The organism is bacterium, assembly GCA_008933615.1.
GTDB lineage: Bacteria > CLD3 > CLD3 > SB21 > SB21 > SB21.
Window position 1 is genome coordinate 1 of record WBUR01000033.1, and the last position, 46,492, is coordinate 46,492.

Consider the following 46,492-nt stretch of genomic DNA (forward strand, 5'->3'; position numbering starts at 1 on the left):
GTTATTATCCATTATTCATTAACAAAATCCGTTACCAATTTGTAGAATCTTTCAGGGTTTTCGTGATGAATCCAATGCCCTGCGTGTTCAACCATTTCGATGCGCGCTTTCGGAAAATGTTTTTTGATCAGGCTCTCATCTTTTTTAAGATGATATTGAGAGTTTTCCCCGCCTATGAATAAAGTCGGCCCATTGAATTCATGGTAATCATGCGCTTTGAAACGCACGATCTCATGTTCGGCAAAATGTTTGAGGGCGGGCAAATTCACACGCCAGGACAAAACATCATGATGCCTAACAAGATTTGTAATTACGAATTGACGGACTCCCCGATTTTTTATTTTGTTTTCCAGCGCAAGTTCAACCTGTTTTTTTTCTTTAAACTGCGAGAGTTTGATATCTTGCATAGCCTGGATGATCTCTATGAGCCCGGTTCCATAAGATCGCGGCGCGATATCCTCCACGATAAGTGAATGGAGCATCGCAGGATGATAGAATGCGTAATTCATTGCTACGTGACCGCCCATCGAATGTCCAATCAAGTAAAACGGGTTATGTATATGTTCATCTATAAACACCTCAAGATCTTCCCTCATGGACACGATCGAATGCACCGGATCGTGCGGCGATACACCGTGGTTACGGAGGTCGGGAATAAGCAGATGAAAAAGGTCTCCCATTCGCCGGGCAATCGTATGCCAGTTGCGCTCCGACCCAAGAAGGCCGTGTAAGACGATTACCGTTTTCCTGTGGCCTTTGCCGTATTCAACATAATGAAGTTTCATGATGACGGTGTTATTAAGCAGAGCGTATAATCTGTTATATTCAAATGAAAGATAGTATATTAGGCTGTTATATCAAATCCAATTCATATGCCTACTACAGAACACATCGTATTCATTCACGGCTTTGCCGATATTTCAAAGCTGTGGCATCGTTCCCGATCGTTCTTTGAAACTCATGGCTTTATCATACACTTTTATGATTACCGAACCATGGAGAATTATCTGGACATCCCGATGATTGTTAACGGATTGATTAAATTTATAAATGAAAACATTGGCCAGTCCCATTACCAGATTTTCGCTCACTCACAAGGCGGGCTAGTCGCTGAGTGGTTGGATTTTTTTAAAAGCGATCAAAGGCTTAAACGTATTATTACGATCGGCACTCCTTTTCAAGGAAATACCTTGCCCCTGATTGCGCCCAAAAGCATTCTGAGGCATCTGCCGGTCGGCCGTAAGCAGATTGCTGATCTGGCATGTATGAGCTCGATTCTATCCGCTATCATTCGCGAGCGAATTGAAAACCGGCTGGACCTAACGCCTTATATCTCTCTAATAACTCATTCCTCAACAATACCAAAAATCCAAAGCGACGGAATCGTTTCCGTCTGTTCCGGAAACAGGAATGCAGAGTATTATGTGTTCAAAGAAGACAAAATTCAGTATCTACCGCCGACCAAGCCAACGGTTCTGACTTATGTGAAATCAAATCACTTGCCCCTGACCATGGTACGTTTACTGCAGCCGGCCGGCCGGCCAAATTCATTCTCGGCCCTTCTTCTCTCGGCTTTCAATGGCGAACCAATCATTCCGTATGATGCTTTTAAGCCCTCACAATGCGTATTCGTTTTCCCGGCAAAGCTAAAAGAAGTGATACAAGTTGTTCATGATCTCCAAAAAATAAATTTCCGTTCTGCTCAGAACGGAAATTTTTTAATTGTCTACTACAATGTAAAGGGCAGCGAGCCGTTTATCAAGATTGGAGACCAATTCCTTCAACTTCAACCCGGAAAATTCACATACTTGCTTGATTCCTCATTTCTTAATACAGGAACATAGGCTTGTGCATCACATTAAAAATTTTAGGACGATAATTCTCCACATCATATAATTCTTTAACGTCAACAATTCTTTTACCTTGAGTGATCGTATCGACAGGCACCACCGTGTATTTTCCGTCGCACAAAGCCGTCAGAAGCCCGAATTGTTTTTTCTTGAGCATATCAACGGCCAGTCCGGCGTAACTCATTGCGACCATACGGTCTAATGCGTCGGGCTCTCCGCTGCGCATAAGATAAGCTAACGATTGGTAAATAATGTGCGTACCGGTGATTTTTTTTATTATGTCTGCGGTGATCTCTCCGATGCCTCCCAGCTTTTTATGTCCGTAAGCATCCTCTTCCCCGGACTCAATGATCGTACCTTCGATCATCTGCGCGCCTTCAGAGATCGTCATGATCGCGTAATTGCTTGGGTTCGTGTTTTTATCTTCCATCAATAATCTGGCTAGCCGTTCAGGGTCGAATGGTACTTCCGAAATAATCGACCGGTCGGCATTGGCTAGGAGAGCCGATATCAAAGACGTTTCGCCGGAGTTTCTTCCGAAAAGCTCAACCACTGCAATTCGCTCGTGCGATCCGGCCGGCGTACGCAGCATTTGAATAAAGTGCACGGAACGCGTTACCGCCGTCGAAAAGCCAATACAATAGTCTGTGCCATTCACGTCGTTATCCATGGTTTTAGGAATGGCCACCACAGGAAATTTTTCCTTGTTAAGTCGCACCGAATAACTCAATGTGTCGTCGCCCCCTATCGTCACAAGCGCATCGATCTTCAAGTGGTCCAACACTTTAAGAATGTGCGGTGTAAAATCCACTTTTGCCGTTTCTTCCAATTTGTCATAGTTTGCATCGCGCAAAAATTCGGGAATGTCGTTTTTATTAACTCTGCCCGGATTTGTCCTGGAAGTATGTAATACTGTTCCGCCGCTTCGGTCAATAGTGCGGGTGTTTGATTTATTGAGGGGTAATACCCACTGATCGGAATTTTCGGGTTCATTTAGGTTGTATCGCAAAAGCCCGCCCCAGCCTTTTTTGATACCCACAACTTCATATCCTTCGTTAATTGCGTCGAACACAACGGATTTGATACACGGATTTAGCCCGGGAACATCGCCACCACCAGTCAGAATTCCTATACGTTTCATATATCTCCTTTAAAATATTGTTACAGCGTAATTTATGTAAATCAAACCATTTTAAACAAGGGGAAAATATGTAAAAATATCATTTTTTTTCAATAAATTGAATTTTTTACTTGCTTTTTCTTCAATGTCGTGTTAATTTGAAGTCCCCACAAAAGAAGTTACCCCCTAACTTCTTGGCTACGATAGAGACCCAAGGACTAACCTCCTTGGGTTTTATTTTTTCTTCATTTTAAATTCTTGACAGTAGAGAAAAAACTAAATATATTCATTTCACACTTATCAAGTTCCCTTCATTGATGTCAACCCTATTTTAATTGTTCTAATATTGCGGACGCTGCACGTAGTTACGCCATTCTTTTTATTTAAGTAAGAGGATTTTACGTTTATGAGTATGACCAATGACTCCGAACACACAGACAAACAAAAACTGCACTTGCCTGACAAAGAAACCGTTAGGAGGGATTTTTTGCGGACTCTTTTTGGCGGCGGTTTCTTGTTATGGATCGGGGCATTCCTTTATCCCGTTTTCCGCTACTTAAAACCGAGAGAAGAAGAGGATACATCCAATCAGATCCAATCTGTGATCGTAGGCAAAGTGGCAGATTTCGCGTCCAGCCGCGCTAAGTTGGTAAGATTTGGAACTAAACCGGTGTTGGTTCTAAAAAACGATCAGGGCGAAATTGTCGCTTTCGGAGCCACTTGTAAACATCTCGGCTGCACGGTTCAATACCTTCCTGAAAAAAACAATATCTTCTGCGGCTGTCACGGAGGCGTTTATGATCTTACCGGAAAGAATATTTCCGGGCCTCCTCCTGCGCCCCTTGATAAATACAAAGTTGTCACTAACGGTGAAGATATAGTAGTATCTAGAGCATAATGCGATCAAGAAAAACGAAACCATATTAATCCAACAAAACATACTATGAGCCAACACGATCATCCAAATTCACTCAACGATCCAACGACGGAATTTCTGCCGAAATTTATCCGTGAACGATTTGATCTAGGCTGGATCATTGCTTTTTTTAAACACAAGCAGGTTCCAGTTCATAAGCACTCCGTATGGTATTATATGGGCGGGATCGCGCTTTTCCTTTTTATTGTTCAGGTCATTACGGGTATTCTTCTGATGGTTCACTACAATGCAGGCGAACCTCACGCGAGCGTCATGGCGATCATGTCGCAGGTTGATTTTGGATGGCTCATTCGGTCAACTCACAGTTGGTCTGCAAATTTGATGGTCTTAGTCGTGTTCATCCACATGTTCAGTACTTTTTTCATGAAGTCCTATAAGTACCCGAGAGAAATGACCTGGATGACCGGGTTCATGTTACTCGCTATTTGCCTCGGATTCGGTTTCAGCGGTTACCTGCTTCCGTGGGATCAATTAGCTTATTTTGCTACGCAGATCGGCATAAAAACCAACGAAGCTATTCCTGTAGTTGGGCCGTTTATTGCAGATATGATGCGCGGTGGTAAAGAACTTGGAACACAGACCATTGAACGATTTTTTGCTTTGCATGTATGGGTCTTGCCGCTCATGTTCATCGGCATTCTGGGATTACACTTGCTTTTTATTCAATTACAGGGAATTCATGCCCCGCAGTTCTTTGAAAATCTTCCCGCCGAAAAGAAAAAATTCATGAAATTCTTTCCGGATTTCGCCATAAAAGATGTTTATGTCTGGCTGCTCGTGATGAATTTCCTAGGTTTACTTGCCGTGATGTTTCCCTGGGAACTCGGCAAAGAAGCCGACCCGCTTGCCCCGGCCCCGATCGGAATTAAACCTGAATGGTATTTTCTAGCGATGTTTCAAGTACTCAAACTATTTCCACCTCATGTTGGCCCAATCGAAGGCGAACTTGTCGGCATATTATTATTCTCCGTTGTCGGTGTTTTATGGGTAGCAATTCCGTTTATCGACTCACCCAATGCACCCGCATGGCGTTCACGGGCGGTATATTATTTCGGCATTGCATTGCTTGCCGGTATTATTGTTTTCACTATGTGGGGGCACTATTCTGATTGAGACCAATGCTGAAAATGGTTTTCAGATAAAGAAAGGACAAATTTCATGTTAGAATTTCCTGTATGGAATGTGAACGGCATAGGCGGCGGATGGCTGATCGGCATCATTGCAACACTGCACGTCTATGTTGCGCAATTTGCAATCGGCGGGGGTTTGTATCTGGCTGTAACAGAGTACATTGCATTCAAGAATAATGACCAACCCCTGTTAGATTATATCCGAGGATTTTCAAACTTCTTAATGCTTCTGACGACGGTGTTCGGTGCATTGGGAGGGGTTGGAATCTGGTTTGTAGTTGGCAATGTAAATCCAACGGGCATTTCAGCGCTTATCCATAATTTTATGTTTTTTTGGGCTATCGAATGGGTCGTTTTTCTTGTTGAAATATCGATAGCGTTCTTTTATTACTATTCCTGGGGAAAAGTATCGAAGAAGTTCCACCTCCAGCTTGCGTGGCTTTATTACGGGATCGCCTTCATGTCACTCGTGGTCATTAACGGCATATTAACATTTATGCTTACGCCGGGCGACTGGATCACAACCGGTAATATCTGGGACGCTTTTTTCAACCCGTCATATTTGCCTTCTGTGGTATTGAGAACGGTCATCACATTTGCTATTGCGGGCGTATTTGCGATCGTAACGTCCTCACGAATTAAAGATGAGGCCATGCGCGTACGCATGCTGCATTATTCTGCTAAATGGCTGATGCCGTCTTTTTTCCTGCTTCCATTTATCGGCTATTGGTTTTTCAGTTCTCTGCCTGAAAGCGTAGCGAGTTTAGTTCTATCTGGAATTGCAAATATCGGATCAGGTAACCTTTCCATACTCACGCGTCTTTTGCTTCTAGTCATGTTACTGTCCGTTACCATATATCTCGTGAGCCTATTAGGGCCGTATTTTAATCCGAAAATGTTTACGTTCGGGTTTAGTATTGCGATCCTGATCCTGGGACTTTTTGTCACGGGCGCTACGGAAAGTATTCGTGAAATGCTCCGCAAACCGTATGTGATCTACGATTATCTTTATTCAAACGGAGTTCTAAAGTCCGTGGCTGCCGATTCGTCCAATTATAATATCATCATGCATAACAAATGGATTGCCGAAAAGACAATTACTCCTGAAAATCAGAAAATTGTAGGAGAAAAAATATTTCGCGTGCAATGTCAAAGTTGCCATACGACAACAGGATACCGATCACTGGAAGATCTTGCCGCGGGCTGGGATCGTGAATTTATATACCGACGCCTGAGTGCACTTACTGCAACCGGAATCATGCCGCCCTTTATGGGTAATGACGAGGAACGACGCGCACTCGCTGAATACATTGGCGATATAGTTAAAGCAAAGCCGCTGGTCGCGGAAAAAAAATAGATAATCTGCGTTGAGTCAAGAGTTTTTCATTAGAAGGAATATCCAAAATGCCCGATCAATTACCTATCCCCAATCCCGATGTAATACCCGTTCCGGGTGATATCGGCATGATCCTGTTTTTGCTGTACCTGACGTTTTTTGTTCATGTCGTGTTAATGAATATACTCGTTGGCGGAACTTTTCTAACCTTTGTTTCGGAAATGATCTCGAAGTTTAGTTCAAATGATCAAAAACGCTCGCTTCACGAACATTTATCGGAAAAATTAGGGCACATCATGCCGTTTATGGTATCCATGACCATTACATTCGGTATTGCGCCATTACTATTTGTACAGGGGATTTACGGACAGTTTTTTTATACATCATCGGTGTTGATGGCAACCGTCTGGTTATCGGTAGTCCTGCTAATTCTCATCGGCTACTACAGTTTATATTTTTACACGCGCGGTTTTGAAAAATATAAGAACCGACGTTATATATTTATTTCCATCAGTATGGTCATGTTTGCAGTCGTGGCATTTATTTATGTCAATAACCTTACGCTGATGCAAACTCCCCAAAAATGGTTAGCGATCTACACTAATACCAACGGATCAGGCTGGTATTTAAATACCGACGAGATTACTCTCATTCCCCGTTATCTGCATATTGCGCTTTCTGCCGTGGCGGTTTCCGGATTGCTGGTATTATATCTGGGCATGCGTGAAAAAACAAATGAACAACTCAAACCATTTGCCATCCGCTGGGGTGCAATATGGTTTATTGTTCCTACTTTGCTGCAAATCGGAGTTGGGCTTTGGTTCTATTATGCCATTCCTGAAAATCTTAGATCCATTTTTTCGCAGGGAACTCCGGCGCTTTTATTTCATTCCTCGCATGTCTTGTTCTTTATCGGAACCGTTTGTATCGCCCTGTCGGCAATAGGTAAACACAGAAACATAGCCGCATGGTTGGGCATCATTACCGTACTGGTAGGGGTATTAGGAAAAATAATTAACCGCGATCAATTACGTCAGGCTTATTTGCGTGAGGTGAATTGGACATTAGACGTACTTAAAACCGCTCCTCAATACGATGTGATCGCGCTGTTTTTTATTTCTCTATTAGCCGGAATCGGATTGCTTATTTGGGTATTAAGAAAATATCAAAAAGAAGTCAAAGCCAACTCTCCGAAATAAAATCAAAAGAAAAATAAGCACAACACCTATTGCGTCGTATATTAGTCCAAATTGGTCAATAAACGCAATAGTTCGTTTCTGTGTACCGCTGACAGAGTATATTAAGTTTGAAGCTTTGTTTGTTTCAATTGTTCACAGTAAAGAAGATTTGGATAAAACTATTAAGGCACATAGAGAATCTTCTGATGCGGTTTTCAGATAATCTAAAACTACAATTTTGTATTTTGGTTTTATTTAATGAAGTCAAAAATAACGCTTAAATCCGGTAAACATCATAATAACGATGTGGTGTTCTTGATTTTTCCAAAAGATGCGCAACTAATTGCAGCAGTTAGAACATTGGGGGTTGCACATTGGAGCCAAACCCAAAGCAAGTGGTATGTTTCAAAAAACGAATTTGATTTAAGCAAGATATTTACCGTCTTAAAAGAAAAAGCAATTATAGATTATTCTGGATTAAAAGAAAAAAGTATTGTTAAAACAAGTGAGCAGAATAAAGAAACCTCAAAAACCAAAACTACTATTCCGTTCGAAATTGACCATGGTTTAAATAAATTAAAAATGTGGATGACGCATAAAAGATACAGTGAATCGACTATAAACACATATTTAGATGCAGCAAAATCATTTCTAATGTTTGTATATCCAAAGCCAATTCAGAGTGTGACCATCGATGACGTCGTGCTTTATGTAAATGAATATATTATTAAACGAGGCCTGAGTTTTTCGTATCAAAATCAGGTAATTAATGCCGTTAAGTTGTTTTTTAGAGAGGTTGAACATTGCAGTTTAGATGTGGATAAGCTAGAAAGACCAAGACGCGAATATAAATTACCCAATGTATTAAGTAAGGAAGAAGTTGCATCTATTCTGAAAGCGCACACTAATGTTAAACATAAAACCATGCTTAGTTTAATTTATGCATGTGGTTTGCGAAGAAGCGAGTTGTTAAACTTAAAGCCATCAGACGTTGATAGTAAGCGAGGTTTATTAATTATAAAGCAGGCAAAAGGAAGAAAAGACAGGATAGCGCCAATTTCCGAAAAAGTTATTGAGATGCTTCGTGAATATTATAAAATGTACAAACCAAACGTTTGGTTATTCGAAGGACAAAATTCTGGAGAACAATATAGTGAAAAAAGTTTACAGAATGTTCTTAAGCAATCGTTAGAAAAAGTACAAATAAAAAAACCGGTTACCTTGCACTGGCTGCGGCATTCTTATGCAACACACTTGTTGGAAGCGGGAACGGATATTAGATATATACAAGAATTACTTGGACATAAAAGCAGTAAAACAACTGAAATTTATACGCATGTGTCAACTAAAAGTTTACAGAAAATAAAATCACCATTTGATGATTTATAAAGAAAATTTATTTGACTTTAATAAAATAAAGTCTCGATCTTATGAGACCTATACGGCTAATGGTGGTTGTATAAGTCTAGTTTTATGAGACCTATAAACGAGTTGGTGGCAAGGCTAACAAACGTGATAGTAATTAAAAACATTTTAAACATAAAAAAATAAAAACATGGAATCAATATTCAAATTCTTACTGCACAGACCAGCAGTACGACAAGAAGAAAATTTAGTCATTAATTTGAGCCAGAACTCAAATTATCAAGCTGAATTAGCTAAATCAATTGGCAAAGATAATCCAAGAGAAATCTTGAAAACATTATCTAATGATTTTGTAGAAACGAAAAATTTCGTGAAATCAACATTAGAACTGAAAGTTTATGATAAGCTAATCATATTTCAATCTAAACTTGATGAACTTTCCAAAAAAGCGAATATCACTTCAGATGAAATGAAAAATGCTGTAAAAGATTCATTTGGTTCAACTGTTGCAACTGTAATAAAGGATAATGATTACATCAATTCAATTAAAAACCTTAAAGACAGTATTATTGCTATCAAACATTTACAAGAGCTACATGAAAAACCAATTGAGGAACTTACTAATGCCTTAAGGGACTTGGAACTATTAGGTTTAAATTTTCCAAAAACAGGAGTGGAATTAAAAAAATATAGAAAAAGAGTCCTTAGGCTTCCTTCTCAGGCGGATTTAAAAAGCGTTTTAACTCAAAGAGAAGAGGAAAAAAAGCGACAAGAAGAAATTGAGCGAAAACAGCTTGAGGAGAAAAAGAAAGAAATTCAAGAAAAAGCAGCATTGTATAGCAAGTTGAAAAATGCTATAAAAGAAATAATGAATTTAGATTATGGCAACCTCGAATCTACACCACAAAAGGCACATGATGGCTTTATACCCCCAAAAGAAGTAAGACCTTTAAATGTATTTATGGAAAGTATTCAAAGAATGAATACATTAGGTCAGTTAGAGATACTAAATGCAAAAACTCAAATTGAAAAAGGGGTAAATGTTAAAAACCCCACATCACCTCAAACTCCATTAATAGAAAGTAAAACAATTGAAATCCAATCGAAAAGGCAATTTTTTACTGGCGTTGGAGAGTTCAAGCCTGTTTCAGAGTTATCAACCTTATTCAGGTTCAAAGTTGGTACAGAGAAAAATCTGTCTGAAAACACTTTAGCATTGCTTAAAGAAAGAAAGCTTAGTATTACAGAAATGGGAATAGATAAAATTATTGCAAGGTTGAAATATGAAATGGAAGACTTAGCAAACGAATTAGAATTGTTAACACAAACCCAAAAAACAAATTCAATAAGTCGGATCGGGAGTACCCTTGTAGTAACTTCAATACCGATGAAGTCAATGTGGGGGTATTTACCCACATCCGAAGTTTTCCTAAGCCCCAACTTTCAATTTATAGATAATAGAATACCACAGACCAAAGGCAAGGCAGCCCCATCAGGCCTTGCTGATTTAATCATCGTGAAACAACAGTTAAAAGGCTATGAAGGGCGGGATGTAGCTCATATAGAAAACATATTAAAGGGTGAGCTTAAATCCAGGGAACACAGAAGATTTAATCAAACTATAAATGATAACTTAATAGAAACAGAAACCATTAAAACAGAAGAAAAAGAATTAGAGACCACCGATAGATTTGAATTAAGCAGAGAGGCCAGCAAAACAATACAGGAAGAGGCTGCTTTAAAAGCTGGACTTACCATATCAGGGTCTTACGGTCCAACTGTCAGTTTTTCCGCTAGTGCCGAAGGGTCGTTGAGTACCTCAAAAGAAGAATCCACAAAAATTGCTTCAACTTTCAGTAAAAGCGTAACTCAAAAAAGTGTTGAAAAACTTACTGAACGAATACTGCAGAGTAACAGGATAATAATAACTACAGAAGTTGAGGAAAAAAACATTCACAAGATAGACAATACAGGAGGAAGTGGCCACATATCAGGTGTATACCAGTGGGTTGAAAAAGTGTACGAGGCTCAAATGTTTAACTATGGGATGAGGATGATGTTTGATTTTATGATACCCGAGCCGGGAGCATACCTTGTGGCTGCTATGGAAAAAGCCCATGCCAGTAAATTAGTAATTCAAAAACCAGTTGAATTTACATTACTGCCTAACCAAATTACCGAAACTAATTATAATTTTTGGATTCATGCATATGGAGCTGCAGGCATCACCCCACCGCCCGAAGAATACCTTACTAAGTCATTTAACTATAATGCAGGTGGTGGCGATGAAAAAGCAGACTATCATCATTCAGGCATAATACAAATTGACGAGGGATATCAAGCCATTCAAGCATCAGTTGGTGTGGTTTGTAATCAATGGAGTGGTAATCGTGTTGTGGATATGGTTATTGGGAGACGAACTCATAGATTTCCTGATGGGGATTGGCTTTGGATTACAAATTTGAATGATGAAAAAGAAAGTATTCCGGTGGGATTTAAAACAAATGATGTTTCTGACATTGCATTGGCCCTTGAAGTGAAATGCCAAAGAACAAGTCGAGCTTATAAAAAATGGCAGTTAGAGACCCATGGCAAAATAATGGATGCCTATAAAACAAAGGTTGCTGACTATGAAGAAAAGATTGCTGCTGCAGAGATGAGTGCAGGGGTTGAAATACAAGGCAAAAATCCTGCACTGAATCTTGAAATAATGAAAGATGAATTAAAGAAAAATTGTATTACCATTTTAACAGACCAACATTACAATTTATTCAATTCCATTGAAAGTAGTTCATATGGATTGCCACAAATAAACTTGTACGAAAACGAGGCAGAAGGCCCATATGTACGCTTTTTTGAACAAGCTTTTGAATGGGAACATATAACATGGCTTACATACCCTTATTTCTGGGGAAGAAAAAGTAAGTGGGAAGAAAAGATTGCCTACGATGACCCTGATCCGCTTTTCAATCAATTTATCAAGGCGGGCTATTGCCGAGTTGTAGTTCCTGTAAGACTTGGCTTTGAAGGGGCAGTAGATCATTTTATGACATTTGGAGAAATATGGAATGGAGGTCCACTTCCTGCGATTTCAAACGAACTTTATTTACCAATTGCAAATGAATTAGCAGAAAGATTAGACCAACCTGGTGATGAGATCCCGCAAGGTGACCCATGGGAAGTAAGAATACCTACAAATTTGGTAAAATTAAGAGCGGACGATCAACTCCCCAATTGGGCAAAAGACGTGAACGGGAATTGGGTTCCATCCTAAAAAAATATTAACACGATCTAAAGATGCGAAATATTTTTTTTGTTTTATTAATAGCTTCATGTCTGTTCTATACTTGTCAAGATAGAGCAACCAAAAAAAGTTCATCGCAAGATTTCATCAAAGCAGAAAATGGAGCACATGAAGATGTAATTCAAAATAAAGAAAGTGAACAGATCTCTAAAGATTGTTATTTGAGGGGCATAATTGCAATGGACTCTGAAAAAACATTGGTTCAAGCAATTAATGAATTTAACTGCTCAATTAGGTATGGCAAAAAATACAAAAAAGAATCATTGCAATATCTGGCAAAAATTTATGATAGGCTTGGTGACACGGTTCAATACAAGAGGTATGTTTTGCTTTTAAGTGAGATGGATTCGCTTAATCATAACTAAATAGTTTTAATATTATGGCTCAAAGATATATCATGGTTGCTGGTGTGGATTATGAATTCAAAGGAGTTGATTTTAGTATTTTTTGCAGAAGTCGTATCAAAAAAATAATCGCAAAAAACACAGCCAAAACAGATTTACATTTTACCACATTCGATATTCGAAAAGGAATGGTATCTGTGCTAGAGGTGACTTATCCTTCTGGAAACAAGAGTGAGGTTTCAAGTGTCCCAAATCCCTCTAAATATAAGTCGGTTTCAAAAACTAATTATAATGGAAAAGACTTCAAAGATGGTCAAAACAATATAATCTCAATTGTTGATATTTACAAAGAGGTGCAAAATATTGGGCTAAATTATCCAGGCACATTAATGGAGCTAAGTTTCTTTTCACATGCTTGGATGGGAGGTCCTATTCTTGTAAATAGTTATGATGATGGCAATTACACTTATCAACCACCTCCACCTGCTACGACTCCAATAACGATTGCGTTACCTTTAGGGCAGCGTGATCCAGACGATTTAGACCCAAGAGGATATAAGGATTTTCTTCCACCTAATATGTCGAGTGTTGGTTTAGCAAATTTTCAAAATGCCTTTAATACAAATGGCTTTTCATGGATATGGGGTTGTGCATTTCCTAGAGATGTACATGAAATTCTACACAAAATAGAAAATCACTCTAAATATAAAAGTTCTGGGTTAGTTGATAGTGAAGATTTTAATTTTAGAAATATGAAATCAGCTCATGTTAGTTTGATCTCTAGCTATTTAGGCATTGTTATCTCTAATTACAAAAATTTCACTATTAAATTTGGTGATTTGAAAAGATTTATATGTATGATAACAATTGCGTCATATTCTCAGATTCTTGCAAATAATACAAAAAAAGAAGTAAGAGGTGGAGTTATGGGGACGTATTCAGAGTATGATTCAGGAAGTCTACCTTTAATGCATGTACACAAGGGTTTTGCTAAGCATTTTACTTTTTATAAAAATTACATGGGTTTTTCTTTTGATAATGAAGGTAGAAACTACGGAATTTATACTCCAAACAAAATTTGTCCATAATAATTCGGTAAAAGTGCAAAATAAATTAACTAAGATTGGAGAAAGCCCAGCCACCAACATCGTATTGGCAATAGTGGGGCTGATAGTTATAAACTCAAGATTTGTGCTTCTATCGGGCATTTGTGCAAATGTTGTGCAGACGTTTTTCAAATGCCCCACCATCGCCAATACGTAAACGTTGTAGCACATTTGAAAACCAAACAATGAATAACAAAACAATATTTTTAGTAGGAGTGGTTGGAGTAACTTTATTTGTAAGCAGCATTGTAGTCGGTGGACTTTTAATTGAAGATTACAGTATAGCTCGTCAATATATCAGTGAAACTTTTGCAGTAGATACTGAGTACGGAATAATGTTAAGAATCTTTGGACATATTCCAAGTGGCGTTTTATTCACAATTTTTAGTGTTCTTGCGTACAAATATTTTCCTCCTTCGAATTTAACCAAAATCGGGTTTTATGGACTTGCTCTATTCTATGGTATTGGAACCATTGTGGTTTCAATATTTCCCTGCGATAGTGGTTGTAATAAGGAATTTCTCGACCCTAGTATTTCACAGATGATTCATAATCTTGCGGCTCTGATTATATATATATTTACTCCTTTGAGTATTATTATAACTGGTATCGGGTTAAGCAAAACTATTAATTATAGAAGCCTTTCAATTATAGCCATAGTATTGGGATTTCTAAGTGTTCTATTTGTCTATCTATTTATTTCTCAATTTAATTCGGAATATGGAGGTTTAAATCAACGAATTATTGAATCATTGATTTTAGCTTGGATTATTGTATGTGCATTAAAGATAAACAAGCAGAAAACATTTTATAAGCATTATGCTAGTGAAAATGCTAAATAGGGATACAATAAACAAAAAATGGGCAAGTTCTTAGTTCCTTTTTTATTGTAGGATAAAGGAAGAATTTAATAAAAACGTGCTACAACAGCACCTAAGAAGACATGGGGCGGACAGTGGTTTTCGGATGGTTTGTTCTTCGTGGCTACATTTGTCACAGGCGAATATGAAATCGCTTCGTAATGCCACACGTTTCTTAGCTGCCAAACGTTACCTGCAAGTGTAACAAAACGACACAACTGACATAAAAGATAGACAAAATGTATTCAATCAATAAGACAGGAATTACGAAAAGACTTGAGACTTGGCAACTAATAATTCCATTGGTTGACAATTCTGGCAACAAGTTTCCGCAGACCCAAATTGACGAAATTCTTGAAAATATTGGTGTGACATTTCCCGGTTATACAATGGTAAATTGTATGGGATTTTGGAAAGACCAAACACAAACATACAAGGACGAAAACTTACAGGTAATTATTGATACTCTACCAAACGCAAGTGCAGACACTTCTTCATTTTTTAGTAATCTTAAAGACGAGTTGTGCAAAACACTTGGACAAGAAAAAATTTATGTAACGAAAACAGGCGACAAAGTAGAACTAATTTCATTCAAAGAGTTTTTTTCTGAATTAGGGTTGGAATTAGAAACCACTAAAAATAGTGACGAAGAAAATTTAAAACTTGCGGGACAACTTGTCGCAAACCACGACTTTATCCTAAAACGACTTGCTTACGAAACAGTTGTTTTACAAAGAGACCTGACAAGCAAGAAAATTATTTGGGAAAGAAAAATTTGTGGTATAAGATTAAGAACAGAATTTGAAGACAATTTTTCCCTAGATGTAATTCTTTGCGGAGCTGACCAACTCAACCAACTTGGAAATGCAATTTTCCAAAACAAAGAAATTGTAATCGTAGGCGACTATGAATATCAAAAGTATTTTTTGGAAAAAGTTGCGTATAAGCCAATAGTTGAAGCGAAATTAGGAAATATAGAAAATGACATAGCATTTACAAACCAACAAGGTAATCCAATTACAACAAAGAAGTTTATTGAATTATTTACTATGACAGTCTTTAGCAATTATATGGTTCTAAGAGAAGAAAATTTTCAATCTTCTGAAATCAAAATTAATGTTGGTCAAGACGGTTCTATGCAAATCGGAGAAAACAAAATAAACGGAAATTATTTGTTTCATTGTCCAGCTATAATAAAAAGCAAAGAAGTTCAGAAATTAATTTTGGTTTGCCTAAACCAAGCCATCTCACAATATGAAAACAATCAATTAGACACTATTGCTTTGTTGCAAACTAAAGCAAGGACAAAATATGTAAAGAATAGAGCAATGGTAAGAAATATGATAAATAACAGATAGTTAAAACCATATAAAAAGAAGGATAAGCATTGCTGGTGATGCACAGGTATCAACGTGTGTTCGGACAAGGAACCCAAGTTAATGCCTGGCAGGTAGGTTCGAGACCTACATCCTTCACAAAAGACAGAAATGATAAGAAGAACAGCTTCATATACAACATTGCAAACGCAAATCCAATCAATATTTGACTTTGCAGTTGTTGTGTGCCATTCCGTTCCTGCTTTAAAACTGCAAATGAAACTTTTGGACGATGGCAAAATCACTAAACTTCCTGACCCCGATTATTTTGAAGCAAATAATCCAACAACAAAACTGAGAGAACAAGCAGACGGCTATAAGGACAAATTGGCGACTTATCTTTTTCTAAGTTCGTTTGCCTTTTTTGAAAACTATTTAGGAAGTGCTTTAAAAGAAGTTCTTGAATTAAGTGTCACTATCCCTGAAAAATCAGCCTTAAAAAGTAGTTTGACAAATAACACGAATACAAAACCAAAGAAAATTTTGCGTAGCAGTTTTGACCAAAGACACCTTCAACGATACGACAAATATTCAAGAGAACTGGATGCGACAAATTATATTCATCCTGACAGTTTAGTTTCAATTATATCAGTAGAAAATCTTCTCAAGACCATAATGGATTTAAAAGCAAATCAAATCCCTGACTTTTTAGTTAACACAATTAAAATGGACATTTTAGAAGCAGACAAAAATTCTTTTGGAACTTACCGACAATTAAGGAATGACATTGCACACGGTGACAATCCGACTGTTACTATGCGGAAAGTTAAGGAGGCAAATAAGTTTTTACGAAAGTTTGCAACTCATATTGACGAGTTTTTAATGGAACATTATGTAAAAATTGACAACTATAAACGATGACAGACGATAAAACACCAGCAGGTAACAGCACCTACAAGAAATTGGCGGTTCAGTGGTTAAATGAAACGTTGTGCCTCGTATCAAACTTAATAATGGCAGACAGTTTACGTCTCCGAAATCGCCAACTTCTTGTAGCTGCAAACCGTTATCTGACATCCGCCTGGAAGGAAATACGACATGACAATAAAAAGTTGGTACATATACTTGTTTGTAATGATGTGCACGTTCCCGACATTAGGCTGCGCACAATCAACTTCCATCAGCACAAACATTCCATCCTCTCGATTGAATGACGAGAGGTATATGTCACCAGATCAAGCTTTTACTCTTAAAGTCCCATACTTACTCAAGCCTGGTGCCAAAATTCATGAAGAAACTCCTGAAGGCGGGACATTAATTGTAACTTTCTCGGATGACTTTGGTCAAGTGTACTATTTCGTTCGAAGTAATAACACCAAACGAAATTGGACAATTGACACAATGGCTTCGATGTTGGAAATTGGGGATGTAGTTCAGGATACCCAGTTTGTTAAAACAAAACTTGGCATCCAGCTTCACTTTCAAGCAATTCGTAAAGGATCCGGGCTGCTACGAGGCACGAAGACTGAAGGAGCCGTAACATCCGATATCATTACTGATCTTGTCGAAGCCAAGTGTATCTTTTTTGACGCTCAGAATATGTATGACATTACCGCTGGTTGGAGTGTTGATGATTCGACAAAGTATAAAAGTTCAATGAAGAATGTAATACAAAGACTTGAGAAATTTCTGTCAGGATTGCAATTTCAATAATTTTCAGGCGGACGTCAGATAAGAGATTGTGGGCGTCGCTCGCCAGTAGCTCGCTCACGACTTAGAATGTTCTTAATTAACTTTAATTTCTCGCGTGCGAGCTACTGCGTGTAGCCGCCGAGCGTTACCAGCAATGTTAGACAACCGGGCTCAATCACGACTGACTACGATTTCAAAGATAGAATTAAAACATGCGATATGAAAACAGCTCCCGAACACAATGAGCGAATTGCAAAAATGACATTTGCATCTGTGTATCCGCACTACATCATTAAGGTTAAGAGCAAAGGCAGGACAATAGAAGAATTACATCAAATAATAGAATGGCTGACAGGTTTTGACACCAAAAAATTACAAGAACTCATTGATGATAAAGTAACTTTTGAAACTTTTTTTAAGAAGGCAAAATTGAACCCCAATGCACAACTAATAACGGGAGTAATTTGCGGCTACCGTATAGAAGAAATTGAAAACCCATTGACAAAACAAGTGAGGTGTTTAGACAAGTTGGTAGACGAATTGGCGAAAGGCAAAAAGATGGAAAAGATTTTAAAACAATAATTAAAGTCAGAATTATGGCAAAAACAAAGACAACTTACTCAGGGCAAAACGTAATAGAGTTTGTAAACTCATACGTTGACAACGAGCAGAAAAAAGCGGACAGTTTTCGACTGATTGAGCTAATGAAAGCGTGGTCTGATTCTGAACCTAAAATGTGGGGACCGAGCATTATTGGGTTTGGAAATTACCATTACAAATATGCAAGCGGACACGAAGGAGATGCACCAGTTCTTGGATTTTCTCCCAGAAAAGCAGCACTTACGTTTTACGTTTATTCAGACACAGAAAGAAGTAAATTAGTTTTAGCTGACCTTGGTAAATTCAAAATGAGTAAAGCCTGTATATATGTGAAAAAACTTTCCGACATCAATTTATCAGTTTTAAAGGAGATCTGTATAGAATCAATAAAATACATTAGCGAGCATCACGAATGTTCTTGCAGAGTAAAATAACAGATACATTGACGAAAGACAGAAACACTGCTGGTAACAGCGGTTTTGCGTCAGGCGGGGTGACGTGGTAAATTAGACATCAGTTCTTTTTATTAACTTTGGTGCAAGGTTGAAAGTTTGTGCTTCTAATCCCGCCCGAACGCAAAGCCCGAAAACGTTATGCGACCATGTAATTCCATTAATCTTTCCACCCATCTCTCCGTCTTAATAGTCCCCCGCCTTCAATAATCATTGCGTATTATGCCGGATTGAATTAAATTTTCAGCCGTCTGTAATAAGTTGCCTGAATGGCACAAAAACAATCATAGGAGATTTATGAAACGATTAACCCAAGGCCTTGCACTATTGATCATGCTGGTAATGATTGGATGTGCGAAGAAGGCAGAGCACAAAGACTTTGTTTTTCAAACGGAACAATTTGCCGATTTGAAAATCATTCGTTACCAGGTTCCCGGATTTGAGCAATTGACCCCGAAACAAAAAGAAATGGTGTATTATCTCTATGAAGCCGGTTTGTCCGGAAGGGATATCATTTGGGATCAGAATTATAAAAATAATCTACTGGTACGCAGAACACTGGAATCGATCGTAGCCAATTACAAGGGCGACCGTAATACAGAGGATTTCAAAAAATTCATGGTCTACACCAAGCGGGTTTGGTTTTCAAACGGAATTCACCATCATTACGGAAGCAAGAAATTTGAACCCGGTTTTTCATCGGATTACTTCGATCAACTGATTAAGAATTCTCCCGGCACATATCCCCTTGCAAAGGATGAAACCGTAGATCAGCTCATTGCTAAACTGACGCCAATCTTGTTTGACCCTAACCTGGATGCAAAACGGGTCAACCTTGACGCTAAAGACGATATCATCAAAACGTCCGCAATGAATTTCTATGAAGGGCTAACGCAAAAAGAAGTCGAGGCTTATTACGCGAAAGTCATTGATACGAAAAACCCGCAACCCATTTCGTACGGATTAAATTCAAAACTCGTAAAAGAGAACGGCGCTATCCAGGAAAAAGTCTGGAAAGTCGGCGGGATGTATTCTCCCGCCATTGAGAAGATAGTATACTGGCTTGAAAAAGCGAGTTCGGTTGCTGAAAACGAAACGCAGAAAGCTGCATTGGATAAATTAATCGAATATTACAAGACGGGCGATCTTAAGAAATTTGACGAGTATAATATCCTCTGGGTCAAGGACACGGAGTCCATGATCGACGTGAACAACGGATTTATTGAAGTATACGGAGATCCGTTGGGCTACCGAGGCTCTTTTGAGGCCATTGTCTCAATCAAAGACATGGAAGCCAGCAAACGTATTGACGCGATCAGCAACCAAGCACAATGGTTTGAGGATAATTCTCCATTGGCGTCCGAACATAAAAAGAAAAATGTGACAGGCATCTCAGCCAAAGTCATTACCGTAGTAGTTGAATCGGGCGATGCCTCTCCTACTACGCCTATTGGTATCAACCTTCCCAATGCAAACTGGATTCGTAAGGAATATGGTTCCAAATCAGTCAACCTTGGCAATATTGTTTATGCCTATGCCAAGGCCGCCGAAGGATCGGGTTTTCTTGCAGAGTTTGCTTATACACAGGAAGAGATTGACAGAATAAAAAAATACGGTGCGCTGGCAAGCGATCTTCACACGGATATGCATGAAGTCATCGGACATGCTTCGGGACAAATTAACCCCGGCGTCGGCACACCGAAACAATCGCTAAAAAACTACGCGTCAACGATCGAAGAAGCCAGAGCCGATCTTGTTGGACTCTACTATATCATGGATCAGAAACTGATCGATATCGGCGTTATGCCTAATTTTGATGTAAGCAAAGCAGCATACGATGGGCAGATGCGCAACGGCTTAATGACCCAGCTTACGCGTTTACAGTTGGGAGACGATATTGAACAAGCGCATATGCGCAACCGCCAGCTGATCGCAAAATGGGTCTATGAAAAAGGGCTGCCGGAAAATGTAATCGAAAAAAAGGTCAAAGAAGGCAAAACGTATATTGTAATCAACGACTATATGAAATTGCGGACCTTGTACGGCCAACTTTTGAAAGAAACGCAGCGCATCACTTCCGAAGGTGATTTCAAAGCAGCCCAGGAGTTAGTCGAAAATTACGGCGTAAAAGTGGATCATGAACTGCACAAAGAGGTTAAAGAACGCTATGACAAGCTCAACATCTCTCCGTACGGCGGGTTTATTAATCCCAAGCTTGCGCCGGTCATGCAGGGCGATAAATTGGTCGACGTCAAGATTGAATATCCGGCAGACTTCACGGAACAGATGATGTTTTACGCAAAAGAATACTCTTTTCTGCCGACGTTTAACTGATTAAAGACACTGCTAATTCATTTATAATAACTCCTCGTTTCTAAACGGGGAGTTATTCTTTTTTTGGATGAATGATTATGAGAAGGAGGAAATGTATGATTGAAAGAATTCTGAAAACAGTATGGCTGGCGTGTATGTTGCTCTTCGTTGGCTGTCTCGGCGTGGAGAAAAAGGAATATACGATCAAACTAAAGGACGGCCAATCCGGTACGGCCACGGTCAAATACATAAATATTTTCTCTAATGATGACGATGAAAAGGACGTGTCGTTTAAAGATTTCGGAGAATTAGTCAGCGATTACCTTCAGGGCGATAAGATTGAAAAAGATTACCCTGGAATTCGTGACGTAAAAAAACGGCTCTTTATTGAAAATAATGCTGTATGCGGTGAAATCACGTTTACATTTGACAGCCTAAGCCAAATAAGAATATTCCGATATGACGATGGACCTTTCATGTTCTACGTAAATTCCGGCTCCAGCCCGTCTGAAAAATTTGATTCATCTAACGGCATATTTGGAGGCGACATTATGCCTGTTATCTTTTGGAATAAGAGTATGAAAGAATTACTATTTAAGACACGGGTAACAGAAGATACCGGCGGCAAACGAAACCTAGCCAACTGGTACAAAATGTGGCAAAGCAACCAAGACGCAACCAAGTAAAGGCACTTTTGAGCGGTTTCTTTACTTGACTTTAGAACAAAAAAATACTACAATATTATCACTCTAAGTTCTTGTAATGCGTTGTTGTACCAAGACTTAACCGCCTAATTATAATGAACATCTTAGTTAAGTCTGATCAGCTAAGGACAATGATAAGCACGATCGTGTTCTTTGTCACAATAGCGTTTACAAGTGGCCGACCAATCGATGCGCAGACTGTGAGTGAATTGATTGCGCAAGGAGATGCACTCCATAATCAATTTGATACATACGGTGCGTTTAAAGCGTATAAGGCTGCTTCAATTCTCGACAGCACAAATTTTGATGTGTTATGGAAAATGGCCGGCGAACTTATTGACATGGGAAATGAATTACCGAAAAGCAATGATCAGGCGGCTAAATATCGTGAAGCTGAAGTCATATCGCGCAAAGCCATTTATCTCAATCCCAACCATACCAAAGGACACGTCATGCTGGCTCTGGCTCTTGAGAAGACGGCTTTAGGTTATACAGGTACGGATCGGGTCAAAACTCTGAATCAATCGCGCATAGCTGCTGAAAAGGCAATTGAGATCAATGCGGAAGAAGATTTAGCTCTTTCACTTTTAGGGCGCTGGAATAGGGAAATGACAAATACCGCATGGATAACCAGAACTTTTTCAAAACTCTTTGTTGTGAGCACGCCTCCTGCAACTTATGAAAAGGCGGCCGACCAATTCGCCAAAGCCATCGCTATCAATCATAACTGCATATCTCACTATTTGGAATTAGGCAAAACGTTGGTTCTATTAGAGAAATGGACAGAAGCCGACGAGGCCTTTCAGAAAGTTATGGATTTACAGGTTACGCAGAAAAGCGATAGTAAATGGCAACGTGTGGCTAAACATTATTTGCAGTTGCTTCAGCAAGGAAATCATTCGGAACTAGTTGATTCAATCGAAGAATAATTTTTTAATCAGATCGAACATTTAGCATAGGAGGTTAACATGACCATCCGGGTTACCAATGCAGAAAACGGAATAGTTGAAGATTTCAAATCGAACAATTTGGATTTCATTCGGCGGAGTTATACAGAATTTGATGCAGTTGAGACGATGAGCGAGGAGGACTATAAAAAACTATCATTGTTAATCGTAAAAAAACGTTATACGGATACACGGTTTGATAATCTCGAGTGGACTATCGAAACGTTACCGGACTAGACCATGTTGAAAGTTGGACAAAAAGCACCGGACTTCAAGTTATCGGATACGAACGGCAACGTGATAGTACTTTCAAGTTTCATAGGCAGAAAAGTTGTGTTGTTCTTTTATCCTAAAGACGACACGCCGGGCTGCACTAAAGAGGCCTGTAGTTTTAACGCCGGAATTAAGAAATTTGAAAAGCAAAAAATTGCCGTATTCGGTATCAGCCCCGACGATATGAAATCTCACCGGAAATTTACTGAAAAATTTAATTTATCATTCCCCCTTTTATCCGATATCGGTCATAAAGTCGCTGAAAAATACGGCGCATGGGGAAAGAAGAAACTATACGGGCGGGAATACGAAGGCGTGATCCGATCAACATTCCTCATAGATGAAAAAGGAAATGTTGAATACATTTTTGATAAAGTTAAGGTTGACATACACGCTGATGAAGTTCTGGAAGCTATGAAATGGTAAATTCTAACTAGTCGTCTGATGCAAAAAAAAACCGTGTTATTAATTCTCTTCTTCGTCTTGTCCCTTCAGCCTCTGTATTCCCAGAATCCTCAATGGGAAAAACATACGTTCGAAAACTATGAATTTGAATTTAAGACGCCGTCTAACTGGAATGTGACCATCAATGACCGTGCCTCACAAATTTATGTCGAATGTTACAGCCCGGATAACCAAATTTACTTTTTCATAACCTCTGCCGAGAATGAGAAAAAATCTTCCCCCGACATCGTCTTATCGTATCTTAAAGTAACCTATGAAAACTGTGAGTTCATTCGTGAAGAAACAAAAAAAATCAACAATGTGGATTTTGTATTCAGTTCCGGAATCAACCGTATGTCTGAAATTCAGACCTATATTAAACTGGGCGTCGGAAAACACAAAGACCGCATTTATATGATTGACAGCGGCTATAGTGAAGTCAACAGTGAAGACGCCGATGACCTTCTGAATGACATTATTAACAGCGTCAAAGCGATCCACTAATCCCCTCTTCCCATATCTCCTGGACATCAAAAATAATTTAAATAAAAAAATCTCCGTTTTTGGCGGAGACTTTTTATTTATCTAATCTACAACATTAATCGTATTCCTGCGTGAGCGATTGCAGTTTTGCGAGCAAGATATTTTGCAGTTGCGGGTCGTTCAGCGCTATTGAAAAGGACGGGTCTATTCTCTGGATGATATTAATACATGCCGAAAAATTTAGAGTATGATAATAACTAAACCCTTCATGTAATAACAAATCATGGTAGGTGATCGTAGGATCATATGGGAAAACGAAGAAGCTATATCCCCCGGCATTTCGAAAAACATATTCGGCGCGGTCTATGCACAAAACATGTTGCCCTTGAAGCCACGCCAGGATAGACCATCCAGCAAACCCTTCCAGTAAGGAATCCCCGGATGCCAACCCAAAATACGTGTCTGATTCCGGCAGTGAATCCATCTTCATGGCCGTCCAGCCAAGCCCAACGTAGGCGCCGGACCCTTCGCTGCCCACAAGCGAACTGAATTCCGCATGCGCGCCCGGATAATCACCGGCTCCAAACTTGCTCCAGGCTGCATCCAGCGGATTCGGATCGTCACAGCTCATCGCGATCAGTGATAAACCTAGTAAATATCTTATTGCTCTCTTCATGACTGCACCTTGTTTTATTTATTGACCGTTGTTCAAAATTTATAATTTCTTACTTGATAAGCAGCATCTTCTTCGACTGCACGCCCTTCAGTGTCTCCAGACGGTAGATATAAAGCCCGCTGGATACCTGCTGACCCATATCGTTCTTGCCGTTCCAAATCGCAGTATGGAATCCTGCTTCACGTGATTCGTTGATCAATTCTCTTACCTTTTGTCCGAGCACATTGTAGATCACGAGCTTAATCTTACCTTCATCCGGCAAGCCAAATTTGATAGTGGTGCTTGGGTTAAACGGATTCGGATAATTCTGAACAAGCTCGATTCGCGTCGGCAATTCAACATGTTCCGGATTATAGAACATGGCCAGCGTGCCTGATTTACCAATCTTGGCGGTAACCGTTTCCCGATTGCCTTCGCCGCCCTCATATATCCATTGTCCGTTATCTTCCCTGTAAATTCCAATCTTGTTCTCGGAATAGTCCGGATACCGCTGTGACAAGGCATCTATCATGCTTTGATCATACTTCAATGTCACGGTCAATGATTTCTTAATCTCAACGGTGCTCAAAATCTTCACGGATTCACCTATTTGAATCCATGCCGATACCGCTTCCGTTAACAATTCTTTCGGAAGAAGATTCTGACTCGATATCACTTTAGCTAGTGATGCCGACATCTGTTTCTCGCCGCTTACACGCGTGACGAGAATATATCCGGGACGATCCACACTCTCTTTTGCGCCACTCAAGGTAACGTAACCGTCTACCGATTTCAACGCAATCGCCGTCTTCGCGCTAACTGTCGTGATGTTGTAAACCTGAATTGATGTCGTGCTGTTGCCCACCGTATCCACGCCGGTGATCGACATCGTTAATTCACCGCTAACGGATAATTTATACGGAACCGAATAGAGCAGGCCGGAAAGATTTGCAACCGTAAGCGTATCATTAGCTACGACGGCGTTCGATGCATCACGCAGAATAAAAATACCCGTGAGCAAATTGAGCGCCTCATCACTGTGAACATACACTTCGATATAATTCTGCAATATGGTACTTGCAAGAACGCCTACGAATAATCCAGGGTTCACAGCATCTACATTGAACGATAACGCATTGGTCACCGTAATTCCGCCTTGATTGTCATTAGCGCTCACGCGCCAGTAATATGTACCCAAGCTATCAAGCGGCGAACTCAATGTAAACGCAGTATCAGCAATGTTCGAGAACTGAACCATGCTGCTGAAATTGCTTGTTTTACTGATCTGTAAAGTGTATCGCAGTGTATCGCCGTCTGCATCTCCACGTCCTTCCCACGTGAAAGTTGGCGTCCTGGTACTCACCACTACATTATTTGCCGGCTGTTTACCCGCAAAAGCTATCGGGGCTGAATTCAGAACTCCAAAACCGGACAAATCGATGATGTAGTTTGAGACCACAGAATTGTTGCCAACATACACCGTATCTAATATCGTTCCTCCGCCGGACGGTGTAAATCTAGCAGTCACAACGAGCGTATCGCTGGCATTCAATATCGCCGGCAATAGAACAGAATAGGTCAAAGCATAACGTCCGCTCGTTCCAATCGCAAGACTGCTAATGATTACCTGACCTGCCACCGGATATAATTTGATGTTCGTCTGTGCGTTGCTGCCCACCTTAATATTGCCGAAATTGTACGCCGCAACATTTGACGATAAACCACCGGATTGTCCCGTTCCGTCAAACCCAAGGCTTAATGAACTTACCTGTGAATTATTGCCGATCCTCAACGTATCACGTATAATTCCGGTCACACTGGGTCTGAACTTTACTAATGCAACCAGCGTATCACCGGTAGCCAATGTATCCGGCAGGCTTCCAGCACTCGTCGTAAACTGGATACCGTTGTCCAGCGAAAGATTATTAACAATAACCCTGCCTGTCGCTGCGTAAATCTTTATAGACTGTTGTGAACTATCGGTAACGAGAACATTCCCAAAATTATAGCCTAACGGACTTGCCGCTATAGTTCCAGCCGTTCCAGTCCCCGTCACATTGATCTTAACGGGATTCAGCAGTGAGTTATTCGTTATTATAAGTCTATCACTCAGCGGACCAAACGTAGAAGGCTTGAATTTAACATCCACAAACAAAGTATCCACGCCGGCTACCAGCGTCACAGGAATACCCGATGTAGAAACGACCGTGAAGTCCCCTCCTGTTTCCATCGAACCGGCGTTAACAATGATATTCGCTCCTGTTGCATAGACTTTTAATGTCTGTAGCGCACTATCACCAACCAGCACATTTCCGAAATTAGCGCTTGTCGGTACTACCACCAAGGTTCCTGAATTTCCCACGCCGTTTAACCTCACATTAAACACGCTTTGCGATGAATTATTAAATACCCTAATGGTGTCGCTGGTAGTGGCGAACGTGAGCGGCTTGTATTGAACGCCCATGAATAACGTATCACCGGGAAATACCGTGTCCGGAAGTGAATTTGCCGTCGTGAACTTGAACTCAGTTCCAAAATCGAACTTCAAGCTGTCTACAATAACAGCGCCTGAATTAGTATAAAGTTTCAACACGCGCTGCGCACTGTCGCCTATAGTAACCAACCCAAAGTTCGCAGAAAGCGGCGCGAGAATACCGGTCGATCCGGTACCGCTAAGCGAGATCAATAAAGGATTATTAACGGAAATATTAATGATCTGCGCCGTGTCAACTATCGCCGCAAATGTTTTCGGCTTAAACCGGATCGTGGCTAAGAGTGTATCGCCGATGTTCAATGTTACAGGCAGCGACTGGTTTGGAATTATTACAAAATGAACGCCTGACGTTAGCGTGGCATTGGTAACATCGATGCCGTTGGAGGAACCGTATATTTTCACCGATTGTTGTGCACTGTCGCCGATCTGAACCGATCCAAACGTCAATGAATTTGCGGAAACAAACAAACTACCCAAAGAACCTGTACCGCTGACGGCTAACTTGAATGGAGATACTCCGGAATTATTTAGAATCCGAATGGTATCGTTCTTCAACCCAACAGTTAACGGCTTGAACTTAAGATTAACAATCAGTGTATCTCCGCTAAACAATGTCGACGGGCCGGCCGTGGATACAATTGAGAACTGAGTTCCGGCAAACAGACTCGTTCCCGTTAAAGCAACAGCGCCGCCAACCGAGTATACCTTGAATGTGCTCTGTAGGCTATCCCCAGCTTGCAGATTTCCAAAATTGAATGATGACGGCGAAGCGGCAAGTGTTCCGGAAATTCCATTTCCATCAAGCGCAACCTTGAATACCGGCACGCCAGAGTTATTGATCACAGATAATGTATCCGTGAGCGCTCCAAATGCTGTTGGTGCAAACTGAACGTTTATTGAGAGTGTGTCACCCATAAACAATGTATCCGGCAATGTCAGAGCATTTGTGATCGTGAAGTTTGTGCCTGCTAAGATACTTGCAGCACTTACCCTTACTGCTCCGCCGTTAGAGAATACTTTGATCGTCTGCGTCGCATTGTTCCCTACCGCAACATTGCCGTAATTAGCCGGATTGAAGTTAGAGGCAATTGAACCACTGACGCCCGTGCCATTGAGCGCAACCTTGAATGCCGGTACGCCGGAGTTGTTATTCACAACTAATGTATCCGTCAAGCTGCTAAATGCCCTAGGCGTGAACTGCACGTCTACAGCCAATGTATCGCCGTAATTTAAGGTTACCGGTAATACGACCTGAGGTACAGCTGTGAAGTTGGCTCCGAAATCCAACGATGTACTATTGACCGTCACCGAACCTGCAGTTGCAAAGACTTTGACAGTCTGCGTGACGCTGTCCCCGACTGCTACATTTCCATTATTAACTGCAGGCGTGAGGGTGGCCAGGGTCGCAGGCAAGTAAGTAATGATCAACTGCGGCCGTCGAGCATTGTCCGGAGCCCCTTCCCTGGAGTAATAATTATTGTAGTAAGCGCCTGCGCCGTTGTTGACGTTGAAAGAAATCTTTCCGTCCGCCTGGCGCTGATTTCTGACCGAATCTCTCAATACATTCGATGTGGCCGAGAAAGTATAGTCATAAGTACCCGCCATCCACGCAAACCACGAGGCCGCCGGAGGATTGGTCACCGCGGGACGCGTATTCCATGTAATCGTCGCCTCGTTCCAACTATCGTCACTCACGAAATGCAGGTAATCGTTAGGGTCGTAATTGTATGCAAACCCATCCGAGTTAGCGATCTGGAATGTCGCTTGTGTCACATCTGCATCCGCAGGAATTAAAGAAAGATCAAACCGCAAGTAACCATGGGACTCATTGTTCTGGTAATTCGTATTGGATCCAAAAACATAAATCCTCGGATCCGAACCGTAATTGGTCGTCGGGTTCACCGCGCTGACACGCGCATCCGCCTCGGGATAGATCACGATGGTCACGGGCGTCACCGGTTTGACCAAACTGCTTCCTTCTAAACTGACGATTAGCGGGCTGACAGTTGAGTTATTCACAAAGATCGCCGCATCGGCTAACGAAGAAGCTACGACAAGCGGCTTGAATTGGATCGTGAAATTAAGTGTGTCGCCTGTAAACAATGTATCGGGTAACACCGCCGCAGATGATACAGTGAAATGAGTTCCTACCAACAGGTTGAGATTATTGACAACGACAATTCCGTTTGCGGCAAAAAGCTTGATATCCTGCGAAACGCTGTCACCCACAACCACTTCTCCGAAATTCACAGTGGGATTAAGAGTAGCCAGAGTGCCCGCATTACCGTTCCCGTCCAGCGTGATCTTGAGCGGATTGATTGATGAATTGTTGCTTAACCTGACCGTATCCGAAAGAATGCCGAATGCAGTTGGTTTGAATTTAATGTCAAATACTAGTGTATCGCCGTCAAATAAAGTATCCGGCAACAACGGCGCATTCTCAAGAATAAAATCAGAACCGGAGTCCAAGGTGGAAGAATTTACTGCAACAGCGCCGCCGGTCGAATATACCTTAAAGGTCTGCGAAAGGCTGTCTGAAACCAGTACATTTCCGAAATTGAATGATGCCGGTGATACGGCCAGGACCCCGGTTATGCCGGAACCATTTAGCGCAACTTTGAATACCGGCACTCCGCTGTTATTGGTTACCGATAGCGTATCAGTTAGTACTCCAAATGCTGTTGGTGCAAACTGAATGTCAACGGCCAATGTGTCGCCTGCGAACAGCGTGTCAGGGAAGGTCAGAGCGTTGGTGATAGTGAAGTCAGTGCCTGCTAAGATAGATGCAGCACTTACGCTCACTGCACCGCCGTTTGAGTAAATCTTGATAGTCTGTGTCGTATTATTTCCGACAGTAACATTTCCGTAATTAGCCGGATTGACGTCCGATGCGATAGTTCCAGAAACGCCGTTGCCGTCTAATGCAATCTTGAATACAGGTACACCTGAATTATTAGTTATCGATAGAGTATCGGTGAGTGCACCAAATGCCGTAGGCGTAAATTGCACATCAACAAATAAGGTATCACCTACGAACAATGTATCCGGGAATGTCAGAGCGTTAATGATAGTGAAGTTCGTTCCCGACAAGATATTTGCAGAGCTCACTTCAACTGCGCCGCCGTTTGAGAATACTTTGATTGTCTGTGTTGTGTTTGAACCGACAGCAACATTACCGTAGTTCTCGGGATTATTAAGTGCAGCAATTATTCCTGATGTTCCCGTTCCGTCCAATGCGATGACGAACGGATTAACGGATGTGTTGTTTGTCAAACGTAGGGTATCGGTTAACACGCTAAATGCAGTCGGTGTGAATCTTACGTCAACCAATACGGTATCACCGGCTAACAAGGTGTCGGGAAGTGTTAACGGAGTTGCTAGCGTGAAGTCGGTACCAAAATCAAAACTCGATCCTGTGATCTCCGCCCATCCTCCATTGACGAATACTTTTGTCTGTATCACGGCGTTATTTCCGAGCGAAACGTTTCCGAAGTTGATTGCAGGAATTGACGCGGAAAGAGTTCCGACTGGGAACGAACCTGCAACCTGATTTGAATACTGACCTATCTGATAACTGCTGTCGACGCCTGAAATACGGTAGTAGTAGGTATAGCCAATCAGTGCAGTCAAATCTGTAAACATGCTATCCGGTTTTGTCACTCGTCCGATGGAATCGGATGGCGAAGGAGTGAAACCACTTGTAACACTTCTGTAGACAATGTAGTGACTCAAATCGGATTCTTGATTTCCGTTCCATGACACACCGATTGAATCTGGAACAAAGGGAATTACCGATAGTCCCTGCGGAGCAAGCGGCGAAAGTGCGCCGGAATTCGAAACGAACTGCGTACTACCTGCCACCGTTCCATTGTATGCGTTAGCGGTGCCATCAAACGCTGTCAATGTGCCTGTCGGCTCATCCAGATGATAGAGTGCCTCGAGGCCGGTCTCGTCACCTTTCCATGGCCTGCTGAGCCCTTGAAGAACTTGAACCGGTGACAAGGCAAAATTCCAGATGCCTAATTCATCAATTTCCGCATCTGCATTTCCCCATCCGTTATTGTATACGCCTATCGCCGCGTTCACACCTGACGCAGTTCTGGAATACGCACCATTCGCTTGTTCAATGCCGTTAATATAGATGCGTGCAACAGAACCATCCAGAGTTGCTGTGATATACGTCCATTCCCCCGCTCGAACTTGATTCGGCGGAGTACTAATACCGCCATTAGGTACGCCCCATTCAATATAGGCCGTTCCATCTCCGAGAATTCCTAAAGCCCATCCATCCTCATTCGTACCCGCACTTCCGCGATTCGCCCAAATCGCCTGCTGTTGCATGGTGATCGGTTTGACCCAGGCGCTGATGGACATGGTCAAATTTTCAAACGTGCTTGGCAGCCCTACATAGTCGTAATTAATTGAAACTGCATTCCCCGCCTCGACCACCGGCACCGCCGCGTCTTCATTGGAGAATCCGCTTTCTTGTCCTATTGAGTTTACGGCGGCAACGCGGAAATAGTAGATCTGTCCGTTAGTCAAACCTGTAATCGTTTTTGACGTATCAGAAGCTCCGCCGATTGTGCTGTCTTGCAGTGTAGTGGGTAACGTTGTTATATCATAATAGATCCGATATTTTGTGGTCAGCCCATCAGTGTTGGCGTTCCACTTAAGTTCTACCTGTCCGTTACGCGCGATCACATAGAGGCCGTTTGGCGCGGAAGGAGCAAAACTTGGAATAAATGGCGCGGAGAAATTGGATGTATTGCCAAGACTGTCCTGCATCGCCGTTAAAGCCATGCCGGCGAACAACGGAACTTTTTTCAACCACAATCCGGCGCCATTTGCATAGGTAGTATCAAGAAATATCTGTCCGTCATTCGAACTATCCGCGAAGATCTGCACCAGTGCATTCGGAGCTGCATTTCCCAACACCGTAGAATCGGGCAGAACGAGCGTGATTCGCGGCGGCTGCACGCCTAATTGCGCCAAAGCGTTTATGCTGATGTCACCAAAGTTGTGGTGAATCTTGTTTCCATAAAATGTGATACTGTCGGTCGGAGCATCCTGAATTATAAGAGGACTGCTGAGCAAGTATGCAATGGTATTTCCGACGAGACTATCCCTGCGCGAAGATCCTGTAATATAGAACCCGCTTGAAGTTCCGGCGATAGGAACGCCGGCCGCCGTAACACCCATGAAATTTCCAGCAACCAGATTATCCGTTGAATTACCTAACGCAACCGTATAACCGATTCCGCCGCCGAGTACATTTCCCTGGCCGGGTTGATAACCGCCAATTCGATTGAATGGCCCGGACACATTGACACCGACAATGCTGTAACCGACGCCTGTTGTACCTGCAGAATCCGTTCCGAAAACATTACCGATGACGGTATTTGAATCCGCAAGGAATTGGATATCCACTCCCCAGTTGTCATTGCCGGAAATAAAATTACGTCCGTTTAACGTACCGTTACCAATCGTATTTCCGCTGGCATCATCAATTTCGATTCCGTTGGTACCGTTACCAAGGTCGGCTTGCCCGTCCGCCGAGAGGCCGACATAATTTCCGAGAACCGATATATTTCTTGCACCGTTTTCAATTCGCAATCCTGACGTAGTGTTTCCTGAAATCACGTTTCTATCGGCAAATGTCGTTCCGCCGATGAGCGATCCGAATGCAACATTGGTGAGTGTTATACCTGCAAGGTTAGGCAGAGCGACATTTCCTGTCGAGTCGGTTCCGATGAAATTACCGGTGACAACGTGATTGTCCGTACCGGCTATATAGACTCCCGCGTTATCATTTCCGGAGATAACGTTATTGATAATTTTAGTATTGGATCCGTACAGATACGCGCCAAAAGCGACGTTTCCAAGATCTGCGGTACCGGTAGCGTCCGTTCCGATAAAATTTCCGTTAACTACATCGGGCCCAAATAGGTACAAACCGTGTGCGCTGTTTGCCGAAATGATGTTTCTGCCTGCAGGTGTTCCGTCGCCGATGAAATTCGGCCCGGTCGTTGACTGCGTTGCAATGCCGATCGCATTTCCTAAAGATACGGTACCTGTTATATCCGTTCCGATCTTGTTTGCCAAAACATAATTTGAATCGGCGCCGTTGTTCTGAATATTGATGGCAAAATTGGTATTGCCTGAGATCACATTTCCAGCACCCGGTAAACCGATCTGGTTGTACTTCGATAGTGAATCAACGATAATTCCGTAATCGTTTGGAATAGCGGCCGTTGCACTGACATCCGTTCCGATGCCGTTATTGAAAATCGTATTGTAACTGCTCTCTACAATTTGAATACCGGCTACGCTGTGTCCGGAAATGAGGTTCTGGCTGATCGTAATCCCGCCGTACGCCTGGATGCCTATACCGAGTCCTTGTGGAACTCCGTAAGCCGCGCCTCCGCCTGCATCCGTACCGATAATATTATTACTTAAGAACCACAAGATCCCGGGCGCGATGCCGGCCAACGTATTGCCTGCGATGTGGCTATTGATGATCGTATCTCGAACTGCATCGCCTTGAATACCGATCACCGTGAATTCCAGAGCGTCCACATTATCCAGCTTGCTGTTATTTCCGCCGGCGCCGGCATTATCCAGGAATATACCGCGCTGAGCCATACCGCGGCCGAACATGTTGAAATTTCGTAATTGACTGAACGGCGCTCTCAAGCTGAACATCGCAAACCCAGTATAGCCGGAAACTGCGCTCACCGTCACATTGGAAGCTTGCCCGTCAATATCAAGCGTGTCGGTAATGTTTGGCATCGGCCTGGTTACAAATATCGTGTCATTCACAGGCAAACTAAATGTAATAAGGTTTCTTCCGACCATAGCGTTTGCACGTCCAATAGCGTACCGCAAAGTGCCGGCTGAACTGTCATCCAGCGTACTGGTTACAACGAACGGATCTGCCGGAATCGCGGCGAACGGCGCAGAGAATCCAGATGTGCTCCGAGCGCTGTCTTGTAATGCCGTCAAATTTAATCCCGGAAGCAACGTCACTTTACGAGCCCAATTACCTGAGCCGTTCGCGTACGTGGAATCAAGAAAGTATTGACCTTCATCCGTCGAATCTGCGTAAATTTGCACCAGCGCAAAAGCCGCGGCGGTTCCGTGAACAGTAGAATCCGGATCAATCGTTGTAATGGAGGGAGAAATTACTCCGCCTTGAGCCCCGCCAGTGAAAATGATCCCGGCACCGAGATTATTATGAATACTGTTTTTTAATATTGTATTTGAGTCCGAGTTTGCGCCGTCAATTGAAATACCGGCCGCATTATTCGCAATAGTATTGAATCCCAAAGTATCCATAGATTCATCAGAGACCAGAACGATTCCTGTTCCGCCATTGCCCAGAGCTAAGCCACCTTGGCCAATGCCTATGAAGTTCCCGATTACAACGTTATTGCTACCCGCCGTCAATCGAACACCTCCAACCAAGTTACCCGAAATAATATTTTTCTGTGTTCCGCTGATCGTATCTCCAATGATATTGCGATGACCATTAAGGATATCAATGCCGTAAACCGGGTTCGAAACGGCTACCGTCCCGGTGGAATCCGTTCCTATAAAGTTACCCAACACTATATTGGAATCGCCGTTTTGAATGAACACGGCAAACAATGCGTTTCCGGAAATCACATTTCTGCCCAGGAAACTTCCGTCACCAATTTGATTATATTTTCCGTACACCTGAATGCCCGCTGAACTATTGGCGAGTGCGGCGATACCGGTCACATCAACGCCTATAAAATTTCCTTTGATCGTGTTTCCGAACCCTCCGACCTGCATACCGTAATTGTTACCCGAGATGAGATTACGTCCGCCAACGGAGCTGTTGCCGATCACATTGCCGTCAGAAGTTGCAACGATGTTTATACCAACCGTTCCGTTAGGAATCGCGGTAGTTCCTGTAGCGTCCGTACCCACAAAATTTCCCAGAACCACGTTACTATCTGCACCCTGGAAATACAAACCATTTTGAGTATTTCCCGAAAGAATATTCCGGCCGCCCGTCGTGCCGTCACCTATCTGATTATACATAGCAAATACGCCGATACCGCTTGCGTTAGGCAAGGCCAGCAATCCGGTCACATCCGTACCGAGATAGTTACCAAGCACGTGATTATTTGTTCCGCCTATTTCGATTCCCTCATCACCGTTACCGGAAATAATGTTACGTCCTCCGATCGTGCCATTACCGATCCAATTACCTGAAGGTCCGGTAACAAGCGCAACGCCCTCTGCCGTATTTGGAATAGCGGTTGTACCGTTAATATCTGTACCAATATAGTTTCCTAAAATTCGATTATTCTGAGAACCCGGTCCGGCAATTAGAATTCCGCGTAAATTACCTGAAATAATATTTCTGCCGTTTTGCTGACCGTTACCGATGTAATTCGCGCTCGGACCATAATCGATGATAATTCCTGCCGCCGGATTACCTATCGCGGTTGTTCCTGCAGAATCCACACCGATATGATTTCCGATAACAAAGTTGCTATCGGAATTATTTTGAAATACAATTCCATATTGCGCATTGCCGGAAATCACGTTTCGTCCTGAGTTTAACGTGTCGCCGATCGTATTGTATTTGGCGCCGCTGGCGATCTGTATACCGTAGTAATTGGCAACGCCGGCAGCCGTTCCGTTTAAATTCGTCCCGAACGTATTTCCGCGTGCCGTACTATAGCGAGAACCGTTCATAAAAAGTCCTGCACCGCTATTGAAGTTCTGGAAATTGAGATATTGAACCGTGTTGTTTTTACCGTTGATCTCAATGCCCCAATTGGCAACGTCACCGGTTTGAGAAATGGTCACGCTGGGCATTTGATCGCCGTTGATATCTCCGTCAACAACGGTAGAATCTGATATGATTCCGACCTGGGCCGTCGTCAGCAGGATCGTTTGGCCCAAAAGTGCCGGTGAAAACCGAACCGTATCAGGGCCGGGATGGGTATTGGCATAATTGATAACATCACGCAATGATCCAGCGCCGGCATCGTTTGTATTGGTAACCAAAAGCGAATCGACATAGACCGCCGAAATTGGCAATGAGAACATTGATGTATTTCCGGCGCTGTCCTGAAGCGCTGTTAAATTCACACCTGCAAATAAAGGTACTTTCTTAGACCAGTTACCTGATCCATTCGCTCGCGTTGTATCGAGATAAAATTCTCCCTGGTTTGTTGTGTCCGCATAGATATGCACCAACGCATTCGGCGAAGATGTGCCTTGAACCGTTGAGTCAGATAATATCCCCGTGATCTTCGGGTTACCTACAAAACCCTGCGCGGTCGCAACCAGATTGATGCCGCCGTTGGTGTTTTTGAAAATGGAGTTTTGAAATACAATATTACTGTCGGCTTTCGGACCGTTACCTTCGATCTCAACTGCCCAAGTACTGTAGGCAACCATATTGGATGTAACGGAATTATCGGATGCATTACCGGAATTGGCATAGATACGAACGCCAAGTACCGAATTCCCCAATGGCGTCGTGCCGTTCTGCGCAGTACCGATCTTATTAAAACTGATTTTATTTTCGCGTGCATCTCCTGAGCTGGCCATTATCCAAACGCCCCACGATGAATTTGCTGAGATAACATTTCCGGCATTTAGAGCGCCAATGGTATTCCGATTGGAATTTTGAATTAAAATACCCTGATAGTTGGCGACACCCAGATTACCGCTGACATCCGTTCCGATATAATTACCAACGACCACGTTCGAGTCAGCACCCGGACCGATGGTAACGCCGGTGTTATTGCCTGATAGGATATTCCTGCCCGTGGCCGTCCCGCTGCCAACTTGATTGCGAACGGCTCCTCCATTGATCAGAATACCGCTATTCGTATTACCCAGAGGAGTCACGCCGTCAATCGCAAGACCAACCAGATTATTCATAATGATATTGTCACTAGAACCGCCGGTCAGAATAATTCCATCAAAACTGCTTCCTGAAATGATATTGGATGCACCTGCTAAAGAGTCGCCGATAGTATTAAGATAGGCGCCGGCTTGAAGATGAATACCATTATTATTAGTTGTGCCGGTAGTATCATTACCGGAAAGATTCGTACCGATATAGTTGCCGATAAAACGGCTATGATGCGTCGTCACGCCCGAAGCCGCAATTGCAATGTTGAAATTCTGGAAATTGAGATGTTTGATAATATTGTGGGCGGAAGCAACAACCACTGCCGAAAACATTCTATCGCCTCTTAACGTGATGCTCGGCGCATTATCCGCATTGATATCTCCGTCAATCATAAGCGAGTCTCCAGAGATGACCAAAGAAGAGAATAGATTGATTGTTTGCCCGATCAACGTGTTGTCAAAGCGTACCGTATCCGGACCGGCGTGTGAATTTGAATAAGTGATTGCGTCGCGTAACGAACCGGGGCCTGCATCATTGGTATTCGTTACCAAAAGAGGATCTGGAGCAACTGCTGCCAGAGGCGCGGAAAATTGCGAAGTATTTCCAGCGCTATCCTGAAGTGCGGTCAAATTCATACCCGGGAGTAACATTACTTTCTTCGACCAATTTCCAAGGCCATCGGCTATCGTAGTGTCCAGAAATACCTGACCTTCGTCTGACGAATCAGCATAGATATGCACGAGAGCGCTGGGCGCAGCTTTACCTTGCACCGTCGAATCAGGCAAAATGCCGGTAATAACGGGAGCCAGAATGTCTTCCTGTGACCCATTGAAGTAAGAAATTCCGAAATTCACATTGGAGTAAATAGAATTACCAAATAAAATATTCTTTTTAAGATTAGCATCTCCGTCGAACTGCACGCCGTCATCATTATTAAAAGCGATGACATTATACATAAATGTATCCAACTGCACTTCCGAAAAGGAAGGATCAAAATTGTAACCGTAGACGCCCACCGTGGAGTTACCGAGAGGCGATGCCCCGTCGGCCTGCGTTCCTATATAGTTACCGATAATCTTGTTCTTATTTGAAGATACGTATTGCGTATTGGTTGTAAGTCCAATGCCGGCATTGTCGTTTCCGGAAATGACGTTTCTCCCCAAAAGTGAATTTTCTCCGATCGTATTCACATTGGAGTTTTCAATCAAGATACCAAAACCGCCATTCCCAACATCGGAAGTTCCGCTGCTGTCCGTTCCGATATAATTTCCGAAAATCAAATTGCTATCCGAGCCGGAGAACAGTATTCCAAAGTTTGTATTTCCTGAAAAAATGTTGCGTTCTCCAAGCTGATTCCCGCCAATCTGATTATAGCGGCTTTCGAACAAATTGATACCCAAGTTGTTCGCAAGGCTTGCGTCGCCATCCGCATTGATTCCAACCAAGTTACTTGTAATTTGATTATTGTTGGATTGATACAGATAAATTCCTTCATTCGAATTACCAGAAAAAATATTACCGAACCCTGGCGTACCGATCTGATTAAAATGACTTGTCTCGATCCGAATACCCGCAGCATTGGGAATCGCCGCAAGGCCGGAGACGTCGGTTCCAATAAAATTATTGATCACGACCGTCGAGTCCGACAAATAGAGGTTAACGCCGTTCCCGCTAATACCGGAAATCATTTGTGGTTGACCCGAAGCGCCAATTTGATTTCCGATTGATCCGGAAATCATTACGCCATTGTCCATGCTGCCGCCCAAGGTCGCTGCACCGGTCGAGTCTGTTCCAATGTAATTTCCTGCAACCGTGTTGTAGTTTGAACCGTTAGTAATAACTATTTCATTCGACGCATCGCCGCCTGATCCGTTCTGGCCCAAAACATTTCTTCCGCCGGCAGTTCCATCACCGATGAGGTTATTGAATGAGCCGTTGTCTAGCAGAATTCCAGCGCCGCCGCCGCCGCCGGACAGATTAGGCAGCGGTACTATTCCGGTGATGTCCGTACCAATGAAGTTGCCAAGTACGGAATTGCCGTGTGAATTGTCGATCATGATCGCGGCGCCGCTTAATATGAAGGCAGAGTTGTCCGCCAGAATGTTTCTGCCCGCCGGTGTACCGTCACCGATCATATTTCCAAAGGCGTTGAGAATATGAATACCATAACCCTGATTGCCCATGGCCACGGTGCCGGTAGAATCGGTTCCGATCAGATTTCTTACCACCATATTGCTATCGGATTCGATCAGGATACCATGATTGGTATTAGCGGAAATCACGTTGTAAACTTGCGCGTTCGCATCGCCGATCTTGTTATATTTGGCGCCAAAGCGAACAATGACTCCCTCGGCCCCATTTCCACTGCCCGTAACGCCATCCTCGGTTCCGATAAAATTACCGGCAACGATATTTGAATCCGAACCAACATGTTCGATTATAATACCCGGGGATGCGTTATACGTATTATTGAAAATGAAATTTCTTCCCGATACCGTGCCGTCACCGATTCGATTGCCTCGGCCGCCATTCAGAATATGAATACCTACTTCATTGTCATCGACGTAACATCCCGTGATGATATTATAATTACCGCCGTCGATGTCAATGCCGCTGGCATTATTGAAAAAATTCGAAATTCGTAAATTTCGGATTTCATTATAGGAAGATAAAATATTTATTCCTTTGTCCGCAGTCGGGTCAAGGCCATACAACTGAACATCCGCGGTATTATTGCCATCCACATCGCCATTGATCACCGTATAATCATCGGTGATGTCCGGCAAATTACTATTCAAGTTGATCGTCTGACCGAGAAGGGATATGTCAAAATAAATCGAATCGGGACCGGCATTGAGATTGGCCAGATCGATGGCCTCTCGCAATGATCCGGGACCGGCGTCATTCGTATTATTAACAATCATAAGTGAGGGTCCGGGCATCGCGCCGGAAGGTACAAAATTGGAACTAAAAATAGGATAAGCGTCTTCGCCTTTTGGACTGGCGTCGTAGATTGTTGAAGTTCCGAACGGCTCGTCAAAATGCCACAAGGCTGCCATGCCCGCTTCATCTCCGCGCAGCGGAGCGCCCAGTGCACTTTGGATTTCCGCTTGAGTACGCGCTACATTCCAGATTCGAATTTCGTCCAACTGCCCGCCAAATGGCTCCGAACCGTTGTCGGCCCCGATATACGTTGAGCCCGTGGGAATATTAGGACTAGAAGTATTATTGGTCAATGCAAATATTTGCCCGTTCACATAAAGACTCCAGATACCGGCATCACGCACCAAGGCAACATGGGTCCAAATATTAACCGGCATAAAAGCCGACGACTGCATCGCTACCACGTGGTCGACAGTTCCACCAATCGTGTATCCATTTTGCCAATCTATAAAAAGTCCGTAGCCATTGGTGAATGTGTTTCCGTTATACAAAAACAATTCGTCGGTCCCGTCCTGAACACCGTCCCACTTCACCCATGCTTCCAGCGTAACATTATCTGTCACCGTGGAGGCGATATTGGAGTAGGCGTAATCGCTTAACCCGTCGAATATCATGGCATTTCCCGCCCTCACGACAGGAACGGCAACGTCTTCATTGGAATAACCGCTTTCACCTGCGGGATTAACAGCCGTGACGCGAAAATAATATAACGTTCCATTCGATAGTCCTATGATCACAAATGTCGTGTCATTTGATCCGCCGGTTGTATTTCCTACAAAGGTTGTCGGATTAGAAAAATTATCGCTGTAAACATTATACGCCGTGATGCTTGGATCCTTCAGATCACGCCACTTGAGTTCTACCTGCCCGTTTTGCGCGACCGCGTAAAGCCCCGTCGGAGCAGCCGGCGGCGCTTCATTCAGCACAATCGAAACATCATTAGAAGTATTATTCGCCGTTGCGATATCCATGTCCCCGTCCCCATCAAAGTCCGCTGCAAAAACGGATGTCGCATCTGTCCCGACCGCGATATCGGTGGTTCCGGAAAAATTACCTGCACCGTCATTTAATCGTATCGAAACATTGATTGAATTGGTGTTCGCTGCCGCGATATCCATATCCCCGTCGCCGTCAAAATCGGCTGCAAAAACGGATTGTGGACTCGTCCCCACTAGGACATTGGTGCTTCCGGAAAAATTACCCGAGCCGTCATTTAGACGTATTGAAACGGAATTTGAACCCTGATTAGTCGCGGCGATATCAGCATAACCGTCTCCGTTAAAATCTGTCGCATATACAGAATTAGGATTTGTCTGAACTGCGACATTGGTAGTTCCTGAGAAATTTCCATTGCCGTCATTCAGGCGTATTGAAACGTTAGCTGACCCATAGTTCGCCGTCGCGATATCCATATCCCCGTCACCGTCAAAATCCGATGCGTAGATGGATAAAGGATTTACTCCAACTGGAACTGAGGTACTTCCGGAAAAATTTCCAAAGCCGTCATTCAACCGTATTGAAACATCATTTGAACCCTGATTTGCCGACGCGACATCCATATCCCCGTCACCGTCAAAATCCGCTGCATATACTGAATACGGAAACGTCCCAGCCGCAACATTTGTGGTTCCGGAAAAGTTGCCTGCGCCGTCATTTAATCGTATCGAAATGACGTCAAGACCAAAATTTGCTACTGCGATATCCATATCACCGTCACCGTCAAAATCGGTTGCAACGACTGAAAAAGCGTTTCCCCCAACTGCGACCGTACCGCCTGCGGAAAAACCGCCTGCGCCATTATTCAGAAGAATCGAAACATCGTTTGAAGAAATATTCGCTATGGCGATATCCATATCCCCGTCACCGTCAAAATCTGCTGCATAAACTGATTGTGGAGCGGTCCCGGCCGCAAAGGTAGTCGGCGCCAGCGGAAATGATGCAGTCGCAATATCAGATGCAACTGTGAATAGCGTAATATATGTTTTCAGTGTATCCGTGTCCGTTGCTCTGATCCCTTTGGTCAGGATGACCGAAACCACCTCACCGGGTTTGAAATCAACATCCGGATTGATCGTCACTACCAAGGCGCTGGGTGTGTATGTAGCAGAGTGAAGCCCGCTCTGAGAACCGTATACTTTTATGTTTGAGGCCGTCAGGGTTGCAACATTGACGACTTGTGAAAAAGTTACGGTAATATCACTGTTTGAACTGATATTTCGTGCGTTCTGTCCGGGCGCCGTGGACGCTACGGTGAAATAGGGATTGTTGACGCCAAGGTCGCCCTGCGACGTCATGAGCTGAGCATAGATATCCCAATTCCCGCTCCTCTGATCTGACCAAATAACAATCGCGTTGCCGGAACCATCGTACACCATCGTATGCCAGAATTGAAAACCGTTTGCGGAACAAACAACATTACCGTTTGGCGACCACAGAATATTACCGGAACCATCTATGCGTTGCGCGAAAATATCTGCGCTCGGGCCCGGAGTAGCGTACCAGGAAACAAAGATCCCGCCTGCACCATCGGAAGTGATGATGGCTTCATCAGGAGAACCGTTCGTACTGGCGGCGACGCCGTTGGCCGTCCACAGGGCGACACCGGAAGAATTAAGTCTTTGTGTATAGATCCCCGCGCCGGCGCTTCGGGTATCATACCATCCGATAAATACTCCGCCCGAACCGTCCGCGACAAGGCTTGGAATCTGTTGAAATCCGTCTGCAACGGCAACGGCAACGCCGTTCACACCCCATTGCAAAGAGCCCGCGTTGCTGATACGCTGGGCAAACAAATCAAAATCTCCGTTGCGCAAATCCCGCCATGCAATAAAGGCTCCACCTGATCCGTCGGAAGTAATTGAAGGGTAGTCTTGAAAGCTTGCGAAGGTACTGACAGCTTCACCGTCGACCGTCCATTGCGTAATGCCTGCACTGCTGATTCTTTGCGCATAAATCCGATTGTCCGTACCATTTCGAAAATCATGCCATGTGATAATTGCACCGCCGCTACCATCATCGGTTATACCTCCAATGGTTTGATTATCCGGCGCAACGCAAATAGAAACACCGTCGGCCGTCCATTGAACAACGCCGCTCGCGTTGACTTTCTGAGTGTAAATATCTGTGGCTCCGCCCCTTGCGTCGTTCCATGCGATGATTGCGCCGCCTGAACCGTCTACGGCGATTCGTGCATCCGTCTGGTTACCGCTCGCACCGGTTATCTGCACGCCGTTGGCCGTCCAAAGTGCGGCGCCGCCGGCGTTGATCCGTTGCGCATATATGTCGTAGTTAGCACCGCCATTCCGGTTATCCGTCCACGTAATGATAGCGCCTCCGCTGTTGTCGCTCACGATCTTAGGACTAGACTGGCCATTAGCCGCGTTACTAATAACCACACCGTCAAGCGTCCAAAGAGGCGCGCCGGCTCCATCTAACCGCTGCGCGTAGACGTCGGGGTTGGGTCCGCTGCGGTAATCTTCCCATACAATGAAAACCCCGCCGCTGCCGTCCGGAATACTCTGAGGATACCTTTGATCGCCAGACGTCGTAGATACCGGATTATTTACTCCCGGATTCGTTGACCACTGCGCCGAAAGGCTTCCCACTGAGACAATCCCCATGACCGCTGCGGACATGGTTATGCGGATAAATACGCGGGCAAGCTTCATCCTTGAAGTGGGGATCGGTCGGGAAGGAATCAATATGTTAAAAATTGTAATAAACATCTGGAAGAATCGTGACAATCCGTTCATGGATAACTCCGCTGGTAAGGTGATAATGTGGTCTATAAAATTTTAAGAAATCTAGTATTCAGGAATGATGTTCAAGTAATTTTTCAATCGCCTAGGTGTATAGTGAGTCACACCGAAAACGGCTTAAGACCGGTTTGCAAGACCGATCTTTGAAATAATGATATTGAAAATAAGGGGAATTTTACATCGCAAAGTAATTAAAACGTTACGCGTTGTCAACCCATATTATTCTGTCAAACATTGGCGTTGTTACGAAATTCACATATAATGCGCGTTTGCAGACAGTGCATGTCAAAATGAAATTGATAAAAAGTTTGTACAATAAATTTGAAATTTTCGTTTTGACTATCTGATTTCACCTGATTATGTTTACTTCATCATGAAAAAAATAAAAAAACAACCGCCCATACTTCTTCTTCCAGCTGAACCGAATGAAAATACCGGATTATATTTACGGGCCGCTATGATGTTGGCGTTTCTTACCAGTTTCGCCATGTATGTGATGACTTTAGCCCCCACGGTAACTTTCGAGGATAGCGGTGAACTCACGGCCGCGGCCTACCTGCTGGGTGTGCCGCATGAACCGGGCTATCCGCTTTTCACGATGCTTGGCCATCTTTTTACCTATTTGCCGTTCGGTAATATCGCATATCGTGTCAATCTTATGTCGGCTTTCTTTTCGGCGTTGGGCGCTGCGTTCATCACCTGGTCAACAATTCTGTTAATTGAAAATACATTTAATGAAAAAACCAGAAACAACAAAACCTCTTCGCCGGTACCGTATTATTTTGTTTCATTAAAATATGCGTGTGCACTCTCCGCCGGTCTGTTTGCGGCAACATCCTACGAAAACTGGGAGCAATCAATCATCACCGAAGTGTATGGGCTTAATACTTTTTTTGTATCGGTCGCGTTGACCATGACGTTGTTGTGGGGCCGGCAGTCGGAATCGGGGAAACGGATCAAAAACTTTTACGTTATTTGTTTTGTGATCGGTTTGGCTTTAACCAATCACCCGACCTTTGTCTTGATCATCCCGATTCTGTTCATTTACGTTCTAATTTCCGATAGAAAATTTATTTTAAATGTTACTAGGCTGATTAGGGGCGCCGGATGCCTGCTAGCCGGGCTTCTTCCGTATGCTTACTTACCGATTGCTTCCGCTCGTGACCCGCAAATGGATTGGGGCAACCCGGAAACACTTACCAATTTTTTCCGCGTTATTATGCGGCATCAGTATCAACTTGGCGACACCCAGACTTTGAAGAAATTTTTATCGCAACTATCCGCCTACGGTAATATGATAATTGAACAATGGTGGCCTGCAATTCTTTTTCTGGCTGTGATTGCAATGTGGGCGCTCTTCAAAAATAATAGAAATTATTTCTATCTGGCGCTCACTTTCCTGATTTTTACTGGACCGCTTACAACTTTCCTGACCAATTTTGACGTAATAACAGCAAACCCGGTGATTAACGCAGAAAACAAAGCGCTGGTTTCTGTCTTTTATATTCCGTCATATCTTATGATAGCTATCTTGCTTGCCCTTGGCGTGTATTATCTCTCATATATTTTTTTACTGCACAGTAAATTTGTCGTTACCGTCGTTCCGGCCATTCTTTTACTGCCGCTGGTGTTTGCGTTTTCAAATTACAAAAAAGTCGACATGAGCCAATACGTATTTACTGAAGACTATGTTGACAACCTTTTTACCGTTGTACCGGACAATGCGGTGGTTTTTGTAAACTGGGATCCGTTTATTTTTCCATTTAATTATTATCAATACGTTGAAGGTAAGCGAACCGATGTCACGGTGGTTGACCAGGAGTTGCTGCGCAGAAGCTGGTATATTCATAGTTTACAAATTCATCATGCACAATTCATGTCGCGCTCGGAAAAGGAGGTCGGAGAATTTCTTGAAGCGGTCAAACCATTTGAGAACAAGGACAAATTTGACGGCAATTTTATTCAAGCCAAATATATCGCGATGATTAATGCTCTTATTGATAAATCTTATGCCAACGGTAACCACGTTTTTCTGACTTACGATCCGCCTGCGGGAGTCGCGGAAAAGTACTTTAAAGAATCTGTAATCGCAGCGGTAAAACTTAGAAAAGAAATGAATACCTTAACGCCAATTCATGTTGATTCACTGCGGTTCAGGCATTTTTTCGAGGAGGCTGTTCCCTTGGACCGAATGGCGAAATTTTTTAAGACATACTACGGACGATTATTTTTTGCAAGAGGGTTTGTCGCGGAAAAGCTGAAACAGACGGATGAGGCGGCTCGTTTGTATGAAAAATCAGCTCAATTTCTTAATGATAATCCCGGTTATCTTGCGCCGGTTAACGAGGCTCGCCAACGGCTTTCGAAAGAACAGCCGATACAATAATTTGCACAACGCAAAACAAGAACGTCCCGTAAATAAGCTGTGGGCTTACTCACGGGACGCCTGATAACTTCAAGGACGTTTCGTAATTCGAAAAAACGTCCGCCGGTGGCTTCTCTTTAACTGCCGGTACCGCTCAAGAGATTCAGCTTGTTGATCAGTATCTGCGCAATTGCCGGATCGTTCACATTCGCAGTAAATGCGTTGTCTATCTGCTGTATGGATGTTATGCAATTCGCATACTGTAGCAGATGATACTCATCATACGCCTTAGCTAGCAGCACGGTGTTCTTCGTTATAGTTACATCATGCGTAAAAATGTAATTCGGAGCCTTGCGAAGAACATAATTCGCCGCCATCAGACTCGTGTCATGATTCGCCTGCTGCCATGCTACGATCGCAAGTCCTGCCGCCGCATCCGTCAGTGTATCGCTTCCTCCCACCGCCGCCAATGCAAAATATATCTGAGACTTCGGCAGTGAATCCATCTTCAGCGTCGTCCACCCCAGGCCGTTCAGCCCTTCCACTCCCCCTGCCTCTGTGAACTTCTCATGTGCGGTGGCATATAATCCATTCTCCCACGCCGTCCACCCTTCATCCA

General features: G+C 42.9%; 27 protein-coding genes. 23 read left to right on the top strand and 4 right to left on the bottom strand.

The annotated features are described in order from the left end of the window. Window positions 1-11: 11 nt before the first annotated feature. Window positions 12-785: an alpha/beta fold hydrolase gene (locus F9K33_12265; protein ID KAB2878654.1), complete on the bottom strand. Its 774-nt coding sequence runs from the start codon at window positions 783-785 to the stop codon at window positions 12-14. 87 nt (window positions 786-872) lie between these two features. Between F9K33_12265 and F9K33_12270 the strand changes: the two genes are divergently transcribed. Continuing rightward, complete coding sequence (locus tag F9K33_12270; protein KAB2878655.1) at window positions 873-1,844, top strand: alpha/beta hydrolase; 972 nt, start codon at window positions 873-875, stop codon at window positions 1,842-1,844. Here the strand turns inward: F9K33_12270 and F9K33_12275 are convergent. After that, entirely contained in the window at window positions 1,828-2,991 is a 1,164-nt protein-coding gene (locus F9K33_12275) for a phosphofructokinase (GenBank protein ID KAB2878656.1), read from the bottom strand. The two genes, F9K33_12270 and F9K33_12275, sit on opposite strands and share 17 nt — an antisense overlap. A 385-nt stretch (window positions 2,992-3,376) precedes the next feature. On the opposite strand from F9K33_12275, the gene F9K33_12280 reads away from it, so the two are divergent. From F9K33_12280 to F9K33_12380, 21 genes are all read left to right on the top strand, one after another. Further along, window positions 3,377-3,868 carry a Rieske (2Fe-2S) protein gene (locus F9K33_12280; protein KAB2878657.1) on the top strand — a complete coding sequence of 164 codons (492 nt, stop codon included), beginning with the start codon at window positions 3,377-3,379 and terminating at the stop codon, window positions 3,866-3,868. Between the two features lie 45 nt (window positions 3,869-3,913). After that, entirely contained in the window at window positions 3,914-5,020 is a 1,107-nt protein-coding gene (locus F9K33_12285) for a cytochrome bc complex cytochrome b subunit (GenBank protein KAB2878658.1), read from the top strand. A gap of 45 nt (window positions 5,021-5,065) precedes the next feature. Continuing rightward, window positions 5,066-6,394, top strand: a complete 1,329-nt coding sequence (locus tag F9K33_12290; GenBank protein KAB2878659.1) for a hypothetical protein — start codon at window positions 5,066-5,068, stop codon at window positions 6,392-6,394. Window positions 6,395-6,441: 47 nt separating this feature from the next. Then, window positions 6,442-7,572, top strand: a complete 1,131-nt coding sequence (locus F9K33_12295; protein ID KAB2878660.1) for a hypothetical protein — start codon at window positions 6,442-6,444, stop codon at window positions 7,570-7,572. A 561-nt stretch (window positions 7,573-8,133) separates the two neighbouring features. Then, entirely contained in the window at window positions 8,134-8,940 is an 807-nt protein-coding gene (locus tag F9K33_12300; protein KAB2878680.1) for a tyrosine-type recombinase/integrase, read from the top strand. A gap of 166 nt (window positions 8,941-9,106) precedes the next feature. Further along, window positions 9,107-12,190: a hypothetical protein gene (locus tag F9K33_12305; GenBank protein KAB2878661.1), complete on the top strand. Its 3,084-nt coding sequence runs from the start codon at window positions 9,107-9,109 to the stop codon at window positions 12,188-12,190. A gap of 23 nt (window positions 12,191-12,213) precedes the next feature. Further along, on the top strand, window positions 12,214-12,585 hold the full coding sequence (locus F9K33_12310) for a hypothetical protein (GenBank protein KAB2878662.1): 372 nt from the start codon (window positions 12,214-12,216) through the stop codon (window positions 12,583-12,585). Between the two features lie 32 nt (window positions 12,586-12,617). Continuing rightward, the gene (locus tag F9K33_12315; GenBank protein KAB2878663.1) at window positions 12,618-13,652 is read left to right on the top strand and encodes a hypothetical protein; all 1,035 of its coding nucleotides are present in this window, start codon (window positions 12,618-12,620) and stop codon (window positions 13,650-13,652) included. Between the two features lie 122 nt (window positions 13,653-13,774). Then, window positions 13,775-14,512, top strand: a complete 738-nt coding sequence (locus tag F9K33_12320) for a DUF998 domain-containing protein (GenBank protein KAB2878664.1) — start codon at window positions 13,775-13,777, stop codon at window positions 14,510-14,512. Between the two features lie 257 nt (window positions 14,513-14,769). Further along, window positions 14,770-15,888 (top strand): hypothetical protein, encoded by a 1,119-nt coding sequence (locus tag F9K33_12325; GenBank protein ID KAB2878665.1) that lies wholly within the window; start codon window positions 14,770-14,772, stop codon window positions 15,886-15,888. 129 nt (window positions 15,889-16,017) lie between these two features. Further along, on the top strand, window positions 16,018-16,767 hold the full coding sequence (locus tag F9K33_12330; GenBank protein KAB2878666.1) for a hypothetical protein: 750 nt from the start codon (window positions 16,018-16,020) through the stop codon (window positions 16,765-16,767). Then, on the top strand, window positions 16,764-17,060 hold the full coding sequence (locus F9K33_12335; GenBank protein ID KAB2878667.1) for a hypothetical protein: 297 nt from the start codon (window positions 16,764-16,766) through the stop codon (window positions 17,058-17,060). The genes F9K33_12330 and F9K33_12335 overlap by 4 nt, the downstream gene beginning before the upstream one ends. A gap of 10 nt (window positions 17,061-17,070) precedes the next feature. Further along, entirely contained in the window at window positions 17,071-17,559 is a 489-nt protein-coding gene (locus tag F9K33_12340) for a hypothetical protein (protein KAB2878668.1), read from the top strand. Window positions 17,560-17,757: 198 nt separating this feature from the next. Continuing rightward, window positions 17,758-18,120, top strand: a complete 363-nt coding sequence (locus tag F9K33_12345; protein KAB2878669.1) for a DUF2200 domain-containing protein — start codon at window positions 17,758-17,760, stop codon at window positions 18,118-18,120. Between the two features lie 14 nt (window positions 18,121-18,134). Next, window positions 18,135-18,572: a DUF1801 domain-containing protein gene (locus F9K33_12350; GenBank protein KAB2878670.1), complete on the top strand. Its 438-nt coding sequence runs from the start codon at window positions 18,135-18,137 to the stop codon at window positions 18,570-18,572. A gap of 315 nt (window positions 18,573-18,887) precedes the next feature. Beyond that, window positions 18,888-20,924: a dihydrofolate reductase gene (locus F9K33_12355; protein KAB2878671.1), complete on the top strand. Its 2,037-nt coding sequence runs from the start codon at window positions 18,888-18,890 to the stop codon at window positions 20,922-20,924. Between the two features lie 95 nt (window positions 20,925-21,019). Continuing rightward, on the top strand, window positions 21,020-21,589 hold the full coding sequence (locus F9K33_12360; protein KAB2878672.1) for a hypothetical protein: 570 nt from the start codon (window positions 21,020-21,022) through the stop codon (window positions 21,587-21,589). A 149-nt stretch (window positions 21,590-21,738) separates the two neighbouring features. Next, on the top strand, window positions 21,739-22,536 hold the full coding sequence (locus F9K33_12365) for a hypothetical protein (protein KAB2878673.1): 798 nt from the start codon (window positions 21,739-21,741) through the stop codon (window positions 22,534-22,536). A 39-nt stretch (window positions 22,537-22,575) separates the two neighbouring features. After that, window positions 22,576-22,791, top strand: a complete 216-nt coding sequence (locus tag F9K33_12370; protein KAB2878674.1) for a hypothetical protein — start codon at window positions 22,576-22,578, stop codon at window positions 22,789-22,791. 3 nt (window positions 22,792-22,794) lie between these two features. Beyond that, window positions 22,795-23,253, top strand: a complete 459-nt coding sequence (locus F9K33_12375; protein ID KAB2878675.1) for a thioredoxin-dependent thiol peroxidase — start codon at window positions 22,795-22,797, stop codon at window positions 23,251-23,253. A gap of 18 nt (window positions 23,254-23,271) precedes the next feature. Next, complete coding sequence (locus F9K33_12380) at window positions 23,272-23,775, top strand: hypothetical protein (GenBank protein KAB2878676.1); 504 nt, start codon at window positions 23,272-23,274, stop codon at window positions 23,773-23,775. Window positions 23,776-23,869: 94 nt separating this feature from the next. Here F9K33_12380 and F9K33_12385 read toward each other — a convergent pair whose 3' ends face one another. Next, window positions 23,870-24,430: a hypothetical protein gene (locus tag F9K33_12385; protein KAB2878677.1), complete on the bottom strand. Its 561-nt coding sequence runs from the start codon at window positions 24,428-24,430 to the stop codon at window positions 23,870-23,872. A gap of 49 nt (window positions 24,431-24,479) precedes the next feature. Then, complete coding sequence (locus F9K33_12390; GenBank protein KAB2878678.1) at window positions 24,480-43,502, bottom strand: choice-of-anchor D domain-containing protein; 19,023 nt, start codon at window positions 43,500-43,502, stop codon at window positions 24,480-24,482. 379 nt (window positions 43,503-43,881) lie between these two features. Here F9K33_12390 and F9K33_12395 point away from each other — a divergent pair, with 379 nt between their 5' ends. Then, window positions 43,882-45,894 (top strand): DUF2723 domain-containing protein, encoded by a 2,013-nt coding sequence (locus tag F9K33_12395; protein KAB2878679.1) that lies wholly within the window; start codon window positions 43,882-43,884, stop codon window positions 45,892-45,894. Window positions 45,895-46,492: the final 598 nt, after the last annotated feature.

Bases quoted from the DNA above. Each gene is read 5' to 3' on its own strand.
- F9K33_12325 (KAB2878665.1), top strand. From the start codon at position 14,770: ATGTATTCAATCAATAAGACAGGAATTACGAAAAGACTTGAGACTTGG.
- F9K33_12305 (KAB2878661.1), top strand. From the start codon at position 9,107: ATGGAATCAATATTCAAATTCTTACTGCACAGACCAGCAGTACGACAA.
- F9K33_12275 (KAB2878656.1), bottom strand. From the start codon at position 2,991: ATGAAACGTATAGGAATTCTGACTGGTGGTGGCGATGTTCCCGGGCTA.
- F9K33_12375 (KAB2878675.1), top strand. From the start codon at position 22,795: ATGTTGAAAGTTGGACAAAAAGCACCGGACTTCAAGTTATCGGATACG.
- F9K33_12335 (KAB2878667.1), top strand. From the start codon at position 16,764: ATGACAGACGATAAAACACCAGCAGGTAACAGCACCTACAAGAAATTG.
- F9K33_12380 (KAB2878676.1), top strand. From the start codon at position 23,272: ATGCAAAAAAAAACCGTGTTATTAATTCTCTTCTTCGTCTTGTCCCTT.
- F9K33_12360 (KAB2878672.1), top strand. From the start codon at position 21,020: ATGATTGAAAGAATTCTGAAAACAGTATGGCTGGCGTGTATGTTGCTC.
- F9K33_12315 (KAB2878663.1), top strand. From the start codon at position 12,618: ATGGTTGCTGGTGTGGATTATGAATTCAAAGGAGTTGATTTTAGTATT.
- F9K33_12345 (KAB2878669.1), top strand. From the start codon at position 17,758: ATGAAAACAGCTCCCGAACACAATGAGCGAATTGCAAAAATGACATTT.
- F9K33_12340 (KAB2878668.1), top strand. From the start codon at position 17,071: ATGTCACCAGATCAAGCTTTTACTCTTAAAGTCCCATACTTACTCAAG.
- F9K33_12395 (KAB2878679.1), top strand. From the start codon at position 43,882: ATGAAAAAAATAAAAAAACAACCGCCCATACTTCTTCTTCCAGCTGAA.
- F9K33_12330 (KAB2878666.1), top strand. From the start codon at position 16,018: ATGATAAGAAGAACAGCTTCATATACAACATTGCAAACGCAAATCCAA.
- F9K33_12290 (KAB2878659.1), top strand. From the start codon at position 5,066: ATGTTAGAATTTCCTGTATGGAATGTGAACGGCATAGGCGGCGGATGG.
- F9K33_12285 (KAB2878658.1), top strand. From the start codon at position 3,914: ATGAGCCAACACGATCATCCAAATTCACTCAACGATCCAACGACGGAA.
- F9K33_12385 (KAB2878677.1), bottom strand. From the start codon at position 24,430: ATGAAGAGAGCAATAAGATATTTACTAGGTTTATCACTGATCGCGATG.
- F9K33_12300 (KAB2878680.1), top strand. From the start codon at position 8,134: ATGTGGATGACGCATAAAAGATACAGTGAATCGACTATAAACACATAT.
- F9K33_12390 (KAB2878678.1), bottom strand. From the start codon at position 43,502: ATGAACGGATTGTCACGATTCTTCCAGATGTTTATTACAATTTTTAAC.
- F9K33_12350 (KAB2878670.1), top strand. From the start codon at position 18,135: ATGGCAAAAACAAAGACAACTTACTCAGGGCAAAACGTAATAGAGTTT.
- F9K33_12270 (KAB2878655.1), top strand. From the start codon at position 873: ATGCCTACTACAGAACACATCGTATTCATTCACGGCTTTGCCGATATT.
- F9K33_12370 (KAB2878674.1), top strand. From the start codon at position 22,576: ATGACCATCCGGGTTACCAATGCAGAAAACGGAATAGTTGAAGATTTC.
- F9K33_12295 (KAB2878660.1), top strand. From the start codon at position 6,442: ATGCCCGATCAATTACCTATCCCCAATCCCGATGTAATACCCGTTCCG.
- F9K33_12310 (KAB2878662.1), top strand. From the start codon at position 12,214: ATGCGAAATATTTTTTTTGTTTTATTAATAGCTTCATGTCTGTTCTAT.
- F9K33_12265 (KAB2878654.1), bottom strand. From the start codon at position 785: ATGAAACTTCATTATGTTGAATACGGCAAAGGCCACAGGAAAACGGTA.
- F9K33_12355 (KAB2878671.1), top strand. From the start codon at position 18,888: ATGAAACGATTAACCCAAGGCCTTGCACTATTGATCATGCTGGTAATG.
- F9K33_12280 (KAB2878657.1), top strand. From the start codon at position 3,377: ATGAGTATGACCAATGACTCCGAACACACAGACAAACAAAAACTGCAC.
- F9K33_12365 (KAB2878673.1), top strand. From the start codon at position 21,739: ATGATAAGCACGATCGTGTTCTTTGTCACAATAGCGTTTACAAGTGGC.